This window comes from Pseudomonas huaxiensis (assembly GCF_003231275.1).
Taxonomy (GTDB): Bacteria; Pseudomonadota; Gammaproteobacteria; order Pseudomonadales; family Pseudomonadaceae; genus Aquipseudomonas; species Aquipseudomonas huaxiensis.
Genome location: NZ_QKVL01000001.1, coordinates 112,898 through 170,163 on the forward strand (window position 1 = coordinate 112,898; position 57,266 = coordinate 170,163).

Here is a 57,266-nt window from a genome sequence, read left to right on the forward strand (position 1 = left end):
AGAAATCGCAGTTTTTACTGACGGCGGCGGCATGATCGACAGCGCGCCGTGACGGCTCCAGGGTCCACAGTGGCGCATCACGGTGCAGTTGCAGGTGGCAGACCAACTGCCGACGCATGCTGGCAACGTTCTGATCGGGATTGACGGTGTTGTCTTTCCACTGCGAGTCCTTGAGGTGCCGGTTCATCAGTTCCTTGTAGAACGCGTCGGTTTGATTTTCCCGTGCCTGGCGCCCGCAAGGCGTCGGTGTGATTTCCAGCCGCCATACGTAGGTGCTGAATCCGGGTTCCATCTCGTATGCCCAGCGACTGCTCTGGATATAAGACGAGCAAGTCGCTGCGCTCGCTGCCGCGCCGGCCGCTGTCTGGCCTGGCTCCGCCGGGCTTGCGGCAAGCACCAGTTGATCCTCGGCTTTGTAGATGAACTCGGCGCTACCGCTTTGTTCCGGCGGTAGACGTAGATGGATGATCGGTAGTTCCTGGCCCGTTGCTTCAAACCATTGCTGTTGGTAAAGGCGTGCGCCTGCCAGGCCGGCCGGCTCGGTATAGAAGGCCGCCAGCAGTGATGGCGAACGTGGTGGCTCCACCTTCCAGTTGGCGATGCGCAGTTCGTTCTGAGTATTGGTTTTTTCAGTGATTCTGCCCATTGCCTGGATACCCGCGTAGAACGCCTGGCCGGCTCCGGCGTTGCGCTGTCCGTTCAGGTCAAAGGCGCATTGTGCCGAGTGATCGGACTGCTTGCGCCGATACTGCGCATCCCACTGTTCAACGTTGACTACCCCTTCGTTTTGGCACCAGCTTTCGCGATTGCTCGTCAGGCTTGAATCACCACATCCCTTGTCGACGCGGTACTCGGTAGCTGCATCGATTGGAAAGAAACAGAGGTAGGTCAGGTCTTCATGTGCGTTGGGATTGAGTTGTGCGTTGTCGAGAATCACACCGCTTGTGTAGTTGTATGCGAGCTTTGGAAAGTTGGCGTCACGTCGCAAGTAGGATGCGGAGATCGCACCGCTTTTGATACTTGCCGGGCTGGGTTCGTAAAACTTGTAGTTCTTTGAAGGAAACAGCCCACGCACAATCAGCCCGGAGCAGAGCAACGCCGGTTGAGAGGGGTTGTTATTGCAGTAGCTCACGGTGTTGTTGTAGCGCTCCTGCAGTGCTTTCGTCGGGTCGCTCGGAGCGGCCTGGACAATGCAGGCACTGATCAGCGTAAGTAGGCCTGTGACAGGGAGCAGGGACCGTCTGTATGCGACCATGTGGGGACCTCCGAGGACTCCAGATAAAAACGTCTGAGCAATAGCGTTGCGAAGAACATAGGGCGGTGGCGGTGCAGATGACTACTGACAGAAATATCAGTTCGGATAAGCGGTACTGACGCCATCTCATGGCTGCTGGGTGTTTCAGGCTGCGGCTGCGGGTATTAAGCTGGCGGCTTTTCCACTCCAGACCCGACAACCTGTGACCGAACACGCCACCGCGACACCTGACAAGCCTTGGTACGTCTACCTGGTGCGGGCTGCCAATGGCTCGTTGTACTGCGGCATCAGCGACAACCCCGAACGCCGTTTCGCCGCGCACCAACAGGGACGTGGTGCCCGCTACTTCAGCACCAGCCCGGCAGTGGCGCTGGTGTACGTCGAGGCCTGGCCGGACAAGTCCCAGGCGCTGCGCCACGAGCGGTTGATCAAAGCGTTGAGGAAGAGCGCAAAGGAAGCACTGGTGGCTTCCTTTGCGGCGCAGGGTATTTAAATGGCGAGCGACGCCTCTAAATATTGTTGCAGCCCTTACTCTTGGACTCATCAATCTCGACGTAACGCCTTGAAGGTTCCAGGTTCCACTCGGGCTTGTTTCTCGCAATGAGGAAATGGCAGACGAGTTGTCGACGCATGCTGGCTACGTTGTTGACCCGGTTGTCCGTGTTGTCCTTCCACTGGGCGTAGTTCCAATGAAAGGTCACCAGTTCGTTGAAGAAGTTATTGGTCTGCCCAGGGCCAATTTTTCTGCCGCACTCGGTGGGAACGACCGACAGTGACCAAATTTTTCTTTTGAAACCTGGATCGTCTCGCTCGATCCACTTGGCGCTCTGGATATAGGCCGGGCAAGCGTTCTTTTCCGTCGTCGGATAAATGACCTGATCATTCTTGTTGAATGAAAACCGTGCGTCTTCCGCCAGGGTTTGCGGCATTTTTATGTCCACCACCGGGACTTGTGTGTGGGTGTGATACCAATATTGGATCTGGTACAGCCTGGCGCCGTAGCGGCCGTCGTCCGTTACAAAGAACGTGGCCAGTACGGAGGGCTCTATCCGCGGGTTGTTTTCATTCCAGATCGCGATGCGCAGTTCGTTATGGATACCGTAGGATTCCCTGGCCAGCAGGTTCGTGGCTCGGAGGCTTTCGTAAAAGGCAGTGGTCTGGTCTTTGCGACCGGGGCGTACATCGAAGCCGCACTGCTTGCTGTTGTTGCGACCACCCGCCTTGTAATCAGCCAGCCACTGTTCAGCGGTCGTCACGTTTTTTTCCTGGCACTGTTTTTCGATGTGATCGGTTGTATCGCTGGAATCTGCACAACCGTTTAGCGTGCGATTACTTGCGCCTGCATCGACCGGGAATGAGCAGAGCACGGTGTAATCCACCTGGTCTTTCGGGTTGTCAGCAACGTTGTCGAGGATGATGCCGCTGGTGAGGTTCCAGGCCAGTGTCTTGAAGTTAGCGTCCTTGCGCAGGTAAGACGCCGAAATCCCGCCACTCTCCTTGGCCACCGGGCTGACGCTCCACGGACCAAACGTCACATTGGGATGAAGCGCCCTCATGACCACGCCGCTACAGGCGTAGGCGGGTTCACGTCCGCAACTCGGGCGGACATCGTTGTAGCGGGCGATCAGCTTGGCGACGACATCGTCACCAAGCTCTGCGCGGGCTGGGCTCATTGCAAGCGCGCAGACCGTTGCTGCGGTAAGGACGAGCAGGGTGGTGGTTTTCATTTCTCACATTCCTGGCTGCGGGGCGAAGTCTCGAAGGTGTCAGGCCGTGACGAGTCGAGAGTAAGCAGCCAGGGAGAAGCGCGACTACTGACAAAAATATCAGTTCAGATCAGTGGTTCCGGGTTCAGTCCTTGCGACGTTTCAACTGATCCGTCAGTTGGGTAGGCAGGCCCTTGATGATCAAGGTGCCGGCTTCTTCGTCATATTCGATCTTCGAACCCAGCAAGTGCGCCTCGAAACTGATCGACAGCCCCTCGGCGCGGCCGGTGAAGCGGCGGAACTGGTTCAGGGTGCGTTTGTCGGCGGGGATCTCCGGCGACAGGCCGTAGTCCTTGTTGCGGATATGGTCGTAGAACGCGCGCGGGCGCTCTTCGTCGATCAGCCCGGAGAGTTCCGTGAGGGTCACCGGCTCGCCGGCCTTGGTCTGGCTGGTGGCGTAGTCCACCAGGGTCTGGGTTTTCTCGCGGGCGGCTTCCTCGGGCAGGTCTTCGCTCTCGACGAAGTCGCTGAAGGCCTTGAGCAGGGTGCGGGTTTCACCGGGCCCGTCGACGCCCTCCTGGCAGCCGATGAAGTCGCGGAAGTAATCCGAGACTTTCTTGCCGTTCTTGCCCTTGATGAAGGAAATGTACTGCTTCGAGTTCTGGTTGTTGCGCCACTCGGAGATGTTGATGCGCGCCGCCAGGTGCAATTGGCTCAGGTCCAGGTGGCGGGACGGGGTGACATCCAGCTCGGCGTTCACCGCTACGCCTTCGCTGTGGTGCAGCAGGGCGATTGCCAGGTAGTCGGTCATGCCTTGCTGGTAGTGCGCGAACAGCACATGCCCGCCCACCGACAGGTTGGACTCTTCCATCAGCTTTTGCAGATGCTCCACCGCGATGCGGCTGAAGTCGGTGAAGGTCTTGTCGCTGTCGAGGTATTCCTTCAGCCAGCCGCTGAACGGATGCGCCCCGGATTCGGCGTGGAACAATCCCCAGGCTTTGCCCTGTTTGGCGTTGTAGCTGTCGTTGAGGTCGGCCAGCAGGTTTTCGATGGCGGTCGACTCGGCCAGTTCGGAGTCGCGGGCGTGCAGCACGGCGGGGCTGCCATCGGGTTTCTTGTCGATCAGGTGAACGATGCAATGACGGATCGGCATGGAATTCTCGGCTCGGTGAAGGGCCGGCGCAGGGCTCGGCAAAGTTGCCAAGTGTAACTCAGCCGGGGCTGATGACGGGCTTGCCGAGTGGGTGACGGGGGGAGGGGTTCGGTTTTTGTTCTGTTTTTTGCGATATTTTGTGTAAACCCCCGAAAAACCTGAACATTTGGCCTGTGTGAGGCGGATATTTATCTATTCCTGTGGTAGTTTTGCCCGGTCTTGCGCCCCCTGTGCGGCGCATTGCTGGCAGTTCGCTGGCGTCCCGTCGAACCAAACGCATTTTTGTGTATCTACATACGCGATTGGCAAATGGAAGTACCCGACCCGCCGACCATTCGCGGGGCCGGACCCGATGGCTGACGCAGCACTCTGCAAACCCACTGAATTTGATTAGGGAAGGAACACCACCATGGCATTGACCAAAGACCAACTGATCGCCGATATCGCTGAAGCAATCGACGCGCCGAAAACCACCGCGCGTAACGCACTGGAGCAACTGGGCCAGATCGTTGCTGATCAACTGGAAAACGGTAGCGAAATCACTCTGCCAGGCATTGGCAAGCTGAAAATCTCCGAGCGTCCTGCCCGTACCGGCCGCAACCCTTCGACTGGCGCTGCCATCGAAATCGCTGCCAAGAAAGTCGTCAAGTTCGTGCCAGCCAAAGTGCTGACCGACGCTGTAAACAAGTAATTGTAAACAGCACAAAAAAACCGCGCCGGGTGCGAACCCGACGCGGTTTTTTTACGCCTGCGAAAGGGCGTTACTTGCTGCTCCAGCGTTGTTGACGCCATTGCTGGCGCGCTGACGCGTCCTGGAAAGTCCAGGCCACCAGACGGCTCTGTTTCTGCCCCTGGCCCATCTCCAGCACTTTCTGCTCCAGCACGCCGGCCTTCTTCAGCGCCGCCTCGATGCCGGGCAGATTCGAGGCTTTCGACACCAGGCTGCTGAACCACAGCACCTGTTGGCCGAGCGCCTTGCTCTCGTTGACCAGTTGCGTCACGAAACGGATCTCGCCGCCCTCGCACCACAGCTCATTGTTCTGGCCGCCGAAGTTCAACACCGGCAGCTTGCGCTTGGGGTCGGCCTTGCCCAGGGCGCGCCATTTGCGTTGGCTGCCACGGGTGGCTTCCTCGCGGGAGGCGTGGAAGGGCGGGTTGCTCAGGCTGAGGTCGAAGCGTTCATCCGCCGCCAGCAGGCCGGTAAGGATGTGCTTGCGATTGCCCTGCTGGCGCAGGCTGATGAACTTGCCGAGGCCATTGGCCTGGACGATAGCGCCGGCTGCGGCCAGCGCCACCGGGTCGATGTCCGAGCCAACGAAGCGCCAGCGGTAATCCGCATTACCCAGCAGCGGGTAGATGCAGTTGGCGCCGACGCCGATATCCAGTGCCTGGACCTGCACGCCACGGGGAATCTCGCCGCCGTTGTCCTCGGCCAGCAGATCCGCGAGGGTATGCAGATAGTCGGCACGGCCCGGAATCGGCGGGCACAGGTAGTCGGCGGGAATATCCCAGAACTGAATGCCGTATTGCGCCTTGAGCAGCGCCCGGTTGAACACCCGCACCGCCTCGGGATCGGCGAAGTCGATGCTCGGCTTGCCGTAAGGGTTGGTGATGGTGAAGCGGGCGAGGTCCGGGTGCGCCTTGATCAGGGCGGGGAAGTCGTAGCGGCCTTGGTGGCGGTTACGTGGGTGCAGGGTGGGCTTGTTCATAGTCGGAAATACAAGAGCGGGCAAGCCCGCTCTTCCTGTAACACCACATAAGTGATTGATCGGGCGCGTACCCTGTGGGAGCTGGCTGGCCAGCGATTACGGTAGTGAACTCACCGACGTCATCGCTGGCAAGCCAGCTCCCACCAAGGTCTGCGTCGCTTTACAAGGCGGCAATCCGCGCGTGCTGCTCGGTGAAGTTGGCCAGGGCCTGTTCGGCTTCGGCCAGCTTGGCGCGCTCCTTGTCGATGACGGCAGGCGGAGCCTTGTCAACGAAGGCGGCGTTGGACAGCTTGCCGCCGACACGCTGGACTTCGCCTTGCAGACGCTGGATTTCCTTGTTCAGGCGCGCCAGCTCGGCGTCCTTGTCGATCAGGCCAGCCATCGGTACCAGCACTTGCAGGTCGCCCACCAGCGCGGTAGCGCTGAGCGGCGCTTCGTCCTGCTCGCCGAGCACGGTGAACGATTCGATCTTCGCCAGCTTCCTCAGCAGCGCTTCGTTTTCGCTCAGGCGGCGCTGGTCTTCAGCGCTGGCGTTTTTCAGGAACAGTTGCAGTGGCTTGCCAGGGCCGATGTTCATTTCGCCACGGATGTTACGCACACCCAGCATCAGCTCCTTGACCCACTCGATGTCGCTTTCGGCGGCGGCGTCGATGCGGCTTTCGTTCGCCTCAGGCCATGGCTGCAGCATGATGGTCTTGCCGTCGATGCCGGCCAGCGGCGCCAGGCGCTGCCAGATTTCTTCGGTGATGAACGGCATGAACGGATGGGCCAGGCGCAGCGCCACTTCCAGGACCCGCACCAGGGTGCGACGGGTGCCGCGGGCACGTTCGACCGGGGCGTTTTCGTCCCACAGGACCGGCTTGGACAGCTCCAGGTACCAGTCGCAATACTGGTTCCAGATGAACTCGTAGAGCGCCTGGGCCGCCAGGTCGAAGCGGAACTGCTCCAGTTGGCGGGTCACTTCGGCTTCGGTGCGCTGCAGTTGCGAGATGATCCAGCGGTCCGCCAGCGACAGCTCGTAGGCTTCGCCGTTCTGGCCGCAGTCCTCGCCCTTGTCCAGCACGTAGCGGGCGGCGTTCCAGATCTTGTTGCAGAAGTTGCGGTAGCCCTCGACGCGGCCCATGTCGAACTTGATGTCGCGACCGGTGGACGCCAGCGAGCAGAAGGTGAAGCGCAGGGCGTCGGTGCCGTAGCTGGCGATGCCTTCCGGGAACTCGGCCTTGGTCTGCTTGGCGATCTTCTCGGCCAGCTTGGGTTGCATCAGGCCGCTGGTGCGTTTCTCCAGCAGTTCGTCGAGGGTGATGCCGTCGACGATGTCCAGCGGGTCAAGGACGTTGCCCTTGGACTTGGACATCTTCTGGCCCTGGCCGTCGCGGACCAGGCCATGGACGTAGACCGTCTTGAACGGAACCTGCGGCGTGCCGTCCTCGTTCTTAACCAGGTGCATGGTCAGCATGATCATCCGGGCGACCCAGAAGAAAATGATGTCGAAGCCAGTGACCAGCACGTCGGTGGAGTGGAAGGTCTTGAGGAATTCGGTCTGCTGCGGCCAGCCCAGGGTGGAGAAGGTCCACAGGCCGGAACTGAACCAGGTGTCGAGGACGTCGTTGTCCTGGTTCAGGACCACGTCGGCACCGAGGTTGTTCTTGGCCCGCACTTCTTCTTCGCTGCGGCCGACGTAGACCTTGCCGGACTCGTCGTACCAGGCCGGAATGCGGTGGCCCCACCACAGTTGACGGCTGATGCACCAATCCTGGATGTCACGCATCCAGGAGAAGTACATGTTTTCGTACTGCTTGGGCACGAACTGGATGCGTCCGTCTTCCACGGCGGCGATGGCCGGTTCGGCCAGCGGCTTGGTGGAAACGTACCACTGGTCGGTCAGCCACGGCTCGATGATGGTGCCGGAGCGGTCGCCCTTCGGCACTTTCAGAGCGTGGTCGTCGACGCTGACCAGCAGGCCCAGGGCGTCGAAGTCGGCGACGATCTGCTTGCGCGCGACGAAGCGGTCGAGACCGGCGTACTGGGCAGGCAGGGTGGCGTCGACGGTTTCGTTGACGCTGCCGTCGAGGTTGAACACCTGGGCGGCTGCCAGGACGACGGCGTTCTTGTCGAAGATGTTCAGCAGCGGCAGGCTGTGGCGCTTGCCGACTTCATAGTCGTTGAAGTCGTGGGCCGGGGTGATCTTCACGCAGCCGGTACCGAACTCGGGGTCGCAGTAGTCGTCGGCGATGATCGGGATGCGGCGGCCGATCAGCGGCAGTTCGACGAACTTGCCGATCAGTGCCTGATAGCGCTCGTCGTTCGGGTTCACCGCCACGGCGGCGTCGCCGAGCATGGTTTCCGGACGCGTGGTGGCGACGATCAGGTAGTCATTGCCTTCGGCAGTCTTGGCGCCATCGGCCAGCGGGTAGCGCAGGTTCCACAGATGGCCTTTCTCGTCGTGGTTTTCCACTTCGAGGTCGGAGATCGCGGTGTGCAGCTTGGTGTCCCAGTTGACGAGGCGCTTGCCGCGGTAGATCAGGCCGTCTTCATGCAGGCGCACGAAGGCTTCCTTGACCGCATCGGACAGGCCGTCGTCCATGGTGAAGCGCTCGCGGCTCCAGTCCACGGAAGAACCCAGGCGGCGGATCTGCCGGCTGATATTGCCACCGGACTGTTCCTTCCATTCCCAGACCTTGTCGAGGAATTTTTCCCGGCCCAGGTCGTGGCGATTCTGGCCTTTGGCTTCAAGTTGACGCTCGACCAGCATCTGCGTGGCGATGCCGGCGTGGTCGGTCCCGGGCTGCCAGAGGGTGTTGCGGCCCTGCATGCGACGGAAACGGATCAGGGCGTCCATGATCGCGTTGTTGAAGCCATGACCCATGTGCAGGCTGCCGGTGACGTTCGGCGGCGGGATCATGATGGTGTACGACTCGCCTGCGCCTTGCGGGGCGAAGTAGTTCTCGGACTCCCAGGTGTTGTACCAGGAAGTTTCGATGGCGTGCGGCTGGTAGGTCTTATCCATGCGCGGGGGGACCCTATGGCATTTATTCGGGAAAGCCGGGAAGTATAACCAAGCTGCAGGCTTCAAGCGACAAGCTACAAGCAGGACGTGCGCGGTTGCGGACGGGTGTCGTCTCTGTCCGCAACTGCGCAGGGATCAGGAGGGTTGCTGGTTCAGCAGGCGTTCGAGGCGGGCGTCGAGGCGGCGCTTGATCTCGTTTTCAATGTGCGGGGCGAAGTCGTCGATCACGTCCTGCATGATCAACTGGGCGGCGGCGCGTAGCTCGGCATCCAGGTGCAGCAGGGTGTCCTGGCGGCGGGCCTGCGGGTCGGGCTCGTTCACCGGTGCAGCAGGTGCCGGCGGCGCGAGTTCTTCGGCCGGTTCGAGCAACAGCGGTATCTGTTCTTCCACGGTTTCGGTCAGCAGCGGCGGTTGCAGGGTGTCATCACCCAACAGTTGCCTGATCGATTCCAGGTCATCCAGCAGGTGGGCGGATTGGGGCAAGGGAGGGCGTTTGTCCATCGTCGTCAGAATCGCGGTAAGCGGTGGTCTTGCAGAGCATAGCCCTGTTCGCGGTAGAAACGGAAACTCTCTCGGGTCGCCTGGCGGATGGCCGGGTCCTCGACCACGATCTCGGCGATCCGGGCAAAGCGCGAGGCGAACGGCGGGACTTTCAGGTCAAGGTTGACCAGCAGGTCCTGGTGCTCACCGGGGTCGTCGCCGATTCCCAGCGCCACTGCGGCCGCGGCATCTTCCTCGGCGAGGCTGTGGGGCACGAAGGCTTCGCCCTTGAACGCCCACAGGCGGGCGTCGAGTTCGTCGCGCTGGGCGGCGTCGCTGCAATTCAGATAGACCCGGTGCCCCAGCCGCCAGGCTTTCTCGCAGAGTTTGCAGGCGAAATCCAGGCGCACGGCAGGCGAGGGACTGGGCAGGATGTAGAAATCGACTTGGCTCATGGCTGTGTTGCCAACCGGTCACGCCCGAAGGCGCGACCGGTCGGCTGCGCATCAGGCGTTGGCGCGGTCGAGCAGGTACTGGGTCAGCAGCGGGACCGGACGGCCAGTGGCGCCCTTGTCCTTGCCGCCGCTGATCCAGGCGGTGCCGGCGATGTCCAGGTGCGCCCAGTTGTAGGCCTTGGCGAAGCGCGACAGGAAGCAGCCTGCGGTGATGGTGCCGGCCTTTGGACCGCCAATGTTGGCGATGTCGGCGAACGGACTGTCCAGTTGCTCCTGGTACTCGTCGAACAGCGGCAGTTGCCATGCACGGTCATCGGCACGCTTGCCGGCGCTGAGCAGTTGCTCCACCAGTTCGTCGTTGTTGCCCATGAGACCGGAAGTGTGGCTGCCCAGGGCGACGATGCAGGCGCCGGTCAGGGTGGCGATGTCGATCACCGCCTGCGGCTTGAAGCGCTCGGCGTAGGTCAGGGTATCGCACAGCACCAGACGGCCTTCGGCGTCGGTGTTGAGGATTTCCACGGTCTGGCCGCTCATCGTGGTCACGATGTCGCCAGGACGGGTGGCACCGCCGCTCGGCATGTTCTCGGCGCAGGCCAGCAGGCACACCAGGTTGATCGGCAGTTGCAGTTCGAGGACGGCACGCAGGGTGCCGAAGACGCTGGCGGCACCGCACATGTCGTACTTCATTTCATCCATGCCGGCACCGGGCTTGAGGCTGATGCCACCGGTGTCGAAGGTGATGCCCTTGCCTACCAGCACGAACGGCTTCTCGCTTTTCTTCGCGCCCTGGTAGTTGAGGACGATCAGCCGTGGCGGCTGGTCGCTGCCCTGGCCGACGGCGTAGAACGCGCCCATGCCGAGGTCCTTGATCTTCTTCTCGTCGAGGACTTCGACCTTGAGGCTCTTGAAGGCCTTGCCGAGGTTCTTCGCTTCTTCGGCCAGGTAGCTTGGGTGGCACAGGTTCGGCGGCAGGTTGCCCAGGTCGCGGGTCAGGCGCATGCCGCTGGCGATGGCGGTGGCGTGCTTGACCGCGCGCTCGGTGTCGGCCAGACCGGCCTTGTCGATGAGCAGGGTGATTTTTTTCAGGGCGCGGGGTTCGGCTTTCTGGCTCTTGAAGCGGTCGAAGACGTATTCGCCATCGAGCAGGGTTTCCGCCAGCAGGCGGGCCTTGCCGTAGTGGGCGTCGCGGCCGTTGACGGCGACTTCGTCCAGCGCCAGCACCGCATCGCTGCCGCCCAGGCCCTTGAGAACGTTAAGCACGCTGTTGACCAGCTTGCGCCAGCTACGATCGCTCAGCGCGTCGTCCTTGCCGGTGCCGACCAGCAGAACGCGCTCGGCCTTCACGCCGGGCAGGCTTTGCAGGAGCAGGGTCTGGCCGACCTTGCCGGCCAGGTCGCCGCGCTTGAGCAGGGTGCTCAGGGCGCCATTGCTGGCTTCATCGACGGACTTTGCGTGGGCGCCCAGCTTGCGGCCTTCGCCTACACCCAGTACCAGGGTGGCGGTTTTCAAGGATGTTGCGGCTACGCTTTTTACAACCAATTCCATGTCAGGGTCCCCGGAATGAACGGTCAGTGCACGCAATTCTCTGCGAGCGCTCGAAGCAGCCTGGCGGCGCGGCGGCGGGCCAGACATAAAGCCGCCAGTTTGAGCCCGGCGCGGCGCCCGTGACAACCCCGTTTTCAAGCATCGCGCGGCGCGAAGTGACAGGCACGGTCAATCACAGGATAATGCGCCGACTTCACTGTCCGGGTCCGTCTTGCGGACCGGCAACTATCTTGGTTGCAACGTTTTCCTTGTTCGGCTGTCCGAGCCTGACAACCCAGGAGTGGCTGGTTTGATCGTCTTCCGTTATCTGTCCCGCGAGGTCCTTGTGACCTTGAGTGCCGTCAGCGCCGTGCTGTTGGTCATCATCATGAGCGGGCGCTTCATCAAATACCTGGCCCAGGCCGCGCAGGGCATGCTCGACCCGGGCGTGCTGTTCATGATCATGGGCTACCGGCTTCCCGGTTTCCTGCAGTTGATCCTGCCGCTGGGGCTGTTCCTTGGCATTCTGTTGGCCTACGGGCGGCTGTACCTGGAAAGCGAGATGACCGTGCTTTCCGCCACCGGCATGAGCCAGCAGCGTCTGCTGGCCATGACCATGGCACCGGCCGCGCTGATTGCGCTGCTGGTGGCCTGGCTGAGTCTGAGTCTCGCCCCTCAGGGCGTTACCCAGGTGGCGCAGATCATCAACCAGCAAGATGCCCTGACCGAGTTCGACACCCTGGTGCCGGGACGTTTCCAGACGCTGCGTGACGGGACGCGGGTGACCTATACCGAGCAACTCTCCGACGACCGCGTGAAACTGGGCGGTGTGTTCATTTCCGAGAAGCGCTTCTCCCAGGACAAGACCAAGGACCGTGGCATCAGCGTGCTGGTGGCCGAGAAGGGCCGTCAGGAAGTGCAGGCCGACGGCAATCGCTACCTGATCCTGGAAAACGGCTACCGCTACGACGGTAACCCGGGCCAGGCCGACTACCGCGCGATCAAGTACGACACCTATGGCGTGCTGCTGCCCAAGCCGGAAGTCAGCTCGGACATCACCGAGCGTGAGGCGATCCCGACCTCCGAGCTGTTCAAGAGCGATGCCCTGCGCGAGCGGGCAGAGTTGCAGTGGCGCCTGTCGCTGCCGCTGCTGGTGTTTATCGTGACCCTGATGGCGGTACCCCTTTCCCGGGCCAACCCGCGGCAGGGCCGTTTCCTCAAGCTGTTGCCGGCGATTCTTCTGTATATGGCTTACCTGACGATTCTGATTGCCGCCCGTGGAGCCCTGGAGAAAGGCAAGATGCCGATCGCCCTGGGCCTGTGGCCGGTGCACGGGCTGTTCCTGCTGATCGGCCTGGGGCTGATGTACTGGGAACCGCTGCGCCTGAAGATGCGCTCGCGTCGTGCGGAGGTGGCCCGTGCGTAAACTCGACGGCTACATCGGCAAAAGCGTGTTCATGGCGATCCTCGCCGTGCTCGGGATCATTCTCGGCCTGGCGTCGCTGTTCGCCTTCATCGACGAGATGGGCGACATCAGCGATACCTACACCCTTCTGGACGCCAGCAGCTTCGTGGTCCTGACCGCGCCGCGCCGCCTCTACGACATGCTGCCGATGGCGGGCCTGATCGGGTGCCTGATCGGCCTCGGCAGCCTGGCCAGCAACAGCGAACTGACCATCATGCGTGCGGCGGGCGTCTCCATCGGTCGTATCGTCTGGGCGGTGATGAAGCCGATGCTGGTGCTGATGCTGGCCGGCGTGCTGATCGGCGAGTACCTGGCGCCTGTTACCGAGAACAAGGCCCAGGCCGAGCGCTCGCTGGCACAAGGTGGCGGTGATGCGCAGAGTTCCAAGCGCGGGTTGTGGCACCGCCAGGGCGAGGAATTCGTTCACATCAACACCGTGCAGCCCAACGGCCTGCTGCTGGGTGTGACCCGCTATCACTTCGATAATGAGCGTCACCTGCTGTCCTCCAGCTTTGCCCGCAAGGCGCAGTACCAGGAAGACCACTGGCAGCTCACCGACGTGACCAGCACGATGTTCCGCGGCGACCACACCGAAGTGGTGAAGAGCGCCGAAGAGCGCTGGGATGTTGCCCTGACCCCGCAATTGCTGAGCACCGTGGTGCTGGCGCCGGAATCGCTGTCGATCACCGGGCTGTGGGACTACATCCACTACCTGTCGGACCAGGGCCTGAACAATGATCGCTACTGGCTGGCGTTCTGGACCAAGGTGCTGCAGCCGCTGGTGACCGCGGCGCTGGTGTTGATGGCGATTTCCTTCATCTTCGGCCCGCTGCGCTCGGTAACTCTGGGCCAGCGAGTGTTCACCGGCGTGCTGGTGGGCTTCGTGTTCCGCATTGCCCAAGACCTGCTGGGGCCGTCGAGCCAGGTGTTCGGCTTCCCGCCGCTGCTGGCAGTGCTGTTGCCGGCAGGGGTTTGCGCGCTGGCTGGCGTGTGGCTGTTACGCCGGGCTGGCTGACGAGCTTTCCCCGGACAAGAAAAAGCCGACCCCCACGGAGCAATGCCAGGCAGTTGAATCAGTTGAGGCCCATCGCGAGCTTGCTCGCGAAGAGGGTTAACTGACTGGCATCGCTCCCATGGGGTCGGCTTTTTTGTGCCTCACTTCTTGCGTTTCGGGACCCGTACCAGCTGGGTTTCCGAGTAGATGTCGTGCCAGCTTCGCTTGCGCTTGTCGATCAGTACCCAGAAGAAACCCAGGCCCAGGCACAACCAGGACGCGATCGACACCACGAAGCGCAGCAGCGCCTGCCAGAGCCCGATGGCAGAACCGTCGGTATTCTGCACCCGAACGCCCCAGACCTGCATGCCCAGGGTCTGGCCGCCGTGGGTCCAGAATTTGGCGAAGAAGCCGAACAGCACGAACAGCAACACGGTGGACAGCAGTGGATCGCCGTCCAGGGCGCCGGCTTCGGTCATCGTGCGCATTTGGGTTTCACCGATGATGAACATCTGGATCATCTTGTAGACGAGGGTGGTGACCATCAACAAGGCGGTACACAGCAGGAAGTCATAGAACATTGCAGCCAGCCGACGGCCCAGTCCGGCTACGGGAAACTCGCCCTGAGGTTGAAGCATTTGCTTGGGCATGCGGTAAGGCTCCTTGCGCAAAAACGCCCATTCTACGGAATTGCGGGCACAAAAAAGCCCCTGCTGTTGCCAGCAGGGGCTTTTATCGGGAATCAGGCTTCCGCGATAACTTCGTCAGCCTGCATGCCTTTTTGGCCCTGCACGGCGATGAAGGTGACTTTCTGGCCTTCTTTCAGGCTTTTGAAGCCGTTACCTTGAATAGCGCGGAAGTGTACGAACAGATCCGGACCGCTTTCAGGAGTGATGAAACCAAAACCTTTCTCGTCGTTAAACCACTTGACGGTACCGCTCTGACGTTGGGACATTGTCTTATTTCCTTTGAAACTTAGAATTAATAACAGCTTCTTTCAGAATGAAAGAGTACTGGGCTGGGTTGCAGGAAAGTAAGAGACGTCGAACGGGTTGTAGCGAATCTCAGGCTACTGTCCAGGTCACGAACTATGCGACCCACGCAAACACAGTGCAGTGACTCTACGCTAACTCTCTCGAAAAAAACAAGCCCCGCAGGCCCCTGCTTTTAGGGCTTCTGGGCAACTTTTGGCAGTTTTTTACGGCCTCTTTTCGGGGCGCTGCCGACCTCATGTTCGAAAGTTTGGCGGTGCGTTCGAAATCGAATATCCCGAACGCACGATGACACTTTTTGTCCTCGCCAATCAGCCGCGGTAATAACGCTGTGCAACGAACGGCATCTTGCTGACTTTCATCGCCACACGCTTGCCGCGCACGATTGCCCAGACGGGTGTATCCAGTGCGGTATGCGCGTTGTCCAGGTAGCCCATGGCGACAGGCGCGCCGAGGGTCGGACCGAAACCGCCGCTGCACACACGACCGATGACGTTGCCGGCTTCGTCGACGATTTCGGCGTCTTCACGTACTGGCGTGCGTTCCTGTGGCAGCAGGCCAACCCGCTTGCGTGCGACACCGGACTGCTGCTGGGCGAAGATCGATTCGGCACCCGGGAAACCACCAGCCCGCGCACCCTCGGCGCGACGGACCTTGGAAACGGCCCAGAGCAGGCTGGCTTCGACTGGCGTGGTTTCGCTGTTCATGTCGTGACCGTACAGGCACAGACCGGCTTCGAGGCGCAGCGAGTCGCGCGCGCCCAGACCGATGGCTGCCACTTCTGGCTCGCTCAGCAGACGGCGGGCCAGGGCTTCGGCCTTGTCCGCCGGTACGGAAATCTCGAAGCCGTCTTCACCGGTGTAGCCGGAGCGGCTGACGAAGCAGTCTTCGCCCAGCAGTTGCACGCGGGCGAACTGCATGAAAGTCATGCTTGCCACCTGCGGCGCCAGGCGCTCCAGCACCTTGACCGCGGCCGGACCTTGCAGGGCCAGCAGCGCGCGTTCTTCGAACAGCGGCTGGATCTCGCACTGCGCGCCGATGTGCTTGCGCAGGTGGGCCAGGTCCTGATCCTTGCAGGCGGCGTTGACCACCAGGAACAGCTCGTCGTTGCCGAGGTTGGCGACCATCAGGTCGTCGAGGATGCCGCCTTGTTCGTTGGTGAACATGGCGTAGCGCTGCATGCCCACCGGCAGGTCGATGATGTCCACCGGCACCAGGCTTTCCAGAGCCTTGGCGGCATTGGCGCCGAGCAGGCGGATCTGGCCCATGTGCGAGACGTCGAACAGGCCGGCCTGCTCGCGGGTGTGCAGGTGTTCCTTCATGACGCCCAACGGGTACTGAACCGGCATGTCATAGCCGGCGAACGGCACCATGCGCGCGCCCAGTTCCAGGTGCAGGGCGTGCAGCGGGGTTTTCAGCAGTGTTTCGGTGGACATGTATGACTCCTGGGTTTCAAAGGGATGTCAGCATTCGATGATGTTGACGGCCAGACCGCCGCGAGCGGTCTCCTTGTATTTGCTTTTCATGTCGGCGCCGGTCTGGCGCATGGTGCGGATGACCTTGTCGAGTGACACGAAGTGCTGCCCGTCACCGCGCAAGGCCATGCGCACCGCGTTGATCGCCTTCACCGAGCCCATGGCGTTGCGCTCGATGCAGGGCACCTGGACCAGACCGCCGATGGGGTCGCAGGTCAGGCCCAGGTTGTGTTCCATGCCGATTTCAGCCGCGTTCTCGACCTGCTGCACGCTGCCGCCCATGACCTCGCACAAGGCGCCGGCGGCCATCGAACAGGCCACGCCCACTTCGCCCTGGCAGCCGACTTCGGCGCCGGAGATCGAGGCGTTTTCTTTATAAAGGATGCCGATGGCGGCGGCGGTGAGGAGGAAGCGCACCACGCCGTCGTCGCTGGCGCCCGTGATGAAGCGCATGTAGTAATGCAGCACCGCCGGGACGATGCCGGCGGCGCCATTGGTCGGGGCGGTGACTACTCGCCCGCCGAAGGCGTTTTCTTCGTTTACCGCGAGGGCATAGAGGTTGACCCAGTCCAGTACCGACAGGGCATCACGCAGGCTCGCCTCGGGGTTGGCGCAGAGTTGCCGGTACAGCGCGGCGGCACGGCGCTTGACCTTCAGTCCACCGGGCAGGATGCCTTCGTTGCGGCAACCCGCAGTGACGCAGTCCTGCATCACCTGCCAGATTTTCAACAGCCCTTCGCGGGTTTCGCTTTCCGGGCGCCAGGCGGCCTCGTTGGCCAGCATCACCTGGCTGATCGAGAGCTGGTGCGCGGTGCAATGGGCGAGCAATTCCCGGGCGGTCTTGAACGGGTAGGGCAGCGGGGTCTGGTCCTCGACGATACGGTCGGCGCCGGCGGCATCCTCATCGACCACGAAGCCACCGCCCACCGAGTAGTACTCGCGGCTGCGGATCTGCAGGCCGGCGCCATCGAAGGCGCGGAAGATCATGCCGTTGGGATGGAAATCCAGCGGTTTGCGGATCATCGCCAGGTGCTGTTTTTCGTGGAAGTCGATGCGCTGCTCGCCGAGCAGGCTGAGTTGACCGCTGCTGCGGATGGCCTGCAGGCGGGCGGGGATACTTTCGGTGTCGACCGTGTCGGGGTGTTCGCCTTCCAGGCCGAGGAGCACAGCCTTGTCGCTGCCGTGGCCTTTGCCGGTGGCGCCGAGCGAGCCGTAGAGCTCGACCTTGACGCTGTGGGTGTCGGCCAGCAGGCCGTCACGCCGCAATCCTTCGGCGAAGCGCGCGGCGGCGCGCATCGGTCCGACGGTGTGAGAGCTGGAGGGGCCGATGCCGATCTTGAACAGGTCGAAGACGCTTAGGGACATCAGGCTTCCTCCGCAGTGAATGGATTGGCTCATCGCTGGCAAGCCAGCTCCCACAGGTATTGTGTGCACCACGGACCCTGCGGGAGCCGGCTTGCCGGCGATGAGGCCATTGAGCGAACTCAGACCTCTTGATAGCTCTCGATCGACGGACACGCGCAAACCAGATTGCGGTCACCGAAGACGTTGTCCACACGACCCACCGGCGGCCAGTACTTGCCTTCCACCAGCGACGGCAGCGGGTACACCGCCTGTTCGCGGCTGTAGCCGTGTGGCCATTCACCGGCCAGTTCGGCGGCGGTGTGCGGGGCGTTTTTCAGCGGGTTGTCGTCCTTGTCCAGGCTGCCGTTTTCCACCGCGCGGATTTCTTCGCGGATGCGGATCATCGCTTCACAGAAACGATCCAGTTCTTCTTTGGACTCGCTTTCGGTCGGTTCGATCATCAGCGTACCGGCGACCGGGAAGGACATGGTCGGGGCGTGGAAGCCGAAGTCGATCAGGCGCTTGGCCACGTCATCGACGCTGATGCCGCTGGTTTCCTTCAGCGGGCGCAGGTCGAGGATGCATTCGTGCGCTACCAGCCCGTTGCTGCCGGTGTACAACACAGGATAGTGCTCTTCCAGGCGGCGGGCGATGTAGTTGGCGTTGAGGATCGCCATCTGCGAAGCGCGCTTGAGGCCGGCGCCACCCATCATGCGGATGTACATCCAGGTGATCGGCAGGATGCTGGCGCTGCCGAACGGCGCCGCGCAGACCGCGCCCTGCTTGTTTTCCATGTGCGCGTGACCCGGCAGGAACGGTGCCAGGTGCGACTTGACGCCGATCGGGCCGACGCCCGGACCGCCACCACCGTGCGGAATGCAGAAGGTCTTGTGCAGGTTCAGGTGCGAGACGTCGCCGCCGAACTTGCCCGGTGCACAGAGGCCGACCATGGCGTTCATGTTGGCGCCGTCGATGTACACCTGGCCGCCGTTGTCATGAATGATCGCGCAGATTTCGCCGATGGCTTCTTCGAACACGCCGTGGGTCGACGGGTAGGTGATCATCAGCGCGGCGAGGTTTTCGCGGTGCTCCAGGGCCTTGGCGCGCAAGTCGTCGATATCGACGTTGCCGCGGGCGTCGCAGGCGGTCACGACCACGCGCATACCGGCCATGTGGGCGGTGGCCGGGTTGGTGCCGTGGGCCGAGGACGGGATCAGGCAGATGTCGCGGCGGTCATCGCCACGGCTCTGGTGGTAGGCGCGGATGGCCAGCAGGCCGGCGTATTCACCCTGGGAGCCGGCGTTCGGTTGCAGCGACACCGCGTCGTAGCCGGTGGCGGCGCAGAGCATCGCTTCCAGTTCCGAGGTCAGTTGCAGGTAGCCCTGGCTTTGCGCGGCGGGGGCGAACGGGTGCAGGTTGCCGAACTCGGCCCAGGTCACCGGGATCATTTCGCTGGCGGCGTTGAGCTTCATGGTGCAGGAGCCCAGCGGGATCATGGTGCGGTCCAGCGCCAGGTCCTTGTCGGCCAGTTTGCGCAGGTAGCGCATCAGCTCGGTTTCGCTGTGGTAGCGGTTGAACACCGGGTGTTCGAGGATCGCCGATTGGCGCAGCAGGCTGGCCGGCAGTTGCGCGGTGGTGCTGGCGGCGAGGGTGGCGAAGTCCGGGACGGCCTGGCCGTTGGCGAACAGTGCCCACAGGGCTTCGACGTCAGCCTGGCCGCTGGTTTCGTCCAGCGACAGGCCGAGGCGGGTGCTGTCGATCTGGCGCAGGTTGACGCCTTGCACGCTGGCCTGTTGGTGCAGGTCGGCGGTGGCGTTGCCGGTGGCCAGGGTCAGGGTGTCGAAGAAGCTGCCGGTCTCGACGGCGACGCCCAGGGCGGACAGGCCGGCCTTGAGGATCGCGGTCAGGTGGTGGGTGCGCGCGGCGATCTGCTTCAGGCCCTGCGGACCGTGGTAGACGGCGTACATGCTGGCGATATTGGCCAGCAGCACTTGTGCGGTGCAGATGTTGCTGGTGGCTTTCTCGCGGCGGATATGTTGCTCGCGGGTCTGCATGGCCAGACGCAGGGCAGTCTTGCCGAAGCGGTCGATGGACACGCCGACCAGACGGCCCGGCATGTCGCGCTTGAACGCATCGCGTGTGGAGAAGTAGGCGGCGTGCGGGCCACCGAAGCCCAGCGGAACACCGAAGCGCTGGGCGCTGCCGATGGCGACGTCGGCGCCGAATTCACCCGGCGGGGTCAGCAGGGTCAGGGCCAGCAGATCGGCGGCGACCGCGACCAGGGCGTTGGCGGCGTGGAAGCGTTCCACCAGTTCGCGGTAATCGAAGACTTCACCGTTACTCGCCGGGTATTGCAGCACGGCGCCGAAGAAGCGGCTGACGTCGGTCAGTTCGCGTTCATCGCCCACGACCACTTCGATACCCAATGGCTCGGCGCGGGTACGCAGGACGTCGAGGGTTTGCGGATGGCAGTGCACGGAGGCGAAGAAGGCGTGGCTGCTCTTGTTCTTGCTCAGGCGCTTGCAGAAGGTCATGGCTTCGGCGGCGGCGGTGGCTTCGTCGAGCAGCGAGGCGTTGGCGATCGGCAGGCCGGTGAGGTCGCTGATCAGGGTCTGGAAGTTCAGCAGCGCTTCCAGACGGCCTTGGGAAATTTCAGGCTGGTACGGGGTGTAGGCGGTGTACCAGGCCGGGTTTTCCAGCAGGTTGCGCAGGATCGGGGCCGGGGTGTGGCAGTTGTAGTAGCCCTGGCCGATGTAGCTCTTGAACAGTTGGTTCTGGCCGGCGATGGCTTTCAGTGCGGCGAGGGCGTCGGCCTCGCTTTGCCCTTCGCCCAGTTCCAGCACGCTGGTGCCCTTGATGCTGTCGGGGATGACTGCGGCGCTCATGGCGTCCAGCGAGTCGAAGCCGAGGGTGGCGAGCATGTGCTGCTCATCGGCCTGGCGCGGGCCGATGTGGCGGGCGATGAATTCGTTGGCGGTGCCGAGGTTGATGGTCATGGCGGATTTCCTCAGGCGTCGGCGTTGGCGTTGAGCAGGCGGTCGTAGGCGTCCTGGTCGAGCAGTTGCGCGATGGCGCCGGCGTCGGCCGGGATGAAGCGGAAGAACCAGCCTTCGCCCAGTGGGTCTTCGTTGACCAGTTCAGGGCTGGCGTCGAGTTGGTCATTGACCGCGACCACTTCACCGTCCAGTGGCATGTACACGCCGCTGGCGGCTTTCACCGATTCCACGGTGGAGGCTTCGGCGCCCTTGGCGTAATGCTGCAGTTCCGGCAGTTGCACATAGACCACGTCACCCAGCGCATTCTGGGCGAAGGCGGTGATGCCCACGGTGACGCTGCCGTCGGCTTCGGCACGCAGCCATTCGTGATCTTCGGTAAAACGCAACTCGCTCATGGAAACTCCTCGGAGGCCGCTGCCGCGGCCGGATGCGGTGATGGCCCGCTGCGCGGGCTCTGGCTGGAGTTTCCTTAGCAAGTTTGCGGCCATTATTAAAAAATCCAATAAAAACAACGATTTGAATGGATTTAATTGACCGTTTTCAAGGTGGTGTGTAACGAAATCGCTACGGTGCGGTTAGCGGACAAAAGCCGAACGGGATCAAACCCTTGCAGTGGCGTGGTTATTACCGGTTGTAGCGAATTCGTTCCGCTGTAGCGTTTTCGATACGGGCTCAGGCTTTCCCGGAAATTCCGTACTTGCGCAGGCGGTGGGCGATGGCGGTATGGGAGGTTTGCAGGCGGCTGGCCAGTTGGCGCGTCGAGGGGTAGCTGGCGTAGAGCTTTTCCAGCAGGTTGCGTTCGAAGTCTTCCACCGCCTGTTCCAGGCTGGCGACTTCGCCATCGTGCTCGCGGGCCACCGCGGTGCCGGCGATATCCAGGTCGCCGATGTCCACCAGGCTGTTTTCGCTAATGGCGGCGGCGCGGAAGATCACGTTCTGCAGCTGCCGCACGTTACCTGGCCAGCGGTTGCCCAGCAGCGCCGGGTAGGTGGTCGGGGCCAGCCGGCAAAGCGGGCGCTGGATCTGCGTGCAGGCCTGCTGCATGAAGTAGCGGGCCAGCAGCAGAATGTCCTGGCCGCGTTCGCGCAGCGGCGGGACTTCGAGGTTGAGCACGTTGAGGCGGTAGAACAGGTCTTCGCGGAAGGTGCCTTCGCCGACCATCTTTTCCAGGTTGCGGTGGGTGGCGCTGAGGATGCGCACGTTGACGCGGACCTCGCGGTCGCCACCGACCCGGCGAAAACTGCCGTCGCTGAGAAAGCGCAGCAGCTTGGCTTGCAGGTACGGCGACATCTCGCCGATTTCGTCGAGAAATACCGTGCCCTGGTTGGCCAGCTCCATCAGCCCCGGCTTGCCGCCGCGCTGGGCGCCGGTGAAGGCGCCGGGGGCGTAGCCGAACAGTTCGCTTTCGGCGAGGTTCTCCGGCAAGGCTGCGCAGTTCAGGGCGAGAAACGGCGCCGCATGACGGCTGCTGATGGCGTGACAGGCGCGCGCCACCAGCTCCTTGCCGGTGCCGGTTTCGCCGTGGATCAGCAACGGCGCATCGAGCGCCGCGACACGCAGGGCGCGGGTCTTGAGGGTGCGGATGGGCGGTGAGTCACCGAGCAGGGCATCGAAGCCTTCAGCGTGGTCGTGGTGCAGGGCCGACAGGCGTTCGCCGATGCGGTTGGGCGGGTACAGGGTGACCAGCGCGCCGGCATCGGTGATCGGTGTGGCGTCCAGCAGCAGGGTCTGGCCGTTGAGCGTCACTTCACGCATGGGCAGGTGGAAACCCTGTTCGATCAGGGTGTCGAGCAGCCCCGGCGCGTCGAACAGTTCGGCGATGGAGCGTCCGGCCGGCTCCTGGCCGCAGAGCGCGATCAGCGCCGGGTTGGCGAGCAGGATGTGGCCGGCGCTGTCCAGCGCCAGGACCGGATCACTCATGGCCGCCAGCAGCGCATCGAGCTGCAGGTGACGGCGCTGGCCCGGCAGGATGTCGACCACGCGCACGGTTTGCACGCCGTGGACGTTGAGCAGGGCATCGTGGAGTTCTTCGAGAACGGCGGGGCTCAGGGTCGGCGCGTCGATGTAGACGTTCGGCGGCACCATCTCGACGGCATCCAGGTTGAGATGGCGGGCACCGAGCAGGGCGAGGACTTCCTGGGTGATGCCGACGCGGTCGATGAAGCTGACATGGATGCGCATGAGGTGGGAGAGGTTCGGCTGGAAAGCGGCGATTATGCCCTGTTATTCGACGGGCTGGCACGGGCAGGGTGGGAACTGGCCAGCCAGCCCCACAGGGAGAATCAGGCGAGGGAATCAGGGTTGATCGGGTCGCCGGACCTTACGCCGAGCTTGTCGCGGATGTCTTCGAACATCGCGTCGTAATGGGTTTTGTGTACCGAGGTGACGATGCCTTTCACCGGAATGCCGTGTTTATGTGCGACGTCTTCGATGATGCCGGCGAAGTTGTACCAGTTGTTCTTGTTGACGGAGAAGGTCTCGTCCACCGTCTTGTCTTGGATGATGCCGTGCAGCCGAAAAGCGATGCTCTTGCCTTCCTTGGGGTCTTGAACCGCTTCGTAATCGACGCAGTAGTTGTAGCTGTAGTCATCCTTGGTCAGCGCTTTTCGTTCGATGTGCAGATGACCAGGTTCGAATTGTGCCATGACAGGCTCCTTGAACAGTTGAAACAGGCGGGCCCGCCAGCAGGCCCGCCCGGAGCTTCAACGATAGCTGATGCCTGGCGAGGCCGTACTGACCCGGGTACCGGCTTTGCCTTTGACGATATCTTCGATATCGCTCAGCGAGCCGATCACCGCGACTTTGCCTGTGTGACGGGCGAAATCGCAAGCGGCCTGGACTTTCGGGCCCATGGACCCGGCGGCGAAGCCCAGGCGTTCCAGTTCATCCGGATGGGCCTGGGCGATGGCTTTCTGCGTCGGCTTGTTGAAGTCGATGTAGGCAGCGTTGACGTCGGTGGCGATCACCAGCAGATCGGCTTCCAGTTGCTCGGCCAGCAGCGCCGAGCACAAGTCCTTGTCGATCACCGCTTCGATGCCCTGCAGCTTGCCGTCCGCACCATACATGGTCGGAATGCCGCCGCCACCGGCACAGATCACGATACTGCTCTTTTCCAGCAGCCATTTGATCGGGCGGATCTCGAAGATGCGCTTGGGTTTCGGGCTGGCGACCACGCGACGGTACTTGTCGCCATCGGGGGCGATGGCCCAGCCTTTTTCCTTGGCCAGGCGCTCGGCGTCTTCCTTGCTGTAGACCGGGCCGATGGGCTTGGTGGGGTTCTGGAAGGCGGGGTCCTTGGCGTCCACTTCGACCTGGGTGAGCAGGGTGGCGAAGGGCACTTCGAAGTCCAGCAGGTTGCCCAGTTCCTGTTCGATCATGTAGCCGATCATGCCTTCGGTTTCAGCGCCGAGGACGTCCAGCGGGTAGGGCGTGACCGAGGTGTAGGCCGCTGCCTGCAACGACAGCAGACCCACTTGCGGGCCGTTGCCGTGGGCGATGACCAGTTGGTTGCCGGGATGGATCTTGGCGATCTGTTCGGTGGCGATGCGGATATTGGCGCGCTGATTGTCGGCCGTCATGGGTTCGCCACGACGCAGCAGCGCGTTTCCGCCTAGTGCAACAACGATGCGCATGATGTGTGTCCTTTTTTTCTGGAGCCTTTCGCGAGCAAGCTCGCTCCTACCGGGGGCTGTGTGTGTCGGATCCCTGTAGGAGGGAGCTTGTCGGGGCGCCGAACTGTCGCGATTGCTGTTTACAGGTCAGCCAGCGTCGAAACCAGGATCGCCTTGATCGTGTGCATGCGGTTTTCCGCTTGCTCGAAGGCGATGCAGGCCGGCGATTCGAACACGTCGTCGGTCACCTCGATGCCGTTGGCCAGGTGCGGGTACTGCTCGGCAATCTGTTTGCCGACCTTGGTGTCGGAGTTGTGGAACGCCGGCAGGCAGTGCATGAACTTGGCGCGCGGGTTGCCGGTGGCTTTCATCAGCTCGGCGTTGACCTGATACGGCAGCAGTTGCTGGATGCGTTCACCCCAGGCTTCAACCGGCTCGCCCATCGACACCCAGACGTCGGTGTGCACGAAGTCCACACCCTTGACCGCAGCTTTCGGGTCTTCGGTGAGGGTGATGCGGGCACCGCTTTCTTCCGCGTATTTCTTGCAGCGCTCGACCAGATCGTCGTGGGGCCACAGGGCTTTCGGCGCAGAGATGCGCACGTCCATGCCGAGCTTGGCGCCGATCAGCAGCAGCGAGTTGCCCATGTTGTTACGCGCGTCGCCTAGGTAGGCGTAGCTGATCTCGTGGATCGGCTTGTCGGCGTGTTCACGCATGGTCAGCACGTCGGCGATCATCTGGGTCGGGTGGTATTCGTCGGTCAGGCCGTTGAACACCGGTACACCGGCGAACTTGGCCAGCTCTTCGACGATCTCCTGCTTGAAGCCACGGTACTCGATGGCGTCGTACATACGCCCGAGCACGCGGGCGGTGTCCTTCATGCTCTCCTTGTGGCCGATCTGCGAAGAGTTGGGGTCGATGTAGGTGACGTTGGCGCCCTGGTCATAGGCGGCCACTTCGAAGGCGCAACGGGTGCGGGTCGAGGTTTTCTCGAAGATCAGCGCAATGTTGTTGCCTTTCAGGTGTTGCTGCTCGGTGCCGGTGTACTTGGCGCGTTTGAGATCGCGGGACAGGTCGAGCAGGTAGCGCAACTCGCGAGGCGTGTGGTGTTCCAGGCTCAGCAGGTTGCGGTTGTGAATGTTGAACGCCATGGTGATTCTCCTTGGATTCGGTGATCGGCCCGGACCGCGCCGGGTAAGCGCGGCCGGGGGATGGACGTTTTAGTAATCGATAGGGTCGCGGATGATCGGGCAGGTCATGCAGTGACCGCCGCCGCGGCCACGGCCCAGTTCGCCGGCGCTGATGGTGATGACTTCGATGCCGGCCTTGCGCAGCAGGGTGTTGGTGTAGGTGTTGCGGTCGTAGCCGATGACCACGCCGGGCTCCAGCGCCACCACGTTGTTGCCGTCATCCCATTGCTCGCGTTCGGCGGCAAAGCTGTTGCCGCCGGTCTCGACGACGCGCAGCTCTTTCAGGTTGAGGGACTCGGCAACCACTTCGATGAACGTCTTGTGCTCGCGGCGCACGTCCAGGCCGTAAGGCTTGCTGGCGTCCTGGCGAATGACGAACGGCACGATTTCCTTGACCACTTCCGGGAAGACCGTGACCAGGTCGCGGTCGCAGAAGCTGAACACCGTGTCTAGGTGCATCGCCGCGCGGGATTTCGGCAGCCCGGCGACCACGACTTTCTCTACCGCGCCCTTGGCGAACAGGGATTGTGCGAGCTGGCCGATGGCCTGGCGCGAGGTGCGCTCGCCCATCCCGATCAACACCACGCCATTGCCGATCGGCATGACGTCGCCGCCTTCCAGGGTGGCCTGACCGTGGTCTTTATCCGGATCGCCGTACCAGATTTCGAAGTCGGCGTTGACGAACTCGGGGTGGAATTTGTAGATGGCGCTGGTCAGCAGGGTTTCCTGACGTCGCGCAGGCCAGTACATCGGGTTGAGCGTCACGCCGCCGTAAATCCAGCAAGTGGTGTCGCGAGTGAACTGGGTGTTGGGCAGCGGCGGCAGCAGGAAGCTGGAGTGGCCCAGGTAATCCCGGTACATCTTGATGACGCTGGCGCCTTCGCTTTCCGGCAGGTCTTCACCCGCGACGCCGCCGATCAGGAACTCGGCAAGACGGCGTGGTTCCAGGCCTTCCAGCCAGCTACGCACTTCGTTGGTCAGGCCGACACCGACGGTGTCCGGCGTGATCTTGCGGTCCAGAATCCACTTCAGCGCTTCGGGGTTCTGAATGGTTTCAGTCAGCAGGTTGTGCATTTCCAGCACTTCGACACCGCGCTCACGCATCTTGGTGACGAAATCGAAGTGGTCGCGCTTGGCCTGGTTGACCCAGATGACGTCGTCGAACAACAGGTCGTCGCAGTTGCTCGGCGTCAGGCGCTGATGCGCCAGGCCTGGGGAGCAAACCATCACTTTGCGTAGTTTGCCGGCTTCGGAATGGACACCGTACTTAACTTTTTCCGTGGACATGGTTTCTTTCCTCCAAATTGCGAATACGGGGGTTACAGAGTCAGGAAGCCGTCATAGAGACCGTAGGCCGCCACCAGGGCGCCAGCGATCACGGCGGCGAAGATCAATTTCTCCACGTTGGTAAAAATCGGTTGGCCGATCTCGCGCTTGGCCTTGGCGAACAGGATCACGCCAGGGGCATAAAGCAGGGCCGAGAGCAGCAGGTATTTGACGCCACCGGCGTACAGCAGCCAGATCGCGTAGATCAGTGCGATGCTGCCGATGATCAGGTCTTTCTTGCGTTCGGCCAGGGCTTTTTCGTAAGTCTCGCTACGCACCGCCAGCAGTACCGCATAAGCCGCCGACCACAGGTAAGGCACCAGGATCATCGAGGTGGCGAGGTAGATCAGCGACAGATAAGTACTGGCCGAGAACAGGGTGATGACCAGGAAGATCTGCACCATGGCGTTGGTCAGCCACAGGGCGTTGGCCGGCACGTGGTTGGCGTTCTCGCGGCGCAGGAACTCCGGCATGGTGTGGTCTTTGGCAGCGGCGAACATGATCTCCGCGCACAGCAGCACCCACGACAGCAGCGCCCCGAGCAGCGAGATGATCAGGCCGACGCTGATCAGCACCGCACCCCAGTGACCGACCACGTGCTCAAGCACGGCGGCCATCGACGGGTTCTGCAGTTTGGCCAGTTCGGGTTGAGTCATGATGCCCAGCGACAGCACGTTCACCAGCACCAGGAACAGCAGCACAGTGATGAAGCCGATGACGGTGGCCTTGCCCACGTCGGAGCGTTTTTCCGCCCGTGCCGAGAAGATGCTCGCGCCCTCGATGCCGATGAACACCCAGACGGTGACCAACATCATGTTGCGCACCTGATTCATCACGCTGCCCAGGTCCGGGTTCATGGTGCCCCAGATGTCAGCGGTGAAGATGTCCAGCTTGAAGGCGAACAGGGCGATGAGGATGAACAGCGCCAGCGGCACGACCTTGGCGATGGTGGTCACCAGGTTGATGAACGCCGCTTCCTTGATCCCGCGCAGCACCAGGAAGTGCACGGCCCAGAGCAGCACGGAGGCGCCGACGATGGCCGCCGGGGTGTTGCCCTCGCCAAAGATCGGGAAGAAGTAGCCCAGGGTGCTGAACAGCAGCACGAAGTAACCGACGTTACCCAGCCAGGCGCTGATCCAGTAACCCCAGGCTGACGAGAAGCCCATGTAGTCGCCGAAACCGGCTTTGGCGTAGGCGTACACCCCGCCGTCGAGGTCAGGTTTGCGGTTGGCCAGGGTCTGGAAGACGAAGGCGAGGGTCAACATGCCGATGGCAGTAATACCCCAGCCAATCAATACGGCGCCGACGTCGGCACTGGCGGCCATGTTTTGCGGTAATGAGAAGATCCCGCCACCAATCATGGAGCCGACTACAAGTGCGACCAGCGCACCAAGTCGAAGTTTTCCGGGAGTGTCTGACATGGTTTGCTCCATTTCAGAAGAGAGAGGCTCAACAATAAAACACTTGTTCGAATCGGAAGCTGATTCAGGTCAGTTCATTGGTACATTCCATTGTTGGTGAATGACTGAAAGAGCCACCGATAGATGCCATCATCTTTCCGGAAGCCTTGTGCTGCGCCGCTTCTGCGAATATAGAGTGATCGCTCGGTCGGCTCGCGAGAGTTGAAACTAGCCCCTTTCCATGAATTCGCAACCTTTTAGCGAGAAAAAATCTTATTTACTTGATGAAGCGGAATTAGTGCACAAAACTCTCCGATAAGTGTGCGTTCTTTAGAGGTAAGGGTTATTAAATTAGTTTGCTTATAACCACAAGTTAGTAAAAAAATCTGTACAGGCTTATTTGCTGGAAAACTACGAAAAAATAGGGGATTTAAATGTCCGAACCGGGACAAAAGTTGCGCTTGGGAGCACTTGTGGCCTTGGTGGTGGGGTCGATGATCGGTGGCGGGATCTTTTCCCTGCCGCAGAACATGGCCGCCCGCGCCGATGTTGGCGCGGTGCTGATCGGCTGGGGCATCACCGCGATCGGCATGTTGGCGCTGGCGTTCGTGTTCCAGAGCCTGGCCAACCGCAAGCCGGAACTCGACTCCGGGGTCTATGCCTATGCCAAGGCCGGCTTTGGCGACTACATGGGCTTCTCTTCTGCCTGGGGATACTGGATCAGCGCCTGGCTGGGCAACGTCGGTTACTTCGTGCTGCTGTTCAGTACCCTCGGCCTGTACTTCCCGGCCTTCGGCGAAGGCAACACGCCGTTGGCCATCGGCTGCGCCTCGCTGCTGCTGTGGTCGGTGCATTTCCTGGTGCTGCGCGGGATCAAGGAAGCGGCGTTCATCAACCAGGTCACCACGGTGGCCAAGGTCGTGCCGCTGGTCTTGTTCATCATCATTGCCGCCGTGGCGTTTCGCATGGACATCTTCACCCGCGACATCTGGGGCCTGAGCAATCCGAGCTTTGGCGGTGTGCTGGACCAGGTGCGCAACATGATGCTGGTGACGGTGTTCGTGTTCATCGGCATCGAGGGCGCGAGTATCTATTCAGGCCGGGCGCAGAAGCGCTCGGATGTCGGCAAGGCCACGGTGATCGGTTTTCTCGGCGTGCTGGCCTTGCTGGTGCTGGTCAACGTGCTGTCGCTGGGGGTGATGACCCAGCCGGAACTGGCGGCGCTGCACAACCCGTCTCTGGCCTCGGTGCTGGAACATATCGTCGGGCCCTGGGGCGCTTTGCTGATCAGCCTGGGGCTGGCGGTGTCGCTGTTGGGCGCGTTGCTGTCGTGGGCCTTGCTCTGTGCCGAGATTCTCTTTGCCACGGCGCGGGACAAGACCATGCCGCGTTTCCTCACCAAGGAGAACGCCAACCAGGTGCCGGCCAATGCACTGTGGCTGACCAACTGCATGATCCAGGTGTTCTTGCTGATCACCCTGTTCTCTGCCGGGACCTACACCAGCCTGATCTACCTCGCTTCGTCGATGATCCTGGTGCCGTACCTGTGGTCGGCGGCCTATGCGGTGCTGCTGGCGCTGCGGGGCGAGACGTACGAGGGATTCGCCGGCGCGCGGCGCAAGGATCTGGCGGTGGGGCTGGTGGCGCTGCTTTATGCGGTCTGGCTGCTGTACGCCGGTGGGCTGAAATACCTGCTGCTGTCGGCGCTGCTGTATGCGCCGGGGGTGATCCTGTTTGCCAGGGCCAAGAAAGAGCAGGGACAGCCGCTGTTTACTCGCTGGGAGAAGCTGATCTTCGCGGCGGTGCTGGCGGGGGCGGGGTTGGCGGCGTTTGGGTTGTATAGCGGGGTGTTGAGTCTGTAGGCATCGTTGTTGTTCTCTCAGGCCTCATCGCTGGCAAGCCAGCTCCCACAGGTTTTGCACAAATCTTGAGATATGTGCTGACCCTGTGGGAGCCGGCTTGCCGGCGATTGGATCTAGAGCCAGACAGCCGTCGCCGATCCCAACCCCGAAGCCGGCCAATCCCACTTCAGCGGCGTCCCCGTCACCCGCAGCGGCGGCTTGAGCCGCCGCGCCGGCCCCCAGGCGGTCTGCTCCGGCCATGCATCGAGGTCATCCACCGTCTCCGCCGCCAACGGCAAATCCGCCGACACGGTCCCCTGTTCCACCAGCCATTTCGCGGTCCGCGCCAGCGACAGCCGCGCCTGGCTGCCCGCTCCGCTGGCCAGGCGTTCGCTCAGGCCGCGGATCGCCGCGGCAGCCATCAGGTAGCCGGTAGCATGGTCCAGCGCCTGCACCGGTAGCGGCACCGGGCGGCTGGCCTGCTGCCAGCGCATGCCTTCGTGGGCGATGCCGGTGCTCATCTGCACCAGACTGTCGAAACCACGCCGTAACCGCCAGGGCCCGCTCCAGCCATAAGCGTTGAGGCTTACGTCGATCAGGCCAGGGTTCAACTGGCGCCGCTGTTCGTCGCCGTAGCCCAGGCGCTCCAGCGCATCGGCGCGATAACCGTGGACCAGGATGTCGGCTTCGCGCAGCAGCCGTTCGAACACCGCCCGGTCGGCAGTCGAGTGCAGGTCCAGCCGCGCGCAGCGCTTGCCCAGGGTGACTTCGGCGGCGACGCCGGGTTCGTCCCAGCCGGGTGGGTCAATGCGCAACACCTCCGCGCCGAAGCCGGCCAGCAGACGAGTGGCGGTGGGGCCGGCGAGGATGCGGGTCAGGTCCAGCACGCGCACCCCGGCCAGCGGCCGTCCGGGGTTGCCGGTCCAGAGGCGGCGGCTGTCGCTGGCGAAGGTCTGGCGATGGATCAGCGGCTCGGCGTTTACCGCCAGCCCCTGCGGATGGTTCGACCAGTCCTGGCAACCGCGCATCTGCGCCGCGCAGCCGCCAGACTCGACGATGGCGTCTTCCAGTTCGCCCGCCGACCAGCCCAGCACTTGCCGGGCCATGGTTTCGCGGTCGCTGGCGGGGCCCAGTACCCGTTCGGCCACAGCGCGATGGTGCGGGGCGTTGGTGTGCAGGCGGATCCAGCCGTCGCGGGTCTGGTAGTCGCCAGCGATCGGGTCCCACAACGGTGGCACCTGCCAGCCGCGCGGGCGCAGGCTGCTGGCAAACCAGAACGCGCTCAGGCGCCTGTCCACCTGGACGCTGTGGTGCTCGCCGGTCTGTTGTTCCAGGAGATCGGCGATAGCGATCCCGGCCGCGGCAATGCTCACGGCGGCTATTTCGGTCACGGCGAAGGCCGAGGGCAGGGCGCCCGCAGTGCTAAAGCGCACGGCGTCCTCCGTGGGAGGCGCGAGGGCGAGGTCGTGGGCGATGGTGCCGAGCATGTTCAGCATCGTTGTCCCTCCTTGAGTCGAAGGGACAAGTGCAGTACATCCCGGCGCGTCGGTCAAACCTTGAACTGATCCATCAGCTTCATCTGCTGCGACGACAGGTTGTTGAGCTGGCTGCTGACCTGCGCCGACTGGTCGGCCTGGTGGGTCAGGGTCTCGGTCACGCTGCGGATCGCCGAGACGTTGCGGTTGACCTCTTCGGCCACCGCGCTCTGTTCTTCGGCGGCGCTGGCGATCTGCAGGTTCATGTCGCTGATCACTGTCACCGCCTCGCTGATGCGGTCCAGCGCCTGCACCGCCTGGGTGATCTGGCCGGCGTTTTCCTGGGCCTTCTCGTGGCTGGCGTGCATGGTCGCGACGACGTCGCGGGTGTGGGTTTGCAGGCGTTCGATCACATGGCGGATTTCTTCCACTGAGTCTTGCGTGCGCTTGGCCAGGTTGCGCACCTCGTCGGCGACCACCGCAAAGCCGCGACCGCTTTCGCCGGCCCGCGCCGCTTCAATGGCGGCGTTGAGGGCCAGCAGGTTGGTCTGTTCGGCGATGCTGCGGATCACTTCCAGTACCGAGCCGATCTGCTCGCTGTTGCTGGCCAGGGTTTCCACTTCACCCACCGCCAGACTGACGGTGTCGGCCAGGTGAGCGATATCGCGGGTGCTGCGCTCGATGATCGCCATGCCTTCGCGGGCCGAACGGTCGGCGCCACGGGCGGCTTCGGCAGCGCTGGAGGCGCTGTTGGCAACGTCGTGGGCAGTGGCGCTCATCTCGTTGGACGCGGTGGCCACCTGATCGATTTCGCGGAATTGCACGTGCATGCCTTCGCTGGTGCGGCGGGCGATGTCCGAAGACTGGTCGGCGGTGGCGCGGGCCTGGGTGATGCTTTGCTTGATCTGCGCGATGGTCGGTTGCAGCTTGTCGAGGAAGCGGTTGAAGCCCTGGGTCAGACGGCCCAGTTCATCGCGGCGGCTGTAGTTCAGGCGCTGGGTCAGGTCGCCTTCGCCGCTGGCGATATCTTCGAGCATGTGCGCCACGCTATTGATCGGGCGGGTCACGCCGGTAGCGGTCAGCCACATCAGCAACAGCCCGCCGAGGCCGGCGAGGGTAGCGAACAGCAGCACCTTCAGGGTGCCGGCGGTGCGGGCGTCATCGAGGGTTTTCTGCAGGCTGATGGCGTCGGCCAGCAGCACGTTGCGCGGCAGGTCGATCACGATGCCCCAGGGCTTGCTGTCGCTGATCGGCTGCACCGGGAACAGGGCGCGCACATTCGCGTCGCGTTCGAACACCTGCGGCTGGCCGCTGGCGAACGCCTGCAACAGTTGCTTGCCGTGTTCGCCGAAGGCGTCTTCGATCTTCTTGCTGACCAGCGCGGCGTCGTTGCTGTTGGCCGCCAGCACACCGCTGGATGAGGCGATGGTCAGGTGCCCGGCGCCATTGAACAGCGATTGCTGGGCTTTCACCGCAGCGCTTTGCAGCGAGTCGAGAGCGATGTCGACGCCGGTGACGCCGATCACCTTGCCGCCTTCCACCAGCGGCAGGGTGATGCTGGTCATCAGTACCTGCTTGCCGCCGACGGTGTCGGCATAGGGTTCCAGCAAGCAGGGTTTGCCGCTGTTTTTCGAGCAGGTGTACCAGACGTTGAACGGTGTGCCGCTGAGGGTGATCTCGGTCTTGTTCAGGTCGTTGTCGCTGATGACGGTGTTGATGCCGTTGCCCTGGGCACGGCTCCAGTAGCTGCCGAAGCGGCCGCTGGCGTTGCTCTTGCGGGCATCGTCGTTGATGAATTCGCTATCGCGGCCGTCGAGGCCGTCGGGTTCGAAGGCCATCCACACGCCGAGCAGGTCCGGGTTGCGTTCGAAGGTGGTGCGCAGGCTCTGGTTGATCGCCTCGCGCAGATCGCCCGCTGCAATCGACTGACGCTGGGCCAGGCGCTTGAGATCCAGCACCTGATCGGCGAGGGCGGTGGACACGGTCTGACTATCGCTGAAGGTGCGTTGCAGCAGCTCGGCTTTCTCGCTGGCGCGGGCCAGCAGCAGGGCCTGGACATTGCGGGTGAGCATCGCGGTGCTGGCTTCGCCCACCAGCGCGTCGCTCTGACGGGCCTGGTAGAGGTTGATACCAACGATCAGGGCGACCACGCCCAACAGGCTTATTCCAGACAGCAGGATGATTTTCAAGCGGATGGAGAGCGTGTCGAACATGGACGTACTCGCTAAATGGGCAATTATTTTTTTAAGCCTGACGGTTCGATTCGCCAGGTCCCTCTTAGCGGTATCAGGCCATCGGCCCGGAAACTTTAGCCGTGAGCGCGAGCCGACGAGCGGTTTTTCAGGTCAACGGGTACCGATTCCGGGCGCGACCAGATCCACAGGTTGCCCAGGCTCATGCCGCCGATGGCGAGAAACACTGGCCAGTGGTGTTCGAGGAACACCAGCATCACGGTGGCGCAGAGCAGCATGCTGATGGTGGCGCTGACTTTGGCGCGGCGCTGGATCACCTTGCCGTTGCGCCAGTTGTGCAGGATTGGGCCGAACAGCCGGTGGTTTTCCAGCCAGGCGCTCAATCGTGGCGAGCTGCGGGTGGCAGCCCAGGCGGCAAGAAGAATGAATTCGGTGGTGGGCAGGCCGGGCACGACGATGGCGATCAGGCCGATGCCCAGGCTGACGTAGGCCAGCAGGCCATAGAGCAGACGGGACAGTTTGGAGCGGAGTGGCTGGGTCATGGGCTCGTCGACGGCACGGGTGGGTGATCCGGCCATCATGATGATGGCCGGCGCACACTTAGGCCAGTTCGGCTTTAGGCGCAGTTGCGTAAGCGTGTTTCAGCAACTGGGTGAAGCGCTCGAAGGCGGCGACCGCGCCCTGTTCGGCAGCGGTTTCTTCTTCCGGGCTCAGTTCCAGGCTGTCGAGGGTGCGAGTGAAGCTCTTCCAGCCTTCGGCACGACCGCCAGCGGGTTCGCCGAGGTGACGGGCGCCGAAGCTGTCGGACAGCTCCAGGGCGGCGGCGCGCTTGATCAGGAAGGCGGCGCCGAGCTTGGAGCCTTCGGAGACGAACAGCCAGGCCAGGGCGGCGCCCAGGCTCGGGTTCTGCAGCTCGCCGGGGAAGTCGGCGGGAACGGCGGTGTCGAGGTCGGCCAGGTCCAGGCGTGCGGCGTCGGCGCGGCAGCGTTCGGCCAGGTCAGGGAAAATGGCGATCAGTTTCGGATCGGTGTACAGCGCTTTCAGTTCGTTCTGGAACAGGTACTGAGCGACCACGAAGCGGGCGAAGTTCTCGCGGGTTTCGAACGGTGCGTGGGATTTGACCAGTGCGTCCAGTTCGGCGTGCGGTGCGTGGGTGACCTGGTTCAGGCGTTGCGAGCGCAGGGCGGCGCGTTCGGTGTTGGCTGTCATTGAGAATTCCTTGCGAATGGGGCGGGCCTTGTAACTAGACGTGCAAGGAGACGCGCGACAGTAAAAAAACCTCACCTTTGCGGGGTGAGGTTTTTGGCGGAGCCGGCTTGATGAGGCCAGTATGGCCTCGAATTACCTCAGATCAGATATCCCACACCAGATTGATCGCAAAGTTGCGACCCGGCATGGTCAGGCGGTCCATGTTGGCCGGCGCGGTAGCGGCAGCTTCGCCGAGGCCGTCGTAGCCGCGGACGTCATCCCACTGCCAGTATTTCTTGTCGGTCAGGTTGTACAGGCCGGCGTTGACGGTGACGTCGTCGGTGACCTTGTAGAACCCGGTCAGGTCGAGCACGCCGTAGCCCGGGCTGCGGAATTGCTTGCTGGTGCCGTCCGGGGCGAAGAAGCTTTGGTCGTCGACCCGGTTCTTGCGCTTGACCAGGGTCCAGCTGACCAGTGCACCGTACTGCTCCTGCTCGTAGCCCAGGCCGAACACGCCGGTCAGCGGGTTCACGCTGTTGATCGGCTGGCCGGTGTCTTCGTTCTTGCCCCAGGCGTACGCCAGCGAGGCCTGGGTGTACAGGCCGGCAGGTGCGCCGAAGTGATCGAGGTTCAGACGGCCCTTGAACTCGGCACCCTTGATGGTGGCGTTCTTGATGTTGTTGGCTTCGAAGTCTTTGTTGATGTCGGAGCCCTGTACCGCGTCTTCGTTGATGAAATCGCGGTACTTGTTATAGAACACCGCCACATCGAAGTTGCCCGCGTCGAAGTTGCCGCGCAGACCGGTTTCGTAGCTCTTGCTCTTCTCCGGTTCCAGGTTCGGGTTGCCCTGCACGCTGTAGCCCTGGCCCGGGTTTTCGAAGCGGCCATAGAGCGCCTTGGCGGTCGGGGTGCGGAAGCCCTCGGCGTACTGGCCGTACCAGGTGTAGTTGTCGTTGAAGGCATAGGTCACGCCGAACTTGGGCGAGACGCGGTGCCATTTCTTCTCTTCCAGGTTGACCGGCTCGTTGGTGGACGCGATGCCACGCAGGAACTCGTCGGTGGCGTGAGGCTTGAGGCGGGTCTGGTCGTAGCGCACGCCTGGCAGGAAGGTCCACTGGTTCCAGCGGATTTCATCCTGGGCGAAGGCGCTGTAGGTGTTGACGGTCGGGTCCGGGAAGTCGCTGACTTCGATCAGAGCGCTGGACGCCAGCGGACGCCCGGCGACGCAGCCGAAACCAGTGGTCAGGCAGGTGGCGGTGCCGCTGCGCGAGCCGGTGACCTTGTTCTGCTTGAAAGTCGCGCCATAGGTCAGCAGGTGCTCGGTTTCACCGACGCTGAAGGCCTTGTCCAACTGGGCGTCGAGGATCCACTGACGGTCCTTGTAGGTGGTCTTTCGATCACGCATCAGGGTGTAGACCATCGGCCGGTAGATCTCTTCGGTGCGCTGGTCGGTCTTGCCGATCTGGTAGTTCAGGCTCCACTTCACGTGGTCGGCCAGCAGGCTGTCGAGGCCGAATTCGTTGGCGATGCCGATGCGCTCGCGGGTGACTACGTCACTGCCGGTGCGGTTCTGGTAGAAGTTCAGCGGGCTTGGGGTGAACGGGCCGCCGACGGCGCTTTTCTGGTTGAGGTCGCGGTCGTCCTTGTAGTGCTCGTAGGTCAGCGCCAGACGTGCGTCGTCGGCGTAGTTCCAGCCCAGCTTGGCGAGCACGTTGGTGGTCTGCACATCCTCGGGGTTGGCGGCGGTGCGGTTCAGGCCGGTGCCGCCGTGATCGGCGTAGGACTCGGTCTCGTGACCGTCGCGACGGCTCAGGTGCAGCAGGCCGTCGAAGTCACCCTGGCGGGCGGCCACGGTGCCGGACTTGAGCCAACTGTTGTCGGCCGAGCTGTAGCCGGTTTTCAGGCGGGCGCCGACGTCCTGGCCGGGCTTGATGATGTCGTCCGGGTCGAGGGTGAAATAGCTCACTGCGCCGCCGATGGCGTTGCTGCCGTAGAGCACCGAGGCCGGGCCGCGGAGGATTTCCACGCGCTTGACGATTTCCGGGTCGACGTAATTGCGCTGGGTTTGCGCGTACGGGCCGAAGAAGTAGCTGTCAGGAATGGCCACGCCGTCGATCTGGGTAAGGATCCGCTCGCCGTCGATGCCGCGGATGTTGTAGCCGTTCAGGCCGCTGCGCTGGCCGGTGCCGCTGACCGAAACGCCCGGTTCGTAGCGCACCAGGTCCTTGATGCTGTTGACGTTCTGCCGGTCGAGCTGTTCGCGGGTCTGCACGGTGACGGTGCTGGGCACCTGGCTGACGTCCTGCGCGCTACGGGTGGCGCTGACGGTCACCTGTTGCAGGGCGATGGCCTGGGACCGGGTGCGTTCGATCACCACGTTGTTGTTGCTGAGCTTGCGGTAGTTCAGGCCGGTGCCGGTCAACAGGCGCTGCAGGGCTTGTTCGGGCGACAGGGAGCCTTGCACGCCCGGCGAGGCTACGCCTTCGGCCAGTTCGGCGGACAGGCCGATCTGCCAGCCGGTGACCGCGGTGAAGGCGTTCAGTGCCGAAACCAGTGGTTGCTGGGCGATGGCGAAGCGGTAGTCACCCATGCGCTGAGCCGGGGCTTGCGCCGGCTCGGCGGCCAGGGCCGGCAGGCTGCAGGCGCCGCTGGCGAGCATGGCCAGGGTCAACAGGGACAGCGTGCAACGCTGCAGGCCTGGTGTACGTGGGGTGACTCGACGGGTGGATCCGGTAGACATCGAAAAGCGCTCCCTGTCGCGCGTTGTTATAGGATGCGTCTGACTCAAAAATAAGAATCAATTGCATTGGCTATAACGAGACGTATGACGGGATGGGATCGCGTAAAAAAAGGTTGGTGGAGTTCCTGTGGGTCAGTGCTCACAAGGTCCGGGTGGTTGAAGGCACCTAAAAAGCCTGATGCCAGTCAGTTAGTGTTTCAGCGCCGTTGGGGCCGCTTTGCGGCCCTTCGCGAGCAAGCTCGCTCCCACAGGCCCCCGCAAAACCTTGGGTCAGTGTTTGTCTGTGCACACAACTGTGTGGGAGCGAGCTTGCTCGCGAAGGGCTGCAAAGCAGCCCCAACTGGTTTAACTGACTGGCATTACCTAAAAAGCCAACCCTAAAAAAACCGCAGACTCAGTTAAGAATCACGACCGCAGGAAACTCCCGCACCTGCGCCGAAGTGATATGCGCCAGCGACCGCAGCGCTTCCAGCGGCTGATCGAGCCGGTAATTGCCGGTCACCGCGACCTGGTCGAGATTACCGTTGGTGCTGATGATCCAGCCGGGGTAGTAGCGGCGCAGTTCGGCCAGCACCTGGCTCAGCGGGCAGTTCTCGAAGATCAGCCGGCCTTCGACCCAGGCCAGGTCTTTTTGCAGATCGGCGCGTTCGCGCTGGCTGAAGCCGTTGGGGCCGACGCGGATGCTGTCGCCGCTGCTCAGGCGAATGCGCTGGTCGCTGCTGGCGAGCAGGTCGACATCGCCACGCTGCACCCGCACCTGGGCTTCGCCGTTGAGGTAACGCACGGCGAAATCACTGTCGCGCACGCTGGCGCGCAACGGTCCGGCTTGCAGTTCAAGCGGCTGGGTACGCCCGCCGGCCACTTCGAAGAAGGCTTCGCCCTGATACAGGCGGGCGACGCGCTGGCGGGTGTCGATATCGCTGGAGAACGCCGAGTTGGTGTTGAGCAGCACCCGCGAACCGTCGTCCAGTTGCACGCGCTGGCGTTCGCCGACCACGGTGAGGTGATCGGCCTGCAAACGCACGGGCAGGTTGCCGACGGTAAACACGCCGACCAACAACACCGCCGCCGTCGCCAGCGGTTTCCAGTGCGGACGCAGGCGGGCGAGAGGCGAAGGTTTGCGTGTTTCCTGCAACTGTCCGGCAGCCTGGCGCAGGGTGCTGCCATTCCACAGGGCTTCGGCTTCGACATAGGCGGGAGCGTTGGCTGGGTCGGCTTCGAGCCAGGCTTCGAAGGCGTGGGTGTCTTCAGGGCTGGCGCATTGCAGGCGGATCAACCAGTCCAGGGCCTCGCCCATGGCTCTGTCGCAGGCAGCCGGGTCCGGCGGCGAAGGGCTATGAGAGGGGTGGTCTGTCACGGGTGATCCTTGCGGCGAGGCGGGCGTAGATGGACGTCATGATCGGGGCTAACGACGGATCAGGCAAGCGGCCATCAGTTTCCGTTGAGCCGATCGGCCACACCTATGCAGATCGCCATGATCAGTTTCAGTTCCTTCTGCACGGTGCTGGCCGAGACGTCCAGTTGCTCGGCGATCTCCAGGTAACTGGCGCCGTGCAGGCGGCTGAGGATGAAGATGCGTTGCTGGCGCGGGGTGAGTTGCGACAGCGAACTGCTCAGGCGCTTGAGCAGTTGCGCGGCATGGGCGGCGTCTTCGGCGCTGCCGACCGGGGCGGCGACGTTGTGCAGGATTTGTTCGGGCACGTCATCGACCACGGTGCGCGACTGCACCCGGCGCGCGCGCAGGTGATCGAGGGCGAGGTTGCGCGCAGTCTGGAACACGAAGGGCTCCAGGTGTTCGATAGGCCGCTCGCCAAGGGCGCGGGTGACCCGCAGGTAGGTTTCCTGAAGCAGGTCTTCGGCGGTGCTGGGGTTGTCCACCATGCGCTGCAAAGTGCGCAACAGAGTGACCCGCTGAGCGAGGAAAACGGAGTTGAAGTGGGACTGGCTCACGGCGATACCCGAGCGGAATTTGCTAATGATAATGCTTATCATCAACCCCGTTGGTCAAGCACGAAGTACGACAAGGGTGTCAGTCGCTGTGTGAAAGCTCCTAGGCTGACACCCGCAAAGCCCCGTCTACCGCGCGTTCCACAGCGCCAGGCAGTTATCCAGCATCCGGTTGGAAAAGCCCCACTCGTTGTCGTACCACGCCATCACTTTGAGCAGCTTGCCGCTGGCTTTGGTGTGGTTGGCGTCGAAGATCGACGACAGCGGGTTGTGGTTGAAGTCGCACGACACCAGCGGCAGGTCGTTGTAGCCCAGGATCGGTGAGTTACGGCTGGCTTCCTTGAACAGCGCGTTGACCTCCTCGGTGGTGGTCTCGCGGGCGAGGGTGACGGTCAGGTCCACCAGCGACACGTTGATCACCGGCACCCGCACTGCCATGCCGGTCAGTTTGCCGGCCAGTTCCGGCAGCACCAGGCCTACCGCTTCGGCGGCGCCGGTCTTGCTGGGGATCATCGACTGGGTCGCGGCGCGGGCGCGGTACGGGTCGCTGTGGTAGCCGTCGGTCAGGCTCTGGTCGTTGGTGTAGGCGTGGATGGTGGTCATCAGCCCTTGCTCGATGCCCAGTTCGCGGTGCAGCACCTGGGCCACCGGCGCCAGGCAGTTGGTGGTGCACGAGGCGTTGGAGATGATCTGGTGCGAGGCGCGCAGGATGTCGTGGTTGACGCCATAGACTACAGTGGCATCCGCGCCCTTGGCCGGCGCCGAGATGATCACCTTGCGCGCCCCGGCGACAAGATGGCCGGCCGCCTTGGCGCGGTCGGTGAACAGCCCGGTGCATTCGAACACCACATCGACGGCCTCGGCTTTCCACGGCAGCTCCGCCGGGTTGCGGATGGCGCTGACGGCGATCCGGTCGCCATTGACCGTGAGGCTCTCCTGATCGAATTCCACGGTGCCAGCAAAGTGGCCGTGGACGCTGTCGTACTTGAGCAGGTGGGCGTTGATGGCACTGTCGCCGAGGTCGTTGATGGCGACGACTTGCAGGCCCTGGCGGTAGCCTTGGGTATAGAGTGCGCGGAGCAGGTTGCGGCCGATACGGCCAAAGCCATTGATTGCGATCCGGATGGTCATGGGACACCTCATGCGTCGCGCTGATTTTTGTTGTTTGAATAACTAGATTATTCAGTAACAGCCAGAAAACAAGCTGCAGTGTTGGCAATATTTTGTTTTAAATACTACCTATGATCGGTGGATACCTTGATTGCCCCCTCTTTTGAGCCTAGGCCGCAATCGTTTGGAAGGGAAACCGCCGCAGTGTTTGCAACCACCGTTTAGCCTGGAGTCCAGTTCATGCATCCGCGCATCCTTGAGGTCACCGAACGGTTGATCGCCCGTAGTCGTCCCACCCGAGAACGCTACCTGCAACTGATTCGTGGCGCGGCCAGCGACGGCCCGATGCGCGCCCGCCTGCAATGCGCCAACTTCGCCCACGGCGTGGCGGGCTGCGGCACCGAGGACAAGCAGAGCCTGCGCCTGACCAACGCCGCCAACGTCGCCATCATTTCCGCCTACAACGACCTGTTGTCCGCGCACCAGCCCTACGAGCACTACCCCGAGCAGATCAAGCGCGCCCTGCGCGACGTCGGCTCGGTGGGTCAGTTCGCCGGCGGCGTGCCGGCCATGTGCGACGGCGTCACCCAGGGCGAGCCGGGTATGGAGCTGGGCATCGCCAGCCGCGAAGTGATCGCCATGTCCACCGCCATCGCGCTGTCGCACAACCTGTTCGATGCGGCGCTGCTGTTGGGCATCTGCGACAAGATCGTCCCTGGCCTGCTGATGGGCGCGCTGCGCTTCGGCCATCTGCCGATGCTGTTCGTCCCAGGTGGACCGATGCCGTCGGGGATTTCCAACAAGGAAAAAGCCGAGGTGCGCCAGCGCTATGCCGAAGGCAAGGCCACCCGCGAGCAGTTGCTCGAATCGGAGATGAAGTCCTATCACAGCCCCGGCACCTGCACCTTCTACGGCACCGCCAACACCAACCAGTTGCTGATGGAAGTCATGGGCCTGCACTTGCCGGGCGCGTCGTTCGTCAATCCGTACACACCGCTGCGCGACGCCCTGACCGTCGAGGCCGCGCAGCAAGTCACCCGCCTGACCAAGGCCAACGGTGCGTTCACGCCGCTGGGCGAGATTGTCGACGAGAAAGTGCTGGTCAACTCGGTGGTGGCGCTGCACGCCACCGGCGGCTCCACCAACCATACCCTGCACATCCCGGCCATCGCCCAGGCCGCCGGCATCCAGTTGACCTGGCAGGACATGGCCGAGCTGTCCGAAGTGGTGCCGACCCTGTGCCACGTCTATCCCAACGGCAAAGCCGACATCAATCACTTCCAGGCTGCGGGCGGCATGTCTTTCCTGATCCGCGAACTGCTCGACGCCGGGCTGCTTCACGAAGACGTCAATACCATCGCCGGCCACGGCCTGCGTCGTTACACCCAGGAGCCGTTTCTCGACGGCGAGCGCCTGGTCTGGCGTGAGGGACCGGCGCAGAGCCTCGACGAGTCGATTCTGCGCCCGGTCGCGCGGCCGTTTTCGCCGGAAGGCGGCTTGCGGGTGATGGAAGGCAATATCGGCCGTGGCGTGATGAAGGTTTCTGCAGTGGCCGCCGAGCACCAGGTGGTGGAAGCGCCGGCGCGGGTGTTCCACGATCAGCAGGAACTGGCCGACGCCTTCAAGGCCGGCGAGCTGGAGCGGGATTTCGTCGCCGTGGTGCGCTTCCAGGGCCCGCGCTGCAACGGCATGCCCGAGTTGCACAAGATGACGCCGTTCCTCGGCGTGCTGCAGGACCGTGGTTTCAAAGTCGCGCTGGTCACCGACGGGCGCATGTCCGGCGCCTCGGGCAAGATCCCCGCGGCCATTCACGTCTGCCCCGAAGCCTATGACGGCGGGCCGCTGGCGCGGGTGCGCGATGGCGATATCGTGCGCGTCGATGGCAACAGCGGCACGCTGCTGGTGCGAGTCTCGGAAGAAGAGCTGGCCAGCCGCGAACTGCCGGCGGCACCGCTGGGCAATGACCTGGGCTGCGGCCGGGAATTGTTCGGTTTCCTGCGTCAGGCACTGAGCCCGGCAGAGAAGGGTGCCAGCGCCTTCACTTCGGCACTGGAGGGTTGCAAATGAAGGTTGCGCTGGTCGGTGATATCGGCGGTACCAACGCCCGTTTCGCCCTGTGGCGCGACGATGCCCTGCACGCCGTGCGGGTCTTTGCGACGGCGGACTACACCAGCCCCGAACAGGCCATCGGCGTGTACCTGGCCGAACAGGGCATCGCCCGCGGCGAGCTGGATGCCGTGTGCCTGGCGGTGGCCGGGCCGGTGTCCGGCGACGAATTCCGCTTCACCAACAGCCACTGGCGCCTGAGCCGCGAGGCGTTTTGTGCGACGTTGCAGGTGGCGCATTTGCTGCTGATCAATGACTTCTCGGCCATGGCCCTGGGCATGACCCGGCTGCGCGACAACGAGCGCACCACGGTCTGCGAAGGCGAGGCCGACCTGACCCGCCCGGCGCTGATCATCGGTCCGGGCACCGGCCTTGGCGTTGGCAGCCTGCTGCGCCTCGAAGAGGGGCGCTGGCTGGCGATGCCGGGCGAGGGCGGGCATGTTGACCTGCCGGTGGGCAACGCGCGGGAGGCGGCGATCCGCGAAGTCATTGCCGAACAGACGGGCCACGTCAGCGCCGAAACCGTACTCAGCGGCGGCGGCCTGTTGCGGTTGTACCAGGCCATTTGCAGCCTCGACGGCCACACGCCGACGCTCACCTCGCCCGCCGCCATCACTGACGCCGCGCTGGCAGGCGAGCCGCTGGCGCTGGCGGTGATCGAACAGTTCAGCCGCTTCCTTGGGCGGGTCGCCGGTAACAACGTGCTGACCCTCGGCGGGCGTGGTGGCGTGTACATCGTCGGCGGCGTGATCCCGCGCTTCGCCGGGTTGTTCCTGCGTAGCGGTTTTGCCGAAAGCTTCGCCGACAAAGGCTGCATGAGCGGCTACTTCAAGGGCGTGCCGGTGTGGCTGGTGACCGCAGAGTTTGCCGGTCTGCTGGGCGCCGGGGTGGCTTTGCAGCAGGCGCTGGGCTAGGGTCATTGCCCATACCGACAAGGACCCGCCGTTGTGAGCAAGTCGATTCTGCTGGTCGACGACGACCAGGAAATCCGTGAGCTGTTGCAGACCTACCTGAGCCGCAGCGGCTTTCAGGTGCAGGCCGTTGCCGATGGCGCGGGCTTTCGCCAGGCGCTGGATGCCGGCACCTGCGACCTGGTGATCCTCGACGTGATGCTGCCCGACGAAGACGGTTTCAGCCTGTGCCGCTGGGTGCGCCAGCACCCGCGTCAGGCGCAGGTGCCGATCATCATGCTCACCGCCAGTTCCGACGAAGCCGACCGCATCATCGGCCTGGAACTGGGCGCCGACGATTACCTCGGCAAGCCATTCAGCCCACGCGAATTGCAGGCGCGGATCAAGGCGTTGCTGCGCCGCGCCGGCTTCCAGGCGCCGGGAGGCGAGGTGCTGGTCTTCGATGAGTGGCGCCTGGACACGGTCAGCCACCGCCTGTTCCACCGCGACGGCGAGGAGGTGATTCTGTCCGGTGCCGACTTCGCCCTGCTCAAGCTGTTTCTCGATCACCCGCAGCAGATCCTCGACCGCGACACCATCGGTAACGCCACTCGAGGCCGCGAGCCGATGCCGCTGGACCGGATCATCGACATGGCGGTCAGCCGCCTGCGTCAGCGTCTGCGCGACACCGACAAACCGCCGCGGCTGATCCGCACCGTGCGCGGCAGCGGCTACCTGCTGGCGGCCAGCGTTGCGCCTTCGCACTGAGCCACGCTGGCGCCTGCCGCTGCCGCGTTCGCTGCTGGGGCGGATGCTGCTGCTGACCTTGTTGGTGGTGCTGGTGGCGCAGGGGCTGTCGAGTTTCATCTGGCTTTCGCAACTGCGCGCCAGCCAGCGCGAAGGCCTGGTGGCCAGTGCCCGCAGCCTCGCCCATTCGATGAGCGCCAGCGTCAGCTACTTCCGCTCACTGCCGCTGGCGTACCGCCCGCTGGTGCTCGACCAGTTGCGCAGCATGGGCGGCACGCGCTTCTTCGTTTCCCTCAATGACCGGCCGCTGGACATGCGCGTGCTGCCCTCGACGCCGCGCAAGCAGGCGGTGGTGTCGGCGGTGGACGAGGTGCTGCGCCAGCGTTTGGGCGAGGCGATGCAGATCTCCGTCGAGTTCGTCAGTCCGCAGGACCTGCGCATCTTCAACAGCGGCCTGAAACTGGACGAACTGCCGCGCTCCTGGGCGCACTACGCGCTGACCCTGGAACCGGTCGATCCGCCGGTGCTGGTGACCCAGATCCGCCTGGCCGAGGGCGAATGGCTGTACATCGCCTCGCTGCTGCCCGAGCCCTACACCAGCCTCGAAGACGAAGGCCTGCCGCGCCAGCAGGTGTGGTTCATCGCCCTGACCAGCTTCTTCCTGCTGCTGTTCATCGGCCTGCTGGTGCACTGGCAGAGTCGCCCGCTCAAGCGCCTGGCGCTGGCCGCGCGGGAAATGTCACTGGGCGCCGAGGTCGAGCCGGTGGTGGAGGGCGGCGGCAGCGAAGTGGTGGAAGTGGCGCGGGCCTTCAACGCCATGCGCGAGCGCATCAGCCGCTACCTCACTGAGCGCAGCCAGTTGTTCAGCGCGATTTCCCATGACCTGCGCACCCCCATCACCCGCCTGCGCCTGCGCGTCGAGTTGCTGGAGGACGAGGCGGTACAGGCCAAGTTCGGGCGGGACCTCGATGAGCTGGAGATGCTGGTCAAGGGCGCCTTGCAATGTGTGAAGGACACCGATATCCACGAAAACATCGAGCCGATTGATCTCGACCTGATGCTGGAATGCCTGGTGGAACCGTACCTGGCCAGTGGGCGGGTCACGGTGCAGGGTCGGGTCGAGGCGCCGTATCCCGGCAAGCCGCTGGCGTTGCGGCGCTGTATCGGCAACTTGATCGACAACGCGCTGAAGTATGGCGAGCGCGCTCACCTGCGGATCATCGACAGCGCTCACAGCTTCGTGCTTCAGGTCGATGACGAAGGACCGGGGGTACCGGCGCAGCAGTTGGAGCAGGTGTTCGAACCGCATTTCCGCCTGGCCGGGCAGCAGCAGGGGTATGGGTTGGGATTGGGGATTGCGCGGAATATCGCCCATAGCCATGGGGGCGAGGTGAGTCTGCGTAATCTGCGGGAGGGTGGGTTGCGGGTGACGTTGAGCTTGCCTCGGTATTTGGGGTGAGCTTGGTGCCACACTCATCGCTGCATGGGTATCTACACATCTCGTGGCGGTATGAAAACCATGAGGCGCCAGTCAGGAAACCGGGTAATGGCCACCAGGCGCTAGCCGACAGTTTTCTAGCGCTCTCAAGATCGAGCGCCGCCCGCGCGGCGCATCGCGAGCTAGCTCGCTCCTACATAGGTTGCAACGTGCCTATGTCTGTCAGGCCATAGTTGACCGCCTTGTTTGTACGACGCGGTGTCGAGTCGACCCTAACAGCCTCCCCGCGATTCATGGCCAAACGCCAAGGGCGGGCAACACCTCTCCGTCAGGCCATGGCGCGTTGCAACCTATGTATGAGCGAGCTAGCTCGCGATGCGCCGCGCGGGCGGCGCTCGATCTTGAGAGCGCTGAAGAACTATCGGCTAGCACTTGGTGGCCATGACCAGATCCTCTGACAGGCAGCTCGTGGCCGTCACACAATTCCGAGATGTGTAGACACCCATGCAGCGATGAGGCCCTAAAAACCACCACAGAATCAGCGACTCGCCAGTCATTATTTCGCATGTTAAATAATAGCTTTGCACTCATCCCTCCCAGGCCCACCATGACCAAGTCCTCCCACGCAATCACCTGCTCCGACGGCCTTATCCTCCGCGCCACGCTGTTCGGTGATCCCAATACCGCCAGGGCGCTGGTGCTGCTCAACCCCGCCACCGGCGTGACCGAGCGCATGTACGCGGCCTTCGCCAGCTACCTCGCCGAGCAGGGTTTCCTGGCCCTGACCTACAACTACCGCGGCGTGCAGGTCGGCACACCGGCCAAGGCCGTCGATGCCGGGTTCAGCACCTGGGCCGACCTTGACGTCGAAGCCGTGACCCACTGGGCCGCGCGGGAATTTCCGGACCTGCCGTTACTGGCGGTCGGGCACAGTTTCGGCGGCCACGCGTTCGGCTTGTGCGAGAGCAGCCGGCTGCTCAGCGGCGCGGTGATGATCACCTCACAAGCCGGCTGCCTGCGCTTCATCCGGCCAACCGCCGAACGCCTGCGGGTAACCGCCTTGCTCAAGCTGATCGGTCCGTTCTGTGCGCGGGTCCTCGGTTATGTGCCGGGGCGCAAACTGGGCATCGGCGAAGACCTGCCGGCCAAGGTGATGCTGGAATGGAGCCGCTGGACCTCGTTGACCAATTATTTTTTCGATGACCCGACGATGAACGCCGTCGAGCGTTTCCGCAGGCCCAGGATGCCGGTGCTGTCGATTGGCTTCGAGGACGATCCGTGGGCGCCCGCCGAAGCCATCGATCTGATGAGCAGCCACCTCACCGACTGCACCGTCGAGCGGCGCCAGTACGGCCCGGCGGACAGCGACGGCCAGGCCATCGGGCACCTCGGGTTTTTCCGTGAGCGCCACGCCAGCACCTTGTGGCCGGTGGTCAGCCAATGGTTGGCGCAACGCATCGAGGCACAAGACTGATGACTTTTGACCGCCGCTACATGTACCTGCTCAACACCGCGCAGAAACGCTTGCGCCGACACCTTGAGCAGCGCGCGGAAAGCCGCGCCGGGATCAGCGTGGTGCAGGCCGGCGCGCTGTTCGCCCTGCTGCGCCAGGACGGCGCCTTGAGCACGGAACTGGCCAGCCAACTGGATATCGCGCCGTCGGCGATGACCGGGCTGGCCGATCGCATGCTGCGCGCGGGCCTGCTGGAGCGCCGGGTCGATGAGCAGGACAAACGCATCAACCGGCTCTGGCTGACGGCGCATGGTCGTGACGTGGCGCTGACCGCCCAAGGCGAGTTGGCGCCGCTGAACCACAATCTGACCGAGGGTTTCAGCGACGCGGAAATGCAGGTGGTGTCGCGCTGGCTGGCGGCAGTGAGCGAGCGTTTCGGCTGAATGTCACCGGCTGGTGACATTCGCGCGTCCCTTCGTTACGTCGCGGCGCGGCAGGCTGATTAGACTCGAATCAAACGCCCGCCACCGTGCCGGCCATAACAACAAGAAAAGGTCTTTGCCGATGAATGCGCTTACCCGCCTCGCCGCTGTCGTGTCCCTCGCCTCCCTGTTCCCGCTCAGCGCCCTGGCCGATGATCCCGGCACGGTGGAAGTGCTGCATTGGTGGACGTCGGGCGGCGAAGCCAAGGCGGTGGAAACCCTGAAGGAACAGGTGAAGAAAGACGGTTTCATCTGGAAGGACAACGCTGTTGCTGGCGGCGGCGGTGCTGCGGCCATGACCGTGCTCAAGACCCGCGCCATCTCCGGCAACCCACCGGCCGCCGCGCAGATCAAGGGCCCGGACATCCAGGAGTGGGGCGCGCTGGGTCTGCTCACCGAACTGGACGACGTGGCTGTGGCCAACAAATGGGACAGCCTGCTGCCACCGAAAGTCGCCGAGATCATGAAGTACGACGGTCACTACGTCGCGGTGCCGGTGAACATCCACCGGGTCAACTGGCTGTGGATCAATCCGCAGGTCTTCGACAAGGCTGGGGCCAAGGTGCCGACCACCCTCGACGAACTGTTCGCCGCCGCCGACAAACTCAAGGCTGCCGGTTTCATCCCCCTGGCCCACGGTGGCCAGCCTTGGCAGGACAGCACCGTGTTCGAGGATGTGGCGCTGAGCATCCTCGGTCCGAAGACCTACCACGCGGCCTTCGTTGATCTGGATGAGAAGACCCTGACCGGCGCGCAGATGGTCGAGGTCTTCGCCACCCTCAAGCGGCTCGGCACCTACATGGACCCGAACCGCGCCGGGCGCGACTGGAATATCGCCGCCGCCGAAGTGATCAGCGGCAAGGCCGGCATGCAGATCATGGGCGACTGGGCCAAGAGCGAATGGACTGCCGCCGGCAAGGTTGCGGGCAAGGATTACCAGTGCGTGCCGTTCCCCGGCACGCAGGGCAGCTTCGCCTACAACATCGATTCGCTGGCGATGTTCAAGCTCAAGAACGCCAACGACATCAAGGCCCAGAACGACCTGGCCAAGGTCGCCCTGGAGCCTGAATTCCAGACCGTGTTCAACCAGAACAAAGGCTCGCTGCCGGTGCGCCAGGACATGGACATCAGCCAGTTCGACGCCTGCACCCAGAAGTCTGCGGCAGACTTCAAGCAAGCGGCGCAGGGCGACGGGCTGCAACCGAGCATGGCCCATAACATGGCGACCAGCCTGGCGGTGCAGGGGGCGATCTTCGATGTCGTCACCAACTTCCTCAATGATCCTGGGGCCGAGCCGGCGACGGCGGTGAAGCAACTGAGCGCGGCGATCAAAGCGGCCCGTTAGGGGGGCCATCGCGAGCAAGCTCGCTCCTACAGGAGTGCAGCATTGCTCAGAACCCTGTAGGAGCGAGCTTGCTCGCGATGGGTCGCAACGCGACCCAGTCGATCGGGACTTAATCATGAACACTGTAATCGCCCTACGGCGAGCCTCCCCCCTGGACGCCCTCCAGCGCTGGCTGCCGAAACTGGTCCTGGCCCCCAGCATGCTGATCGTCCTGGTGGGCTTCTACGGCTACATCCTCTGGACCTTCGTCCTGTCCTTCACCAACTCCAGCTTCATGCCCAGCTACAAGTGGGTCGGCCTGGCCCAGTACGCCCGGCTGATGGACAACGACCGCTGGTGGGTGGCGAGTAAAAACCTGCTGCTGTTCGGCGGCCTGTTCATCAGCATCAGCCTGGTGGTCGGGGTGCTGCTGGCGGTGCTGCTGGACCAGCGTATCCGCCGCGAAGGCTTTATCCGCACGGTTTATCTGTACCCCATGGCCCTGTCGATGATCGTCACCGGCACCGCCTGGAAATGGCTGCTTAACCCCGGTCTTGGCCTGGACAAACTCCTGCGCGACTGGGGCTGGGAAGGTTTTCGCCTGGACTGGCTGGTGGACCCCGACCGGGTCGTCTACTGCCTGGTGATCGCGGCCGTCTGGCAGGCCTCGGGTTTTGTCATGGCGCTGTTTCTCGCCGGCCTGCGCGGCGTCGATCCGTCGATCATCCGCGCCGCCCAGGTCGACGGCGCGAGCCTGCCACGCATCTACCTGCGCATCGTCCTGCCGAGCCTGCGCCCTGTGTTCTTCAGTGCGCTGATGATCCTCTCGCACATCGCTATCAAGAGCTTCGACCTGGTCGCCGCGATGACGGCCGGAGGACCTGGCTATGCCTCGGACCTGCCGGCGATGTTCATGTACGCCTTCACCTTCAGTCGCGGGCAGATGGGTATGGGTTCGGCCAGCGCAATCCTGATGCTGGGCGCGATTCTCTCGATCCTGGTGCCGTACCTGTATTCGGAACTGCGGGGCAAACGCCATGACTAGCTCGCTGCGCCTGAGTCGCCTGGCCATCTACGCAACCCTGCTCCTGGCCTGCGCGGTGTACCTGATCCCGCTGCTGGTGATGCTGCTGACCAGCTTCAAGACTCCGGACGATATCCGTACCGGCAACCTGCTCAGTTGGCCCGAGGTGATCACCGGCATCGGCTGGATCAAGGCCTGGGACACGGTGGGCGGCTACTTCTGGAACTCGGTGAAGATCACCGTGCCGGCGGTGCTGATCTCGACCCTGGTCGGTGCGCTCAACGGCTATGTACTGTCGATGTGGCGCTTTCGCGGTTCGCAACTGTTCTTCGGCCTGCTGCTGTTCGGCTGCTTCCTGCCGTTCCAGACCGTGCTGCTGCCGGCCTCGTTCACTCTCGGCAAGCTGGGCCTGGCCAGCACCACCACCGGCCTGGTGCTGGTGCACATCGTCTACGGCCTGGCGTTCACCACGCTGTTTTTCCGCAACTACTACTGCAGCATTCCGGGCGCCCTGGTAAGCGCCGCACGGCTCGACGGCGCGGGCTTCTTCACGATTTTCGGGCGGATCCTGCTGCCGATGTCGGTGCCGATCATCATGGTCTGCCTGATCTGGCAGTTCACCCAGATCTGGAACGACTTTCTCTTCGGCGTGGTGTTCGCCAGCGGCGACGCCCAGCCCATCACCGTGGCCCTGAACAACCTGGTGAACACCAGCACCGGGGTCAAGGAATACAACGTCGACATGGCCGCGGCGATGATCGCCGGACTACCGACCCTGCTGGTCTATGTACTGGCGGGCAAATACTTTCTGCGCGGGCTCACCGCTGGCGCGGTCAAGGGGTGAAACATGGCAACGCTTGAACTGCGCAACGTCAACAAGACCTACGGCAGCGGTCTGCCGGATACCTTGAAAGACATCGAACTGAAGATCGACTCCGGTGAGTTCCTGATCCTCGTCGGCCCGTCCGGCTGCGGCAAATCGACCCTGATGAACTGCATCGCCGGGCTGGAACAGATCAGCGGCGGGGCGATCCTGGTGGACGACGCCGACATCAGCGGCATGAGCCCCAAGGACCGCGATATCGCCATGGTGTTTCAGTCCTACGCGCTGTACCCGACCATGAGCGTGCGCGACAACATCGCCTTCGGCTTGAAGATCCGCAAGATGCCGGCGGCGGCCATCGATGAAGAGGTGGCGCGGGTGTCGCGGCTGTTGCAGATCGAGCACCTGCTGGCGCGCAAGCCCGGCCAGTTGTCCGGCGGCCAGCAGCAGCGCGTGGCGATGGGCCGGGCGCTGGCGCGGCGGCCGCGGATCTACCTGTTCGATGAGCCGCTGTCCAACCTCGACGCCAAGCTGCGGGTGGAGATGCGCACCGAAATCAAGCTGATGCACCAGCGCCTGAAAACCACCACGGTCTACGTCACCCACGACCAGATCGAGGCCATGACCCTGGGCGACAAAGTGGCGGTGATGAAGGACGGGGTGATCCAGCAGTTCGGCACGCCGCAACAAATCTACAACGATCCGGCCAACCTGTTCGTCGCCAGCTTCATCGGCTCGCCGCCGATGAACTTCATTCCGTTGCGCCTGCAACGTCGGGAAGGTCGCCTGCTGGCGCTGCTCGACAGCGGCCAGGCCCGTTGCGAGCTGCCACTGGGCATCAGCGAGGCGGGGCTGGAAGAGCGCGATGTGATCCTCGGTATCCGCCCGGAACAGATCAGTCTCGCGCCGACCACGGCCAACGGCCTGCCGACCATTCGCGCCGAGGTGCGGATCACCGAGCCCACCGGGCCCGACCTGCTGGTGTTCGTCACCCTCAACCAGACCAAGGTCTGCTGCCGGCTGTCACCGGACATGCCGGCGCAGGTGGGCGACAGCCTGAACCTGCAATTCGATCCGGCCCGGGTGCTGCTGTTCGACGCGGTCAGCGGCGAGCGCCTCGGGGCGATCGGCAGTTCGCGCAATGCTACTGGCAACGTGGCGCAGTTCAAGGGTCGTTGAAGATTGGCAACAACGCGTGATCACCATCGATAACAAGAAACGAGGAAATAACGGATGGAGTACTTCAAGCGCAGTCTGTCTTTGAGTCCGCTGGCGTTGCTGGTGGCCCTCGCGAGTAGCGGGGCGCAGGCCGCCGCGGCCTTCGACCCGTCATCGAAATGGATGAGCGGTGACTGGGACGGCAGCCGCACCGCGTTGCTGGAAAAGGGCTATGACTTCAGCCTCGACTACGTCGGCGAGGTCGCGGGCAATCTGCATGGCGGCTACAACCACGACCGCACCGCCCGTTACAGCGACCAGTTCGCCCTCGGGGTGAAACTGGATTTGCAGAAGGTCCTTGGCTGGCACGATGCCGAATTCAAGCTGGCGATCACCGAGCGCAGTGGCCGCAACCTGTCCAACGACCGCATCAGCGACCCGCGCGCCGGACAGTACAGCTCGGTGCAGGAAGTCTGGGGCCGCGGCCAGACCTGGCGGCTGACGCAGATGTGGGTCAAACAGAAGTACTTCGACGGCGCGCTGGATGTGAAAGTCGGCCGCTTCGGCGAAGGCGAGGATTTCAACAGCTTTCCCTGCGACTTCCAGAACCTGGCGTTCTGCGGTTCGCAGGTGGGTAACTGGGTCGGTGGCATCTGGTACAACTGGCCAGTCAGCCAGTGGGCGCTGCGGATTAAGTACAACATCACCCCGGAGTTCTTCGCCCAGGTCGGGGTGTTCGAACAGAACCCCTCCAACCTTGATACCGGCAACGGTTTCAAGCTCAGCGGCAGCGGCACCAAGGGCATGATCCTGCCGGTAGAGCTGGTCTGGTCGCCGCAGGTGAGCGGGCTGCCGGGGGAATACCGGCTGGGTTACTACTACAGCACCGCCAAGGCCGATGATGTCTTCGAGGACATCAATGGCCAGCCCCAGGTGCTGACCCGCGCTGCCAGCCGGCAGCATTCCAGCAAGCATGGTGCGTGGGTCGTGGCGCAGCAGCAGGTCACCACGCACAACGGCGACGCCAGTCGCGGCCTGAGCCTGTTCGCCAACCTCACCGTGCACGATAAGGCCACCAATGTGGTGGACAACTACCAGCAAGTGGGCCTGGTCTACAAAGGTGCTTTCGATGCGCGGCCCAAGGACGATATCGGCTTTGGCGTGGCGCGGATCCACGTCAACGACGACGTGAAGAAGAGGGCGGAGTTGCTGAATGCGGCGAGCGGTATTCAAGACTACGACGATGCGGGGTTCGTGCCGCTGCAACGCACCGAGTACAACGCCGAGCTGTATTACGGCTTTCACGTCACCAACTGGCTGACCGTGCGGCCGAACCTGCAGTACATCAAGAGCCCGGGGGCGGTGGACGAGGCGGACAATGCGCTGGTGGCGGGGGTGAAGGTGCAGTCGTCGTTCTGAGGTCGGGTTGTAGTAATTCTACAAACCTTGAGGGCCTCATCGCCGGCAAGCCGGCTCCCACAGGGTCGGCGAACACCACGTACCCTGTGTGGCTTGTCGGGGCGCCGAACCGCAGCGATGAGCATAGGTATCTACACATCTCATGGGCTCCAGGCAGTCCCGAAATTTGTAGATACCCATGCAGCGATGAGCCCCCCCAGATCAACCCAGCTCATCATCCAGCGGATACCGGCTCGCGTTCAGGCTTTCCTTGATCTTGCGCAGGTGTGGCTGGAAATCCACGCCGCGGCGCAAGGTCATGCCGGTCGCCAGCACATCCAGCACCGTGAGCTGAATGATCCGCGAGGTCATCGGCATATAGATGTCGGTGTCTTCCGGCAGCGGGATGTTCAGGCTCAGGCTGCTGGCCGCGGCCAGCGGCGAATTGGCGGCGGTCAGGGCCAGCACCGAGGCGCCGTTGTCGCGGGCCAGACGGGCGACTTCCACCAGTTCGCGGGTGCGTCCGGTGTAGGAAATGATCACGAACACGTCGCCGGTATGCGCCACCGACGCCAGCATGCGCTGCATCAGCACGTCGGCGTGGGCCGAGACGGCGAGGTTGAAACGGAAAAATTTGTGCTGCGCATCCAGCGCCACCGGCGCCGAGGCGCCAAGGCCGAAGAAGTGAATCTGGCGGGCCTGGATCAGCATGTCGACGGCGCGGCTGATGATGTTTGGATCAAGTTGCTGGCAGGCCGTGTCCAACGAGGCAATCGCGCTGCCGAAGATCTTCTGGGTGTAGGACGCCGGGTCGTCGTTCGGCTCCACCGCACGGCTGACGTAGGCGGCGCCGCTGGCCAGGCTCTGTGCCAGTTGCAGCTTGAGTTCCGGGTAGCCACTGACACCGAACGAGCGGCAGAAACGATTGACCGTCGGCTCGCTGACCTTGGACGCCTGGGCCAGCGCCGCGATGCTGAAACGGGTGGCTTGCTGGGGGCTTTGCAGGATGACTTCGGCGACTTTACGCTCGGCCTTGTTCAAGTCGTCGAGACGGCCCTGGATCTGCTCCAGGAGGTTTCGCACGCGGTCCATGAGGGTTTCCTTGGGTCAGGGAGACAGCCATTGGTCGGAGCCAGGCTGTTGTAACGATGGCTTATCGTACTGATGGCACTCTTACTGCACCACTTCAATCTGTCTGCCAGGTCAAATGTTGTTGTTTTTACTACATTGATTCTTGATTCCTACGTCTGAAAACGGTATTTCTACGTCCACTTGGTAAAAGAACCGACATTATGTCTTCGATCAGCGTTGAGCCCTGCACCTTTGCCCTGTTCGGCGCCCTTGGCGACCTGGCGTTGCGCAAGCTGTTCCCGGCGCTCTATCAACTGGACCGGGCCGAGCTGCTGCATCCCCAGACCCGCGTGCTCGCCCTGGCCCGCGAAGCCGGCACTGCGCAGCAGCACCTGGCGGCCATCGAAGCGCACCTGCATGAATTCCTCGCACCTGCCGACCTCGACAGCGCCGCCTTGCAGCGTTTTCTGGGGCGGCTGCGCTACCTGCACATGGACTTTCTGCATGCCCAGGACTACCCGGCGCTGGTCGAGCAGGTTGATCCCGCCGCGCCGTTGATTGCTTACTTCGCCACGCCCGCAGCGGTCTACGGCGGCATTTGCGAAAACCTCGCCAAGGTCGGTCTCAGTGAGCGCACCCGGGTGGTGCTGGAAAAGCCCATCGGCCACGATCTGGAGTCGTCGCGGCGGGTCAACGATGCGGTGGCGCAGTTCTTCCCGGAAAACCGCGTCTACCGGATCGACCACTACCTGGGCAAGGAAACGGTGCAGAACCTGATCGCCTTGCGCTTCGCCAACAGCCTGTTCGAAACCCAGTGGAACCAGAATTCCATCTCCCATGTGGAGATCACCGTCGCCGAGAAGGTCGGCATCGAAGGCCGCTGGGGCTACTTCGACAAGGCCGGCCAGTTGCGCGACATGATCCAGAACCACCTGCTGCAACTGCTCTGCCTGATCGCCATGGACCCGCCCAGCGACCTGTCGGCCGACAGCATCCGCGACGAGAAGGTCAAGGTGCTCAAGGCACTGGCACCGATCGGCGGTCAGGGCCTCGGCACCTGTGTGGTGCGCGGCCAATACATTGCCGGCCACAGCGGCGACAAAGCGGTGCCTGGCTATCTGGAAGAAGACAACGCCAACACCCACAGCGACACCGAGACGTTTGTTGCCCTGCGCGCCGATATCCGCAACTGGCGCTGGGCCGGGGTGCCGTTCTACCTGCGCACCGGCAAGCGCATGCCGCAGAAGCTGTCGCAGATCGTCATCCACTTCAAGGAGCCGCAGCACTACATCTTCGCCGCGGAACAGCGTTTGCAGATCGGCAACAAGCTGATCATCCGCTTGCAGCCGGACGAAGGTATCTCGCTGCGGGTGATGACCAAGGAGCAGGGTCTGGACAAGGGCATGCAATTGCGCAGCGGCCCGCTGCAACTGAATTTCTCTGACACCTGGCGCACGGCACGCATCCCCGATGCCTACGAGCGCCTGTTGCTGGAGGTGATGCGCGGCAATCAGAACCTGTTTGTTCGCAAGGATGAAATCGAATATGCGTGGAAGTGGTGCGACCAGTTGATCGCCGGCTGGAAACAGTCCGGCGATGCGCCCAAGCCGTATGCGGCGGGCACCTGGGGGCCGATGGCGGCGGTCGCGCTGATAACACGTGATGGGAGGTCGTGGTATGGCGATATCTGAATTGCAGTGGCCGGCGTCGGTCACCGCGCGAGCGTTCAAGAGTCCGGCGCAGCTTGCGCAACGGTTGGCGGCGGATGTCGCCGAGCGCTTGCGCGCAGCCATCGCCGGGCAGGGCAGGGCGACCCTGGTGGTATCCGGTGGACGCAGCCCGGTGGCGTTTTTCGAGGCGCTGGGGCAGGAAAAACTGGACTGGTCGAAAGTGCTGATCAGCCTCGCCGACGAGCGCTGGGTGCCGGTGGAACATGCCGACAGCAACGCCGGACTGCTGCGCCGTCACCTGCTTCAAGGTGAGGTGGCCAAGGCGCGCTTCCTGGGGCTTTACCGCGCCGCCGCCAACCTCGACGCCGCTGCATTGGAAGCTGATCAGGCCCTGGCCGAGCTGCCGCCGATCGACGTGCTGGTGCTGGGCATGGGCGACGACGGCCACACGGCCTCGCTGTTCCCGGGCAGCCCAAACCTGGCCGAGGGTTTGCGTGCGGACGGTGAGCGTCGTGTGCTGCCGATGCTGGCGCCGAGCGTGCCGCATCAGCGCCTGAGCCTGACCCGGCGACTATTGGCCACAGCCGCTTTCACCGCCTTGTCCGTGCAAGGCGAGGGCAAACTCGCTACGCTGCGCGCCGCGCTGGCCGACGACGACCTGACGCAGATGCCGATTCGCGCCTTTCTTCACGACCCCCTGGACATCTACTGGTGCCCATGAGCCAAGGATCTCAGCCATGACCACGCTCGAACGCCCAAAGCCATTGCTCACCATGGCCGAAAAAATCGCCCGGATCGACGCGATCTGCGGCCAGGCGCGCATCCTGCCGGTGATCACCATCGCCCGTGAGGCAGACATCCTGCCCCTTGCCGACGCCTTGGCCGCCGGTGGCATCCGCACGCTGGAAGTGACCTTGCGCTCCGAGCATGGCCTCAAGGCCATCAAGCTGCTGCGCGAGCAGCGCCCGGAACTGTGCATCGGCGCCGGCACGGTGCTCGACCGCAACCTGTTCGCCGCGGTCGAAGAGGCGGGTGCGCAGTTCGTGGTCACCCCGGGCATCACCCCGGAAATTCTCCAGGCCGGTGTCGACAGCGATATCCCGCTGC

49 protein-coding genes and 1 pseudogene (3 of these 50 only partly in view) are annotated in these 57,266 nt (G+C 63.2%); 20 read left to right on the forward strand and 30 right to left on the reverse strand.

Annotation, left to right across the window (positions count from 1 at the left end):
• Positions 1–2, forward strand: a 2-nt sliver of a protein-coding gene (locus DM374_RS00550; protein WP_110968111.1) for a nuclear transport factor 2 family protein. It extends 466 nt beyond the left edge of the window; just 2 of its 468 coding nucleotides fall inside the window; its start codon lies off the left edge, out of view; only part of the stop codon is in view: it crosses the left edge, with 2 bases visible at positions 1–2.
• On the opposite strand, the gene DM374_RS00555 is transcribed toward DM374_RS00550, so the two are convergent.
• Positions 1–1,255, reverse strand: the 5' portion of a protein-coding gene (locus DM374_RS00555) for a DUF2599 domain-containing protein (RefSeq protein WP_110968112.1). It extends 2 nt beyond the left edge of the window; 1,255 of the gene's 1,257 nt are visible here — the first part of the coding sequence; its start codon is at positions 1,253–1,255; only part of the stop codon is in view: it crosses the left edge, with 1 base visible at position 1. The genes DM374_RS00550 and DM374_RS00555 overlap by 4 nt on opposite strands.
• 202 nt (positions 1,256–1,457) lie before the next feature.
• Here DM374_RS00555 and DM374_RS00560 point away from each other — a divergent pair, with 202 nt between their 5' ends.
• Positions 1,458–1,748 (forward strand): GIY-YIG nuclease family protein, encoded by a 291-nt coding sequence (locus DM374_RS00560; protein ID WP_110968113.1) that lies wholly within the window; start codon positions 1,458–1,460, stop codon positions 1,746–1,748.
• A gap of 16 nt (positions 1,749–1,764) precedes the next feature.
• Here DM374_RS00560 and DM374_RS00565 read toward each other — a convergent pair whose 3' ends face one another.
• Both DM374_RS00565 and yejK read right to left on the reverse strand, forming a co-directional pair.
• A complete protein-coding gene (locus DM374_RS00565; protein WP_110968114.1) occupies positions 1,765–2,982 on the reverse strand; it encodes a DUF2599 domain-containing protein in 1,218 nt (405 codons plus the stop codon).
• Between the two features lie 124 nt (positions 2,983–3,106).
• Positions 3,107–4,114: a nucleoid-associated protein YejK gene (gene yejK / locus DM374_RS00570; RefSeq protein ID WP_095154315.1), complete on the reverse strand. Its 1,008-nt coding sequence runs from the start codon at positions 4,112–4,114 to the stop codon at positions 3,107–3,109.
• Between the two features lie 409 nt (positions 4,115–4,523).
• Here yejK and DM374_RS00575 point away from each other — a divergent pair, with 409 nt between their 5' ends.
• A complete protein-coding gene (locus DM374_RS00575) occupies positions 4,524–4,805 on the forward strand; it encodes an HU family DNA-binding protein (RefSeq protein ID WP_095154313.1) in 282 nt (93 codons plus the stop codon).
• Positions 4,806–4,875: 70 nt separating this feature from the next.
• Here DM374_RS00575 and rlmF read toward each other — a convergent pair whose 3' ends face one another.
• The 5 genes from rlmF to DM374_RS00600 all read right to left on the reverse strand — a co-directional run bounded on the left by rlmF (position 4,876) and on the right by DM374_RS00600 (position 11,310).
• The gene (rlmF, locus tag DM374_RS00580) at positions 4,876–5,823 is read right to left on the reverse strand and encodes a 23S rRNA (adenine(1618)-N(6))-methyltransferase RlmF (RefSeq protein WP_110968115.1); all 948 of its coding nucleotides are present in this window, start codon (positions 5,821–5,823) and stop codon (positions 4,876–4,878) included.
• A gap of 160 nt (positions 5,824–5,983) precedes the next feature.
• Complete coding sequence (locus tag DM374_RS00585; RefSeq protein ID WP_110968116.1) at positions 5,984–8,830, reverse strand: valine--tRNA ligase; 2,847 nt, start codon at positions 8,828–8,830, stop codon at positions 5,984–5,986.
• 135 nt (positions 8,831–8,965) lie between these two features.
• Positions 8,966–9,331, reverse strand: coding sequence for a DNA polymerase III subunit chi (locus DM374_RS00590; protein WP_095154307.1), 366 nt, complete (start codon positions 9,329–9,331; stop codon positions 8,966–8,968).
• A gap of 5 nt (positions 9,332–9,336) precedes the next feature.
• Complete coding sequence (locus tag DM374_RS00595; protein WP_095154305.1) at positions 9,337–9,765, reverse strand: DNA polymerase III subunit chi; 429 nt, start codon at positions 9,763–9,765, stop codon at positions 9,337–9,339.
• A 51-nt stretch (positions 9,766–9,816) separates the two neighbouring features.
• The gene (locus DM374_RS00600; protein WP_095154303.1) at positions 9,817–11,310 is read right to left on the reverse strand and encodes a leucyl aminopeptidase; all 1,494 of its coding nucleotides are present in this window, start codon (positions 11,308–11,310) and stop codon (positions 9,817–9,819) included.
• A gap of 289 nt (positions 11,311–11,599) precedes the next feature.
• On the opposite strand from DM374_RS00600, the gene lptF reads away from it, so the two are divergent.
• Both lptF and lptG read left to right on the forward strand, forming a co-directional pair.
• Positions 11,600–12,715, forward strand: a complete 1,116-nt coding sequence (lptF, locus tag DM374_RS00605; RefSeq protein ID WP_110968117.1) for an LPS export ABC transporter permease LptF — start codon at positions 11,600–11,602, stop codon at positions 12,713–12,715.
• A complete protein-coding gene (gene lptG / locus DM374_RS00610) occupies positions 12,708–13,769 on the forward strand; it encodes an LPS export ABC transporter permease LptG (RefSeq protein WP_110968118.1) in 1,062 nt (353 codons plus the stop codon). The genes lptF and lptG overlap by 8 nt, the downstream gene beginning before the upstream one ends.
• A gap of 140 nt (positions 13,770–13,909) precedes the next feature.
• On the opposite strand, the gene DM374_RS00615 is transcribed toward lptG, so the two are convergent.
• The 12 genes from DM374_RS00615 to arcD (DM374_RS00670) form a co-directional block, all read right to left on the reverse strand.
• Complete coding sequence (locus tag DM374_RS00615) at positions 13,910–14,398, reverse strand: RDD family protein (RefSeq protein WP_110968119.1); 489 nt, start codon at positions 14,396–14,398, stop codon at positions 13,910–13,912.
• Positions 14,399–14,490: 92 nt separating this feature from the next.
• Positions 14,491–14,703 (reverse strand): cold-shock protein, encoded by a 213-nt coding sequence (locus DM374_RS00620; RefSeq protein WP_010220199.1) that lies wholly within the window; start codon positions 14,701–14,703, stop codon positions 14,491–14,493.
• Between the two features lie 348 nt (positions 14,704–15,051).
• Positions 15,052–16,176 (reverse strand): glycine cleavage system aminomethyltransferase GcvT, encoded by a 1,125-nt coding sequence (gene gcvT / locus DM374_RS00625; RefSeq protein WP_110968120.1) that lies wholly within the window; start codon positions 16,174–16,176, stop codon positions 15,052–15,054.
• Positions 16,177–16,203: 27 nt separating this feature from the next.
• A complete protein-coding gene (locus DM374_RS00630) occupies positions 16,204–17,580 on the reverse strand; it encodes an L-serine ammonia-lyase (RefSeq protein WP_110968121.1) in 1,377 nt (458 codons plus the stop codon).
• Between the two features lie 119 nt (positions 17,581–17,699).
• Positions 17,700–20,555, reverse strand: a complete 2,856-nt coding sequence (gcvP, locus tag DM374_RS00635; RefSeq protein ID WP_110968122.1) for an aminomethyl-transferring glycine dehydrogenase — start codon at positions 20,553–20,555, stop codon at positions 17,700–17,702.
• An 11-nt stretch (positions 20,556–20,566) separates the two neighbouring features.
• Complete coding sequence (gene gcvH, locus DM374_RS00640; protein ID WP_095154287.1) at positions 20,567–20,950, reverse strand: glycine cleavage system protein GcvH; 384 nt, start codon at positions 20,948–20,950, stop codon at positions 20,567–20,569.
• A gap of 277 nt (positions 20,951–21,227) precedes the next feature.
• On the reverse strand, positions 21,228–22,736 hold the full coding sequence (locus DM374_RS00645) for a sigma-54-dependent transcriptional regulator (RefSeq protein WP_110968123.1): 1,509 nt from the start codon (positions 22,734–22,736) through the stop codon (positions 21,228–21,230).
• Between the two features lie 101 nt (positions 22,737–22,837).
• Positions 22,838–23,200: a DUF5064 family protein gene (locus tag DM374_RS00650; RefSeq protein ID WP_095154283.1), complete on the reverse strand. Its 363-nt coding sequence runs from the start codon at positions 23,198–23,200 to the stop codon at positions 22,838–22,840.
• A 57-nt stretch (positions 23,201–23,257) separates the two neighbouring features.
• Positions 23,258–24,187, reverse strand: a complete 930-nt coding sequence (arcC, locus tag DM374_RS00655; protein WP_095154281.1) for a carbamate kinase — start codon at positions 24,185–24,187, stop codon at positions 23,258–23,260.
• Between the two features lie 119 nt (positions 24,188–24,306).
• Positions 24,307–25,317, reverse strand: a complete 1,011-nt coding sequence (locus DM374_RS00660; RefSeq protein ID WP_110968124.1) for an ornithine carbamoyltransferase — start codon at positions 25,315–25,317, stop codon at positions 24,307–24,309.
• Between the two features lie 69 nt (positions 25,318–25,386).
• The gene (gene arcA / locus DM374_RS00665; protein ID WP_110968125.1) at positions 25,387–26,643 is read right to left on the reverse strand and encodes an arginine deiminase; all 1,257 of its coding nucleotides are present in this window, start codon (positions 26,641–26,643) and stop codon (positions 25,387–25,389) included.
• A gap of 32 nt (positions 26,644–26,675) precedes the next feature.
• Entirely contained in the window at positions 26,676–28,103 is a 1,428-nt protein-coding gene (gene arcD / locus DM374_RS00670; RefSeq protein WP_110968126.1) for an arginine-ornithine antiporter, read from the reverse strand.
• A gap of 413 nt (positions 28,104–28,516) precedes the next feature.
• Between arcD (DM374_RS00670) and arcD (DM374_RS00675) the strand changes: the two genes are divergently transcribed.
• Positions 28,517–29,944, forward strand: coding sequence for an arginine-ornithine antiporter (arcD, locus tag DM374_RS00675; protein WP_110968127.1), 1,428 nt, complete (start codon positions 28,517–28,519; stop codon positions 29,942–29,944).
• A gap of 113 nt (positions 29,945–30,057) precedes the next feature.
• Here arcD (DM374_RS00675) and DM374_RS00680 read toward each other — a convergent pair whose 3' ends face one another.
• The 9 genes and pseudogenes from DM374_RS00680 to gap form a co-directional block, all read right to left on the reverse strand.
• Entirely contained in the window at positions 30,058–31,419 is a 1,362-nt protein-coding gene (locus tag DM374_RS00680) for a CoA transferase (protein WP_110968128.1), read from the reverse strand.
• Positions 31,420–31,472: 53 nt separating this feature from the next.
• Positions 31,473–32,228, reverse strand: a complete 756-nt coding sequence (locus tag DM374_RS34195) for a methyl-accepting chemotaxis protein (RefSeq protein WP_404821281.1) — start codon at positions 32,226–32,228, stop codon at positions 31,473–31,475.
• 102 nt (positions 32,229–32,330) lie between these two features.
• A pseudogene (locus tag DM374_RS34200) lies at positions 32,331–33,611 on the reverse strand (PDC sensor domain-containing protein); the annotation flags it as partial.
• Positions 33,612–33,706: 95 nt separating this feature from the next.
• On the reverse strand, positions 33,707–34,132 hold the full coding sequence (locus DM374_RS00690) for a YbaN family protein (RefSeq protein WP_110968130.1): 426 nt from the start codon (positions 34,130–34,132) through the stop codon (positions 33,707–33,709).
• A gap of 58 nt (positions 34,133–34,190) precedes the next feature.
• Positions 34,191–34,799 (reverse strand): biliverdin-producing heme oxygenase, encoded by a 609-nt coding sequence (locus tag DM374_RS00695; RefSeq protein WP_110968131.1) that lies wholly within the window; start codon positions 34,797–34,799, stop codon positions 34,191–34,193.
• Between the two features lie 142 nt (positions 34,800–34,941).
• Positions 34,942–37,518: a TonB-dependent receptor gene (locus tag DM374_RS00700; protein WP_110968132.1), complete on the reverse strand. Its 2,577-nt coding sequence runs from the start codon at positions 37,516–37,518 to the stop codon at positions 34,942–34,944.
• 394 nt (positions 37,519–37,912) lie between these two features.
• On the reverse strand, positions 37,913–38,875 hold the full coding sequence (locus DM374_RS00705; protein WP_110968133.1) for a FecR family protein: 963 nt from the start codon (positions 38,873–38,875) through the stop codon (positions 37,913–37,915).
• A 74-nt stretch (positions 38,876–38,949) separates the two neighbouring features.
• On the reverse strand, positions 38,950–39,468 hold the full coding sequence (locus DM374_RS00710; protein WP_110968575.1) for an RNA polymerase sigma factor: 519 nt from the start codon (positions 39,466–39,468) through the stop codon (positions 38,950–38,952).
• A gap of 126 nt (positions 39,469–39,594) precedes the next feature.
• Positions 39,595–40,596, reverse strand: coding sequence for a type I glyceraldehyde-3-phosphate dehydrogenase (gene gap / locus DM374_RS00715; RefSeq protein ID WP_110968134.1), 1,002 nt, complete (start codon positions 40,594–40,596; stop codon positions 39,595–39,597).
• 219 nt (positions 40,597–40,815) lie between these two features.
• Here gap and edd point away from each other — a divergent pair, with 219 nt between their 5' ends.
• From edd to DM374_RS00770, 11 genes are all read left to right on the forward strand, one after another.
• Positions 40,816–42,642, forward strand: a complete 1,827-nt coding sequence (edd, locus tag DM374_RS00720; RefSeq protein ID WP_110968135.1) for a phosphogluconate dehydratase — start codon at positions 40,816–40,818, stop codon at positions 42,640–42,642.
• Positions 42,639–43,595, forward strand: coding sequence for a glucokinase (locus DM374_RS00725; RefSeq protein ID WP_110968136.1), 957 nt, complete (start codon positions 42,639–42,641; stop codon positions 43,593–43,595). The genes edd and DM374_RS00725 overlap by 4 nt, the downstream gene beginning before the upstream one ends.
• Positions 43,596–43,628: 33 nt before the next feature.
• Positions 43,629–44,339, forward strand: coding sequence for a response regulator (locus tag DM374_RS00730; RefSeq protein WP_110968137.1), 711 nt, complete (start codon positions 43,629–43,631; stop codon positions 44,337–44,339).
• A gap of 19 nt (positions 44,340–44,358) precedes the next feature.
• On the forward strand, positions 44,359–45,777 hold the full coding sequence (locus tag DM374_RS00735; RefSeq protein WP_177431504.1) for an ATP-binding protein: 1,419 nt from the start codon (positions 44,359–44,361) through the stop codon (positions 45,775–45,777).
• A gap of 586 nt (positions 45,778–46,363) precedes the next feature.
• Entirely contained in the window at positions 46,364–47,230 is an 867-nt protein-coding gene (locus tag DM374_RS00740) for an alpha/beta hydrolase family protein (protein WP_110968139.1), read from the forward strand.
• Complete coding sequence (locus tag DM374_RS00745; RefSeq protein ID WP_095154261.1) at positions 47,230–47,652, forward strand: MarR family winged helix-turn-helix transcriptional regulator; 423 nt, start codon at positions 47,230–47,232, stop codon at positions 47,650–47,652. The genes DM374_RS00740 and DM374_RS00745 overlap by 1 nt, the downstream gene beginning before the upstream one ends.
• 121 nt (positions 47,653–47,773) lie before the next feature.
• On the forward strand, positions 47,774–49,036 hold the full coding sequence (locus DM374_RS00750; protein ID WP_110968140.1) for an ABC transporter substrate-binding protein: 1,263 nt from the start codon (positions 47,774–47,776) through the stop codon (positions 49,034–49,036).
• A gap of 115 nt (positions 49,037–49,151) precedes the next feature.
• A complete protein-coding gene (locus DM374_RS00755) occupies positions 49,152–50,060 on the forward strand; it encodes a carbohydrate ABC transporter permease (protein WP_110968141.1) in 909 nt (302 codons plus the stop codon).
• Positions 50,053–50,883 carry a carbohydrate ABC transporter permease gene (locus tag DM374_RS00760; RefSeq protein ID WP_110968142.1) on the forward strand — a complete coding sequence of 277 codons (831 nt, stop codon included), beginning with the start codon at positions 50,053–50,055 and terminating at the stop codon, positions 50,881–50,883. The genes DM374_RS00755 and DM374_RS00760 overlap by 8 nt, the downstream gene beginning before the upstream one ends.
• 3 nt (positions 50,884–50,886) lie before the next feature.
• Positions 50,887–52,041, forward strand: a complete 1,155-nt coding sequence (locus DM374_RS00765; RefSeq protein WP_110968143.1) for an ABC transporter ATP-binding protein — start codon at positions 50,887–50,889, stop codon at positions 52,039–52,041.
• A gap of 54 nt (positions 52,042–52,095) precedes the next feature.
• Positions 52,096–53,439 carry a carbohydrate porin gene (locus DM374_RS00770; protein ID WP_110968144.1) on the forward strand — a complete coding sequence of 448 codons (1,344 nt, stop codon included), beginning with the start codon at positions 52,096–52,098 and terminating at the stop codon, positions 53,437–53,439.
• A 201-nt stretch (positions 53,440–53,640) separates the two neighbouring features.
• Here the strand turns inward: DM374_RS00770 and DM374_RS00775 are convergent, their stop codons facing one another.
• Positions 53,641–54,501 (reverse strand): MurR/RpiR family transcriptional regulator, encoded by an 861-nt coding sequence (locus DM374_RS00775; RefSeq protein ID WP_218241215.1) that lies wholly within the window; start codon positions 54,499–54,501, stop codon positions 53,641–53,643.
• A gap of 209 nt (positions 54,502–54,710) precedes the next feature.
• On the opposite strand from DM374_RS00775, the gene zwf reads away from it, so the two are divergent.
• The 3 genes in view from zwf to DM374_RS00790 are tightly spaced (at most 16 nt apart) and all read left to right on the forward strand, a layout consistent with a single transcriptional unit that may run on beyond the window.
• Positions 54,711–56,180, forward strand: a complete 1,470-nt coding sequence (gene zwf, locus DM374_RS00780; RefSeq protein WP_110968145.1) for a glucose-6-phosphate dehydrogenase — start codon at positions 54,711–54,713, stop codon at positions 56,178–56,180.
• Positions 56,167–56,880 carry a 6-phosphogluconolactonase gene (gene pgl, locus DM374_RS00785; RefSeq protein WP_110968146.1) on the forward strand — a complete coding sequence of 238 codons (714 nt, stop codon included), beginning with the start codon at positions 56,167–56,169 and terminating at the stop codon, positions 56,878–56,880. The genes zwf and pgl overlap by 14 nt, the downstream gene beginning before the upstream one ends.
• 16 nt (positions 56,881–56,896) lie before the next feature.
• Positions 56,897–57,266 carry the 5' portion of a bifunctional 4-hydroxy-2-oxoglutarate aldolase/2-dehydro-3-deoxy-phosphogluconate aldolase gene (locus DM374_RS00790; protein WP_110968147.1) on the forward strand. It continues 308 nt past the right edge of the window, so only the first 370 of its 678 coding nucleotides appear in the window; the start codon lies at positions 56,897–56,899; its stop codon lies off the right edge, out of view.

Bases quoted from the DNA above. Each gene is read 5' to 3' on its own strand.
- DM374_RS00565 (WP_110968114.1), bottom strand. From the start codon at position 2,982: ATGAAAACCACCACCCTGCTCGTCCTTACCGCAGCAACGGTCTGCGCG.
- yejK (WP_095154315.1), bottom strand. From the start codon at position 4,114: ATGCCGATCCGTCATTGCATCGTTCACCTGATCGACAAGAAACCCGAT.
- DM374_RS00575 (WP_095154313.1), top strand. From the start codon at position 4,524: ATGGCATTGACCAAAGACCAACTGATCGCCGATATCGCTGAAGCAATC.
- rlmF (WP_110968115.1), bottom strand. From the start codon at position 5,823: ATGAACAAGCCCACCCTGCACCCACGTAACCGCCACCAAGGCCGCTAC.
- DM374_RS00585 (WP_110968116.1), bottom strand. From the start codon at position 8,830: ATGGATAAGACCTACCAGCCGCACGCCATCGAAACTTCCTGGTACAAC.
- DM374_RS00590 (WP_095154307.1), bottom strand. From the start codon at position 9,331: ATGGACAAACGCCCTCCCTTGCCCCAATCCGCCCACCTGCTGGATGAC.
- DM374_RS00595 (WP_095154305.1), bottom strand. From the start codon at position 9,765: ATGAGCCAAGTCGATTTCTACATCCTGCCCAGTCCCTCGCCTGCCGTG.
- DM374_RS00600 (WP_095154303.1), bottom strand. From the start codon at position 11,310: ATGGAATTGGTTGTAAAAAGCGTAGCCGCAACATCCTTGAAAACCGCC.
- DM374_RS00615 (WP_110968119.1), bottom strand. From the start codon at position 14,398: ATGCCCAAGCAAATGCTTCAACCTCAGGGCGAGTTTCCCGTAGCCGGA.
- DM374_RS00620 (WP_010220199.1), bottom strand. From the start codon at position 14,703: ATGTCCCAACGTCAGAGCGGTACCGTCAAGTGGTTTAACGACGAGAAA.
- gcvT (WP_110968120.1), bottom strand. From the start codon at position 16,176: ATGTCCACCGAAACACTGCTGAAAACCCCGCTGCACGCCCTGCACCTG.
- DM374_RS00630 (WP_110968121.1), bottom strand. From the start codon at position 17,580: ATGTCCCTAAGCGTCTTCGACCTGTTCAAGATCGGCATCGGCCCCTCC.
- gcvP (WP_110968122.1), bottom strand. From the start codon at position 20,555: ATGACCATCAACCTCGGCACCGCCAACGAATTCATCGCCCGCCACATC.
- gcvH (WP_095154287.1), bottom strand. From the start codon at position 20,950: ATGAGCGAGTTGCGTTTTACCGAAGATCACGAATGGCTGCGTGCCGAA.
- DM374_RS00645 (WP_110968123.1), bottom strand. From the start codon at position 22,736: ATGCGCATCCATGTCAGCTTCATCGACCGCGTCGGCATCACCCAGGAA.
- DM374_RS00650 (WP_095154283.1), bottom strand. From the start codon at position 23,200: ATGGCACAATTCGAACCTGGTCATCTGCACATCGAACGAAAAGCGCTG.
- arcC (WP_095154281.1), bottom strand. From the start codon at position 24,187: ATGCGCATCGTTGTTGCACTAGGCGGAAACGCGCTGCTGCGTCGTGGC.
- DM374_RS00660 (WP_110968124.1), bottom strand. From the start codon at position 25,317: ATGGCGTTCAACATTCACAACCGCAACCTGCTGAGCCTGGAACACCAC.
- arcA (WP_110968125.1), bottom strand. From the start codon at position 26,643: ATGTCCACGGAAAAAGTTAAGTACGGTGTCCATTCCGAAGCCGGCAAA.
- arcD (WP_110968126.1), bottom strand. From the start codon at position 28,103: ATGTCAGACACTCCCGGAAAACTTCGACTTGGTGCGCTGGTCGCACTT.
- arcD (WP_110968127.1), top strand. From the start codon at position 28,517: ATGTCCGAACCGGGACAAAAGTTGCGCTTGGGAGCACTTGTGGCCTTG.
- DM374_RS00680 (WP_110968128.1), bottom strand. From the start codon at position 31,419: ATGCTGAACATGCTCGGCACCATCGCCCACGACCTCGCCCTCGCGCCT.
- DM374_RS34195 (WP_404821281.1), bottom strand. From the start codon at position 32,228: ATGCACGTGCAATTCCGCGAAATCGATCAGGTGGCCACCGCGTCCAAC.
- DM374_RS00690 (WP_110968130.1), bottom strand. From the start codon at position 34,132: ATGACCCAGCCACTCCGCTCCAAACTGTCCCGTCTGCTCTATGGCCTG.
- DM374_RS00695 (WP_110968131.1), bottom strand. From the start codon at position 34,799: ATGACAGCCAACACCGAACGCGCCGCCCTGCGCTCGCAACGCCTGAAC.
- DM374_RS00700 (WP_110968132.1), bottom strand. From the start codon at position 37,518: ATGTCTACCGGATCCACCCGTCGAGTCACCCCACGTACACCAGGCCTG.
- gap (WP_110968134.1), bottom strand. From the start codon at position 40,596: ATGACCATCCGGATCGCAATCAATGGCTTTGGCCGTATCGGCCGCAAC.
- edd (WP_110968135.1), top strand. From the start codon at position 40,816: ATGCATCCGCGCATCCTTGAGGTCACCGAACGGTTGATCGCCCGTAGT.
- DM374_RS00725 (WP_110968136.1), top strand. From the start codon at position 42,639: ATGAAGGTTGCGCTGGTCGGTGATATCGGCGGTACCAACGCCCGTTTC.
- DM374_RS00740 (WP_110968139.1), top strand. From the start codon at position 46,364: ATGACCAAGTCCTCCCACGCAATCACCTGCTCCGACGGCCTTATCCTC.
- DM374_RS00745 (WP_095154261.1), top strand. From the start codon at position 47,230: ATGACTTTTGACCGCCGCTACATGTACCTGCTCAACACCGCGCAGAAA.
- DM374_RS00750 (WP_110968140.1), top strand. From the start codon at position 47,774: ATGAATGCGCTTACCCGCCTCGCCGCTGTCGTGTCCCTCGCCTCCCTG.
- DM374_RS00755 (WP_110968141.1), top strand. From the start codon at position 49,152: ATGAACACTGTAATCGCCCTACGGCGAGCCTCCCCCCTGGACGCCCTC.
- DM374_RS00760 (WP_110968142.1), top strand. From the start codon at position 50,053: ATGACTAGCTCGCTGCGCCTGAGTCGCCTGGCCATCTACGCAACCCTG.
- DM374_RS00765 (WP_110968143.1), top strand. From the start codon at position 50,887: ATGGCAACGCTTGAACTGCGCAACGTCAACAAGACCTACGGCAGCGGT.
- DM374_RS00770 (WP_110968144.1), top strand. From the start codon at position 52,096: ATGGAGTACTTCAAGCGCAGTCTGTCTTTGAGTCCGCTGGCGTTGCTG.
- zwf (WP_110968145.1), top strand. From the start codon at position 54,711: ATGTCTTCGATCAGCGTTGAGCCCTGCACCTTTGCCCTGTTCGGCGCC.
- pgl (WP_110968146.1), top strand. From the start codon at position 56,167: ATGGCGATATCTGAATTGCAGTGGCCGGCGTCGGTCACCGCGCGAGCG.